At 41.0% G+C, this 46,433-nt stretch carries 39 protein-coding genes and 1 other annotated feature; of the genes, 1 reads left to right on the forward strand and 38 read right to left on the reverse strand.

Features of this window, described 5'->3' with window-relative positions; translation table 11 throughout:
• Positions 1–311: 311 nt before the first annotated feature.
• The 38 genes from E4T79_RS07775 to E4T79_RS07965 form a co-directional block, all read right to left on the reverse strand.
• Positions 312–1,271 carry an ROK family glucokinase gene (locus E4T79_RS07775; protein WP_135029194.1) on the reverse strand — a complete coding sequence of 320 codons (960 nt, stop codon included), beginning with the start codon at positions 1,269–1,271 and terminating at the stop codon, positions 312–314.
• Positions 1,272–1,337: 66 nt separating this feature from the next.
• Positions 1,338–1,679: a hypothetical protein gene (locus tag E4T79_RS07780; protein ID WP_228063821.1), complete on the reverse strand. Its 342-nt coding sequence runs from the start codon at positions 1,677–1,679 to the stop codon at positions 1,338–1,340.
• A 207-nt stretch (positions 1,680–1,886) separates the two neighbouring features.
• Complete coding sequence (locus E4T79_RS07785) at positions 1,887–3,752, reverse strand: ABC-F family ATP-binding cassette domain-containing protein (RefSeq protein WP_135029196.1); 1,866 nt, start codon at positions 3,750–3,752, stop codon at positions 1,887–1,889.
• Entirely contained in the window at positions 3,745–4,956 is a 1,212-nt protein-coding gene (locus E4T79_RS07790) for a CCA tRNA nucleotidyltransferase (protein WP_135029266.1), read from the reverse strand. The genes E4T79_RS07785 and E4T79_RS07790 overlap by 8 nt, the downstream gene beginning before the upstream one ends.
• Positions 4,957–5,148: 192 nt before the next feature.
• Complete coding sequence (locus E4T79_RS11455) at positions 5,149–5,280, reverse strand: dihydrodipicolinate reductase C-terminal domain-containing protein (protein ID WP_228063822.1); 132 nt, start codon at positions 5,278–5,280, stop codon at positions 5,149–5,151.
• A gap of 392 nt (positions 5,281–5,672) precedes the next feature.
• Positions 5,673–6,521 carry a DegV family protein gene (locus tag E4T79_RS07800; RefSeq protein WP_135029198.1) on the reverse strand — a complete coding sequence of 283 codons (849 nt, stop codon included), beginning with the start codon at positions 6,519–6,521 and terminating at the stop codon, positions 5,673–5,675.
• Between the two features lies 1 nt (position 6,522).
• A complete protein-coding gene (locus tag E4T79_RS07805) occupies positions 6,523–6,897 on the reverse strand; it encodes a DUF1149 family protein (RefSeq protein WP_135029200.1) in 375 nt (124 codons plus the stop codon).
• 1,425 nt (positions 6,898–8,322) lie between these two features.
• Complete coding sequence (locus E4T79_RS07810; protein ID WP_135029202.1) at positions 8,323–10,269, reverse strand: fructose-specific PTS transporter subunit EIIC; 1,947 nt, start codon at positions 10,267–10,269, stop codon at positions 8,323–8,325.
• Positions 10,266–11,177 carry a 1-phosphofructokinase gene (gene pfkB, locus E4T79_RS07815; RefSeq protein ID WP_135029204.1) on the reverse strand — a complete coding sequence of 304 codons (912 nt, stop codon included), beginning with the start codon at positions 11,175–11,177 and terminating at the stop codon, positions 10,266–10,268. The genes E4T79_RS07810 and pfkB overlap by 4 nt, the downstream gene beginning before the upstream one ends.
• The gene (locus tag E4T79_RS07820; protein ID WP_245168075.1) at positions 11,174–11,917 is read right to left on the reverse strand and encodes a DeoR/GlpR family DNA-binding transcription regulator; all 744 of its coding nucleotides are present in this window, start codon (positions 11,915–11,917) and stop codon (positions 11,174–11,176) included. The genes pfkB and E4T79_RS07820 overlap by 4 nt, the downstream gene beginning before the upstream one ends.
• A gap of 961 nt (positions 11,918–12,878) precedes the next feature.
• Positions 12,879–15,182 carry a pneumococcal-type histidine triad protein gene (locus E4T79_RS07825; RefSeq protein WP_135029208.1) on the reverse strand — a complete coding sequence of 768 codons (2,304 nt, stop codon included), beginning with the start codon at positions 15,180–15,182 and terminating at the stop codon, positions 12,879–12,881.
• Entirely contained in the window at positions 15,179–16,108 is a 930-nt protein-coding gene (locus E4T79_RS07830) for a zinc ABC transporter substrate-binding protein (protein WP_135029210.1), read from the reverse strand. Before E4T79_RS07830 ends, E4T79_RS07825 begins: the two co-directional genes overlap by 4 nt.
• 567 nt (positions 16,109–16,675) lie before the next feature.
• Positions 16,676–17,407: a tRNA (guanosine(37)-N1)-methyltransferase TrmD gene (trmD, locus tag E4T79_RS07835; protein ID WP_135029213.1), complete on the reverse strand. Its 732-nt coding sequence runs from the start codon at positions 17,405–17,407 to the stop codon at positions 16,676–16,678.
• A complete protein-coding gene (rimM, locus tag E4T79_RS07840; protein ID WP_135029215.1) occupies positions 17,397–17,915 on the reverse strand; it encodes a ribosome maturation factor RimM in 519 nt (172 codons plus the stop codon). Before rimM ends, trmD begins: the two co-directional genes overlap by 11 nt.
• Before the next feature lie 89 nt (positions 17,916–18,004).
• Positions 18,005–18,244 (reverse strand): KH domain-containing protein, encoded by a 240-nt coding sequence (locus tag E4T79_RS07845; protein WP_135029217.1) that lies wholly within the window; start codon positions 18,242–18,244, stop codon positions 18,005–18,007.
• Positions 18,245–18,266: 22 nt separating this feature from the next.
• Entirely contained in the window at positions 18,267–18,539 is a 273-nt protein-coding gene (rpsP, locus tag E4T79_RS07850) for a 30S ribosomal protein S16 (protein WP_135029219.1), read from the reverse strand.
• A gap of 249 nt (positions 18,540–18,788) precedes the next feature.
• Positions 18,789–19,436, reverse strand: coding sequence for a pyroglutamyl-peptidase I (pcp, locus tag E4T79_RS07855; RefSeq protein ID WP_135029221.1), 648 nt, complete (start codon positions 19,434–19,436; stop codon positions 18,789–18,791).
• 627 nt (positions 19,437–20,063) lie between these two features.
• Positions 20,064–20,819, reverse strand: coding sequence for a class I SAM-dependent methyltransferase (locus E4T79_RS07860; protein WP_135029223.1), 756 nt, complete (start codon positions 20,817–20,819; stop codon positions 20,064–20,066).
• 676 nt (positions 20,820–21,495) lie between these two features.
• Positions 21,496–21,810, reverse strand: coding sequence for a DUF2628 domain-containing protein (locus tag E4T79_RS07865; protein WP_135029225.1), 315 nt, complete (start codon positions 21,808–21,810; stop codon positions 21,496–21,498).
• A 38-nt stretch (positions 21,811–21,848) separates the two neighbouring features.
• Positions 21,849–25,028, reverse strand: a complete 3,180-nt coding sequence (gene carB, locus E4T79_RS07870) for a carbamoyl-phosphate synthase large subunit (protein WP_135029227.1) — start codon at positions 25,026–25,028, stop codon at positions 21,849–21,851.
• A gap of 343 nt (positions 25,029–25,371) precedes the next feature.
• Complete coding sequence (locus E4T79_RS07875; RefSeq protein ID WP_135029229.1) at positions 25,372–26,460, reverse strand: carbamoyl phosphate synthase small subunit; 1,089 nt, start codon at positions 26,458–26,460, stop codon at positions 25,372–25,374.
• Positions 26,461–26,502: 42 nt separating this feature from the next.
• On the reverse strand, positions 26,503–27,432 hold the full coding sequence (locus E4T79_RS07880; RefSeq protein ID WP_135029231.1) for an aspartate carbamoyltransferase catalytic subunit: 930 nt from the start codon (positions 27,430–27,432) through the stop codon (positions 26,503–26,505).
• Positions 27,433–27,447: 15 nt separating this feature from the next.
• Positions 27,448–27,978 (reverse strand): bifunctional pyr operon transcriptional regulator/uracil phosphoribosyltransferase PyrR, encoded by a 531-nt coding sequence (pyrR, locus tag E4T79_RS07885; protein ID WP_135029233.1) that lies wholly within the window; start codon positions 27,976–27,978, stop codon positions 27,448–27,450.
• 1,290 nt (positions 27,979–29,268) lie between these two features.
• Entirely contained in the window at positions 29,269–31,065 is a 1,797-nt protein-coding gene (locus E4T79_RS07890) for an oligopeptide ABC transporter substrate-binding protein (protein ID WP_135029235.1), read from the reverse strand.
• Between the two features lie 214 nt (positions 31,066–31,279).
• Positions 31,280–31,915, reverse strand: coding sequence for a Pr6Pr family membrane protein (locus tag E4T79_RS07895; RefSeq protein ID WP_135029237.1), 636 nt, complete (start codon positions 31,913–31,915; stop codon positions 31,280–31,282).
• A gap of 878 nt (positions 31,916–32,793) precedes the next feature.
• The gene (locus E4T79_RS07900; RefSeq protein ID WP_075104709.1) at positions 32,794–33,129 is read right to left on the reverse strand and encodes a zinc ribbon domain-containing protein YjdM; all 336 of its coding nucleotides are present in this window, start codon (positions 33,127–33,129) and stop codon (positions 32,794–32,796) included.
• Positions 33,130–33,188: 59 nt separating this feature from the next.
• The gene (locus E4T79_RS07905; protein WP_135029239.1) at positions 33,189–34,079 is read right to left on the reverse strand and encodes an RluA family pseudouridine synthase; all 891 of its coding nucleotides are present in this window, start codon (positions 34,077–34,079) and stop codon (positions 33,189–33,191) included.
• Positions 34,063–34,527, reverse strand: a complete 465-nt coding sequence (lspA, locus tag E4T79_RS07910; RefSeq protein ID WP_135029241.1) for a signal peptidase II — start codon at positions 34,525–34,527, stop codon at positions 34,063–34,065. Before lspA ends, E4T79_RS07905 begins: the two co-directional genes overlap by 17 nt.
• A gap of 1 nt (position 34,528) precedes the next feature.
• A complete protein-coding gene (locus E4T79_RS07915; RefSeq protein ID WP_135029243.1) occupies positions 34,529–35,434 on the reverse strand; it encodes a LysR family transcriptional regulator in 906 nt (301 codons plus the stop codon).
• Between the two features lie 1,149 nt (positions 35,435–36,583).
• Entirely contained in the window at positions 36,584–36,877 is a 294-nt protein-coding gene (gene rpmA, locus E4T79_RS07925) for a 50S ribosomal protein L27 (protein WP_067089616.1), read from the reverse strand.
• A 51-nt stretch (positions 36,878–36,928) separates the two neighbouring features.
• A complete protein-coding gene (rplU, locus tag E4T79_RS07930; RefSeq protein WP_135029245.1) occupies positions 36,929–37,243 on the reverse strand; it encodes a 50S ribosomal protein L21 in 315 nt (104 codons plus the stop codon).
• Between the two features lie 38 nt (positions 37,244–37,281).
• Positions 37,282–37,352: a sequence feature (ribosomal protein L21 leader region), on the reverse strand.
• Between the two features lie 591 nt (positions 37,353–37,943).
• A complete protein-coding gene (locus E4T79_RS07935) occupies positions 37,944–38,729 on the reverse strand; it encodes an ABC-2 family transporter protein (protein ID WP_135029250.1) in 786 nt (261 codons plus the stop codon).
• A 1-nt stretch (position 38,730) separates the two neighbouring features.
• Entirely contained in the window at positions 38,731–39,525 is a 795-nt protein-coding gene (locus E4T79_RS07940) for an ABC-2 family transporter protein (RefSeq protein WP_135029252.1), read from the reverse strand.
• A gap of 2 nt (positions 39,526–39,527) precedes the next feature.
• Entirely contained in the window at positions 39,528–40,508 is a 981-nt protein-coding gene (locus E4T79_RS07945) for an ATP-binding cassette domain-containing protein (RefSeq protein ID WP_135029254.1), read from the reverse strand.
• A gap of 799 nt (positions 40,509–41,307) precedes the next feature.
• A complete protein-coding gene (locus tag E4T79_RS07950) occupies positions 41,308–41,754 on the reverse strand; it encodes a VOC family protein (protein ID WP_135029256.1) in 447 nt (148 codons plus the stop codon).
• 566 nt (positions 41,755–42,320) lie between these two features.
• Positions 42,321–43,535, reverse strand: a complete 1,215-nt coding sequence (gene thiI, locus E4T79_RS07955) for a tRNA uracil 4-sulfurtransferase ThiI (RefSeq protein ID WP_135029258.1) — start codon at positions 43,533–43,535, stop codon at positions 42,321–42,323.
• Between the two features lie 11 nt (positions 43,536–43,546).
• Entirely contained in the window at positions 43,547–44,689 is a 1,143-nt protein-coding gene (locus E4T79_RS07960) for a cysteine desulfurase family protein (protein WP_135029260.1), read from the reverse strand.
• A 95-nt stretch (positions 44,690–44,784) separates the two neighbouring features.
• Positions 44,785–45,813 carry an aminotransferase class I/II-fold pyridoxal phosphate-dependent enzyme gene (locus tag E4T79_RS07965; RefSeq protein WP_135029262.1) on the reverse strand — a complete coding sequence of 343 codons (1,029 nt, stop codon included), beginning with the start codon at positions 45,811–45,813 and terminating at the stop codon, positions 44,785–44,787.
• A 417-nt stretch (positions 45,814–46,230) separates the two neighbouring features.
• Here E4T79_RS07965 and E4T79_RS07970 point away from each other — a divergent pair.
• On the forward strand, positions 46,231–46,433 hold a 203-nt coding region (locus E4T79_RS07970; RefSeq protein WP_167752654.1), incomplete at its 3' end, for an IS630 transposase-related protein.

A 46,433-nucleotide genomic window follows, 5' to 3' on the forward strand; every position in this document is an offset into this window, starting at 1 on the left:
CCAGACAGCACTCGTCACCAGATAGGCATCACACCAGTTATATAGGCATTCGTTTATCTTTTATTCCTCCGTTCACTCACTCTGTCATACTCTAGTACAGCCTCCAGCTCGGTGCCTTGTACTAAAAATAAACAAAAGACTATATACTATATCTTATAAGGAGGTTCGTTTCAAACCAAACTCTTTTTTAACTGTCGCATCTTTTCCACTCCCTTGTCAGATGTTGATGCTTGTAAGCTATGACTGAAAGTGGTGTTAAAGATAAGGGTTAAGAATGACTGCTTCTATTTCACTCCTCTTTTGACAGCCTTTTATTTCAAGACAAGTGATGCAGCACCAAGGACACCTGCATCATTTCCTAGATTGGCTAAAGCGAGTTTTGTCGTTTGGGCAATTTGAGGGAAAGAATGTTGAAGATAAACTTCAGTAACACCTTCCAACAAGAAATCACCGGCTGCTGATACACCACCTCCAAGAACGATATAGGCGGGATTTAAGACCGCAGCGATATTCGCACAAGCTGTTCCTAAGTAACGGCAGAAATTGCGGTAGACGATAAGGGCAAGGTCATCACCAGCTTTTGCAAGGTCAAAGACATCTTTAGCTGTCACATCTTGACCATCATCAATCCGCTTCTTCAAGTCAGCATCACCTGCATAGCTATCAGCATAGCGACGAGTTAGGTTGACAATACCAGTTGCTGACGCTACTGTTTCCAAACACCCCTTTTTACCACAGGTACATGAAATTGGATCTTCAAAATCAACTGTGATATGACCAAGTTCCCCACCAGCACCACCAAAGCCGTGAATCAGACTGCCATCTGCGATAACACCACCTCCGACACCTGTTCCTAGGGTTATAAAAACAACATCAGGATTGTTACTTCCAGCACCGACCCATTGCTCACCAAGGGCTGCTACATTGGCATCATTATCGATAAAAAATGGCAGACCGATAGCTGCTTCAATCTGTTCTTTGACGGGTTGGAGCGTTTTCCAGTTAAGGTTGTAGGCACCGATAACCGTTCCAGCCTTGCTATCTACCACACCTGGAGAACCCATGCCGATTCCTAGAAAATCATCTTTGGTCAGTTGATGCGTTTCAAAATGGTGCTTGATACTGTCAATAATATCTGGCACGATATGCTTACCCTCGTCTAAAATATTCGTCTTAATGGACCATTTTTCTTGAATGTCGCCTTGGTCTGTCAAAATTGCAAATTTTACAGAGGTTCCGCCAAGATCAATACCAATAATTTTCTTTGCCATAAGATACTCCTTATAAATAACTTTTTCGCCTTATTATACCACATTGTAAAGGTTCACACTACTTTTTTACCGAAAAATATATAGTAAAATTAAAAACTGCAAATGGAGAAGAAAGCGTCCTGTACTAAATAAAAAAGTATACATAAATTGAGTTCCCTCTCTCGTACCATTGTAAAGAAAGAGACTTGAAATCAGTGTAAATCCTAATGCAAAACCCAGCATTTGCAAGGGATGATAACCCTGGCTATAGAAAAATAAGACTACAAGCAACAGCAAGCAAATGCTAAGGCTTAAAAAAAGACAGAAACGGTTCATTCGCTTGGTCTGGAAATAACTATAGGCGGTAGCCAGTATCGTCACAATCAGATAAATCCCCATATAGGCAATCATGATGATTTTCATATCCATTTCTCTCCTCTCGTGGCAACAAGCCCAACAACTAGAAAACGAAATCAGTTAAAAAAATTACTGTAAGTAGATTAAACTAAATGTATTTATTAAGGGTAGCTAGCTGGGCAATGACTGCATTTCATTTGTGACTGCCCAGTTTCCTCAACAGAGTTTCAGGACAGGACAACACTGATGTAATTTGAAATTAATCTTTACGGAGTATCGCTAGCCCTCACTCAATTCACTGAGATACTCATAGCGTTCATATTTTTCAAGCAGGGCTTCATTTTGTGCGTCCAATTCCTTTTGTAAATCGGAGAGCCGCGTAAAATCACTGCCACAGGTTTGCATGGCCGTTTCAATCTCTGCAATAGCTTCTTCCAAAGCTGTAATATCATCTTCAATCGTCGTCCATTCCTGTTTTTCAAAGTAGGACATGCGCTTTTTCTTCTCACAGATTTTTTCTTGCTTTTCTTTGACAGGTGTAGTTATTGAACCAGAAGTTAGAAAGGCTTTCTCATCCAGATAATCTGTGTAATTTCCAAAAAAAGTCCGAATCCCCTCATCTTCAAAAGCCAGAATCTTCGTTGCGATTTTATCTAGGAAATAGCGATCGTGGCTGACTGTAATAACAGGACCAGCAAAGCCTTGCAAGAAATGTTCTAAGACAGTTAAAGTTGCAATATCTAAATCATTCGTAGGCTCATCAAGCAATAGGACATTCGGACGTTCCAGCAAAATTTTCAAGAGATAGAGACGTTTCTTTTCACCGCCCGATAGCTTCTGAATCAATGTACCATGGGTGTTGCGTGGAAAGAGAAATTGTTCCAACAGTTCTGCAATCGAAACCATACCAGAGCTGGTTTCAGCTTCTTCTGCTACTTCTTGAAGAAAATTGATAACCCGTTTGGTTTCATCCAAGCCTTGAATCTGCTGTGAAAAGTAGCCGATCCGAACGGTTTCACCTACAATCACTTGACCTCCTATTGGCTGTACTTGACCTACCATCAGATTGAGCAGGGTGGACTTACCTTTTCCATTATTTCCGACAATCCCAATCCGATCCTTATTTTGAATGAGCAAATCAAAGCCCTTTAAAATGGGGTTATGCGGATAGGAAAAATCCACCTGTTTGAACTCAATGACTTTTTTCCCAATACGGCTAGTTTCAAAATTGATTTCCAGATGACTCTCATCCATCTTGTGAGCCACCTCTGCTTTTAAATCATGGAAACGGTTAATCCGTGCCTGTTGCTTGGTCGCACGCGCCTGAGGTTGCCTACGCATCCAGTCCAACTCCTGCTTATACAGTTGCTCTTTTTTTTGGCGCAGAGCCGCATTTCGCTCTTCCTGCTCAGCTTTCAAACGGACATAATCTTGATAATTTCCTTGATACTCGGTCAAGCTAGCACGATCCAATTCAAAGATACGGGTTGCCACACTATCTAAAAAATAGCGATCGTGGGTGATAAAGAGTACAGTCTTTTTGGTCTGCTTCAAGAAAGTTGTTAACCATTCAATCGTTTCAATATCCAGATGATTGGTCGGCTCATCAAGAAGCAACAAATCATCATCACCTAATAAGACTTGTGCCAGTTGCACCCGACGGCGCAAACCACCTGATAAGTCTCCCACACGCTGGCTAGTATCGCTCAGACCGAGTTTCGACAAAACAGTCTTAATCTGATGTTCGATTTCCCAAGCCTTGAGGGCATCCATCTCTGCCATAATCTTCTCAAGTCGCGTTTGTTTATGATCACCATAATCTGCCAGTAGTTGCTCATACTGGCGAATCAACTGAATTTCCCGTAAATCAGATGACAAAACGGTATCTAGAATAGTTTTATCGTCTTCAAAATCAGGCTCTTGGGTTAAATAGGCAATCGTATAATTCTTTTTAGTTCGAAAGGGAGAAATATCTCCGTCAAAGCCCAGCTTGCCAGATAATACATCGAGCAAGGTTGTTTTGCCCGTTCCATTGACCCCGATAATCCCGATGCGGTCGTATTGATGAATCATAAAGGAAATGGCTGAAAAGACCGTCTTATCTCCGACTGACTTACTTAGCTGTTCAACGATAAAATCACTCATTATCTATCTTCTCCCTTAGAAAGGCCATGATTGGTGCAACTTCATTGGCCAAATCTCCCTCAACAATTGCAAGCTCCACTTCGTTTAGTAACTGCCCAAGAATAGGCCCCGGTTTAAGCTGAAAGGTCATTAAAACATCTCCACCCTTGACCACAATCTCATGCTTGTCACGAATCGTCAAGGACTGATCAATGGCATCAATTTGATCATAAGCAACAGCAAGACCTTGAGCTTGTCTAAGCTCCTCCACTAGATAGAGCAAGTCTTTGCCATAGCGGTAGCAAATCTGCTTAGTCACAGGTCCTTGTTTGCGTAATTGATAAATCTCCACTAACTTCATGACCGTCCGCTGGAATTCATTGCTGGTTTTCCAGTGTGTGAGGAAAGATTTCACCACTGCAATATCCAGATAAATAATCAGCATGGCCCAAGCCTGCTCTGATGTCCGAAAGGTAAAATCAGCTGAAAGAGAATTGAGGAAAGCTGTTAGTTGCGTCGCTGTTTCTTTCATATCAGGTAGATAATTATAGGCTTTAGAAGCAATCAAGGCTTCCATGCCCTTGCGCCAACTCTTTGCTAGCAAAAGCTTGTCAAACTCGATAAAAATACGCTCGACAGAAATCTTCTCCAAGAGCAACGCCGTTTCTTTCATGGCTTCAAAGGTCTTGTCTTCAATAGTAAAATCAAGGCTTGCTGCAAAGCGAAAACCACGCATGATCCGTAGGGCATCTTCGGTAAAGCGTTCTGTTGCTCGACCAACCGCCCGCAAGGTTTTATTTTCTAAATCTCGCAAACCATCAAACTTATCGATAATCTGCGCTTGATCATCCAAAGCGAAAGCATTCACTGTAAAATCACGACGTTTTAAGTCTTCCTCTAAGGAGCGGACAAAGGATACTTGACTGGGCCGTCTGTAGTCTACATAGACATCTTCGGTCCGAAAAGTGGTAATTTCATACTCACCCTGCTCTTCTAGAACCAGCACCGTCCCGTGCTCAATTCCCACATCAATCGTGCGTGGAAAAATAGCTTTTGTCTCTTCGGGATAACTAGATGAAGCAATATCTACATCATGAATAGGACGTCCTAAAAGTGCATCACGAACTGACCCACCGACAAAATACGCCTCAAAACCTGCTTGTTTGATTTTCTCTAAAATCGGCAAAGCCTCCTGAAATTCAGAAGGCAAATTGTGTAATCTCATCATTATTGTTCCAAACTATAAACGAGTTGCTCTCGTCTTACTACTTCTTTTATTCCTAAACCCACACCACTCACTAAAAGAGAGGCGTCATACAAATCATGGCGAGTGATTAACTCCTCAGCCTACACTCCAAACATTATTTCTTGATGCACAACCAAACCAGGCAAATAATCCAGATGAAGCCATATACTCTCAACCAGGCTCTTCTTCATCTCCTGCTAACCTTTGACTCACTCGAACCTGCGAGACCTCTTCTGTTATCTTCATTGCTTTTTCACTCGGTGCATCTTTTTTCCTGTCATGGTGTAATCCAATGATTTTCAAATTGAGGAACTATTTGACCGTCTGAGTTGCAAATTATCTTAAGGAGAAGCGCTCCGAAAACTAGATTAGATACGAGCAAGCTACCCATTTTTTCTCGACAGACAAGCAGGCAATTCTTCTATTTCTTATGGAACAAAGCTCGTCTTTCCAACAATAGGTGCAACGATCTCCTCCAAGGTAAACTGGGTATACTCATAGCCGGAGCTTGGCCTTGTCCAATCGGCTAAAAAACCAACGAGTCCTCTTTTGAAGTGAAAACAGGCACTCCTGGCGCAAGGAAACTAACACAGCCACAAGCATCAAATCCTTGTCCTGCTTCACCATGTCAGGGACAGGCAATCTCATTTACCCCTTAACCCTGTCATAACTATTGGAGGCGCCATGCACGATTCCTAGTCAATAATCGGTGAAATACCAAAGGCGATTGCCCCCTCACCCAAGTGCGTACCAATAACAGAACCAAAGGACACAATCGGCAAGATTCCATCGATGCCCACTTCTTGTAACAATCGTTTAAATTCTTCTGCTTTTTGTGGTGCATTAGCATGGATGACTGCAATCTGGTAAGATTTATTTTGAGTTTGTTCTTGCAAAATCTCTAGTAAGCGTTTAACTGCTTTTTTCTCTGTGCGAACCTTTTCATATACCTCAATCTTGCCCTCATCTGTAAAGTACAAGATAGGTTTAATACTCAGTAAATTTCCTAATAAGGCCGCACCATTTGACAGACGTCCTCCCTTGACCAAATGATCTAGGTCATCCACCATAATAAAAGCAGTAGTTCCTGCAATTTCTTGCTCTAGCTTATCTAATATCTCCTCAAAAGAAGCTCCAGCTTGATACCGATTAAAGATATTTTCCACCATCATTCCAAGCGGTGCTGAGGTAATCTTGCTATCTGGAAAGGCAATAGTTAGATCTTCAAATTCATCTTTTAGATACTGGATATTTTGATAGAAACCTGAAATACCAGATGACAAAAAGAGACCAATTACATGGGTATAATCCGTTTGTTGCAAGCGACTAAGTGTCTCTTCTAATTCTGATAAACTTGGTTGACTGGTCTTAGGCAGTTCTGTTTCTGCCGCCATTTTCTGGTAAAACTCTTCTACACTTAAATCTCTTCCCTCAATATAGGTTGTATGACCAATCGTGACGGGGATTGGCAATACAAACAGATTCTCATGTTCTACTGTGTCCTGCAACACAGCTGATGAGTCTGTGATTACGGCTAATTTCATTTTAAATCTCCAAATTCACACCTGGGGCATCCAAGGCAATTTCTGTTACTTCATACGTTAAGCGTTGCAAGATGTCCAATAGCGGATTCACTAAGAAACGCTTGTCTTGTTCACTAAATTCATCTACTTCTTGAATCAGTTGCTCTAAAATATGAACACCCTGGCTCATAGCTCCTGAAATGACAAATTGTTCCAAGACAATCATAAAGCGCAAAATGACCACAATTGAGGTTTTATTTTCTTGGGCATTTCGTTCAATCAGTTGAAAATCAACTGTTAATCGAGTGGTTGGAACACCATTTTTTTCCTCCCATTCTCTATTACGGGCATCAAAATGATACTGATTGACGAGTGCCTTATCACGAATTACATCCATACTTTTCTCCTCAAAATGGTAGTATGAATAGTATACCATATTTTTGGCTAAACAGATAAAAAACGTATCTATTTAATGTGAATGACCCCTACTAGTATTCTATAAAGCAAAAAGTCCCTCTCCACTTCTCAGAGTTCATGTCAACATCTTACACAGTGATTGATTGCCGCAACGGCTATAATGCTATTGGAGGTTAGAAATGAAACCCTGCCCCTCTTTGTTTCAAGAGAACAGACTAAAAAGAGCTCCACTAGAGTTTTTCATCCATATTTGTTCACTCTTGAAGCACCAAATCCGATCCAACCAATTGTGCTGGAATGGAGGTGAAACAGGCTATTTTCAGTCCCTTTCCACCCGAACCTAGGATGTAAGAAGTGAGGAAAAACCGGACTCTCTTTCTGTCTATCAAGTTCCTTCCCACTCCCTGGAGATACAGATAGCATCACTATCCTCCTCTAAAGTCAGGGGAGAACAAAGCCATTGTTGCACTCTTGAAACATTCCTTGTTGCAACATAAAAAACTCCCCTCATCATTTCAAGTGAAAATAGCTGTATTTCCACTATCCATACAAGGAGAGTATAGCAATGATCCATTTTTTATGTCAATAGTTTCTTTAATCGGTTTAATTGTCCATCCTTTTGACACTAAAAATGAGAAACAAGAACACTTCTATAAACTACTATTTTGATGAGAGAATATCTTTTACTTCTATAAACCTCAAAATCTAACTAACTTTCACAATGTTTCATTGTGAAAGCTTGAAGCATTCGCTACCTCTAGTACGAGGGGAGAACTGGTTTTTACCTTGAGTTTTGCACGGGTTTGGTATAGTCTTTTAGTTTACTTTTAGAACTAGGCAAGGAGCTGCCGGCTGTACTGGAGTACGGCAAAGCGAGTGAACGAAGTCATAAAAGATAAACGAAAGGACTATATCTTGCGGAATTGAACCCGCCCTAAACTCTGGGCGAAAAGAACCGAAGCCCTTGCAATTTGTTTGCTCACGGCTTCGGCTCCCTTTAGGAACAGTTTTTTCAGAATATAGTTAACTCACTTAGCGGTAGCTTGCTGGCTCCTCCCTGCATTTCATTGGTGACGAGCCTAGCTATCTTCGCAGGGGGCTCACTACGAACTTGCAAGCAACTGCTGTTCGGCCGCCTATTTTCGCTTTGAGTTTTTTTACGGGATTGGTATCTTGCAGAATTGAACTCGCCCTAAACTCTGCGTAAAAAAGAGAAGCCTTTGCTAGACGAAACGTCTTCGAAAAGTTTCCTATTTTTACCTTGAGTTTTACGGGATTGGTATCTTGTGGAATTGAACTCGCCCTAAAGTCTGCGTAAAAAAGAGAAGCCTTTGCTAGACGAAATGTCTTCGAAAAGTTTCCTATTTTTACCTTGAGTTTTACGGGCTTGGTTTCTTGTTGGGTATTATTTTGCTTTTCGAAGTGCACCAAATAGTAGCCCTGACACGATTGCTCCGATAAGGACAAACAAAAGGTAAAGAAGCGCATTGCTGGTGAGTGCAATAACGAAAATTCCACCGTGTGGCGCCATTAATTTAATCCCAGACAGACCAACTAAGGCACCTGTGAGCGCTGAACCCGCTACGAAGCTTGGAATCGCACGCGCTGGATCTGCTGCACCAAATGGAATGGCTCCCTCTGTAATGAACGATAAGCCCATGACAATATTGGTCAAACCTGAATTGCGTTCTTCTTTTGTGAATTTATCTTTAAACAAAAGAGTGGCAATAAAGACTGCAAGAGGAGGTACCATACCACCTGCCATCACTGCTGCCATAGCTACAGAACCACCATTGGCAACAGTCGCTGCAAGCGTTCCTGTCCCAAAGACATAGGCAGCCTTATTAACTGGTCCACCCATATCCACTGCCATCATACCTCCCAGGACAAGCCCCAATAGAATAGCTGAACTACCCTCTAAACCACCGAGAAAATGATTCATTCCTGTGTTGATTGCTGCCATTGGAATGTTAATAAAGAACATCAAAAATCCTGTAACCATCGCACCAAGAAGGGGCAAGAGGAGGATTGATTTGATTCCCTCAAGAGATTTTGGTAAATTCGCTAAGACTTTTCGTAGTCCAATGATAATCGCACCGGCTAAGAAACCACCGACAAGGGCACCTAGGAAACCAGACGATACAGCTGTTGGAAGATCACCTGTCGCTGCACCAAATGGAATTTTTCCATACGCAAGACCGTCTTTCGCAATAACACCTGCTACAAAACCAGCAATCAAACCTGGCTTTTCCGCGATAGAATACGCAATGTAGCCTGCAAGAAGGGGCAACATAAAGCCAAAAGCTGCACCACCAATCTGCATGAACATAGAAGCCAACTCATTGTAGGAACCAAGGCTGGATAATTGGTCTTGTGGCACTCCTAGGACATTATCTATAAGAAAAGCAAGGGCAATCAAGATACCACCACCGATAACAAATGGTAGCATTTGAGAAACACCACTCATCAAGTGCTTGTAGAAAGCTTTTCCAAGACCCAATGGCTCAGATGTAGCTTCCAGATCAGCTCCTTCTCTGGCTTGATAAAGACTTGCTTTATCTTTCAACACGATGTTGATGAGTTCTTCTGTCTTTTTGATACCATCAGCGACTGGACGAGATACGAGTGGCTTACCGTTGAAACGTGCCATCTCAACTGCCTTGTCCGCTGCGATAATCACTCCTTTAGCACGTTTAATGTCGGCTGCTGTCAATCTATTGCCGACACCTGATGCACCATTGGTTTCTACCTTAATATCTACACCCATTTCAGCAGCCTGTTTCTTAAGTGCCTCTTCTGCCATGTAAGTATGGGCAATACCTGTCGTACAGGCTGTGACAGCCACAATAAAATCTCTTTCGTCTATCTTAGTGCTTGCTGAATCATCTACCTTATCTGCTATCTCAGTTTCATCAAAGACCGCCATCACATCAGCTGGTGAGGAAGCCTGACGGAGCTTATCTGCAAATCCTGGCTTCATCAAGTATTTCGACAAATCCGCAAGTGCAGCCAAGTGCATATCATTTGCACCTTCTGGTGCAGCAATCATGAAGAACAGGTCTGTTGGCTGACCATCCAAACTTTCGTAGTCTACGCCCTTGTTTGATTTAGCAAAGAGAACTGTTGCTTGCTCAACTGCTGCATTCTTGCTATGCGGCATGGCAATCCCGTCTCCGAGTCCCGTTGTAGTCTGAGCTTCACGGTTCATAATACCTGTTTTAAAAGCTGCAAAATCGCTGATTACTCCATGTTCAACGAGGCTAGTAATCATTTCATCAATGACAGCTTCTTTAGTTTCTGCTTGTAAATCAAGCAACATCACATCTTGTCTCAAGACATCTTGAATCTTCATAGGGTTTCTACCTCCACTTTTTCATACATTTCTTGAATAAATTCAATACTCGCCAAATCATCTGAAAAGGCTGTTGCGGTGCCACAAGCCACTCCCCATTTTAGGGCTTCCATTAAATTGTGCGACTTGGTGTATTCACCTGTAAATCCAGCAACCATTGAATCACCTGCTCCAACTGAGTTTTTCACAGTCCCCTTAATTGGCTTAGCAAAATATGTCACCTCAGGCGTCACAAGTAGTGCTCCTTCTCCTGCCATAGACACGATCACATTTTTAGCACCTTGAGCAAGAATGTCCTTAGCATAAAGGACAATGTCCTCTCGCGAATCAAAGGTCACACCAAAAATAGATTCCAATTCATGATTGTTTGGTTTAACTAAAAGGGGCTGATGGACTAGCGAATCTAGCAGGGTTTGTCCCTCAAAATCACAGACCACTTCTGCACCTGCTTGTTTTGCTAGGGGAATCAAGCGATTATAGACTTGATTGCCCAAACTAGCTGGGGCTGAACCTGCAAAGACTACAGTATCATCGCTTGTAAGTTGAGCTAAAAAGTCCTCTAAATCTCGCAACTGTGCTTCTGTCACAACTGGTCCTAAACCATTGATTTCTGTTTCTTGATCCGCTTTCACTTTGACATTGATACGGGTGGGCTGATTCACTTGAACAAAGTCCGTTCCAATCTCTTCAGCTGCCAAGCTATTTTTGATAAATTCTCCAGTAAATCCGCCTACAAAGCCTGTCGCCGTACTGGCATAGCCTAAGCGTTTTAAGATGCGGCTGACATTGATACCTTTCCCACCAGCAAAGGTATCGCTGCTATCCATGCGATTAACCGCGCCTGATTCGATATGAGCAAGACGGACAATATAGTCAATCGCAGGGTTTAAGGTGACTGTATAAATCATACTTCAATTACCCTCGTTTTTTTCTTTATAGTTGTCATAAGATTGCTATCAGTGCGGTGACAAATCAAATCTGCCTGTCCAATCTCTGCCACTTTCGTAAAGGAAATATGACCCAGCTTTGACAGGTCAGCCAAGACATAGGCCTGACTAGCATTGTGTAGAACGGTCCGCTTAATAGCTGCTTCTTCCACGTCTGGCGTCGTATAATCATTTGTATCGACCCCGTTCATACCAAGAAAGGCCTTGGTAAAATGCAACTGGCGAATCTGCTCCAGTGCAACTGCACCAATGGAAGCATCCGTTGAGCTCTTGACCTTTCCTCCAATGATAATGGTATACAAGCCTTTTTCAACAAGCTTGACAGCATGGTGGACAGAATTGGTGACAATCGTCACGTTTTCAGCAGATAGATGCTCAATCATCAGCTCAGTTGTTGTACCAGCATCAAGAAAGACCACATCACCGTCCTCCACAAAACTAGCTGCTTTTTGAGCAATTTGTTGCTTTTCTTGAATGTTTTTGACAGATTTTTGAACAATGGATTCTTCTTCCTGCAAATTCGGAAGACTCTCAGCTCCACCATGTACACGGCGGAGTCTACCTGCTAACTCCAACTCATCCAAATCACGACGAACCGTCGATTCAGAGGACTGAAGCAACTCTACCAAGTCTTCTAATCGGACAAATTGCTGTGCTCTTATCGTATCTAAAATCACTTGTTTTCGCTCTGATTTGAGAATGACTCCCACCTCCTGCAATCGTTTACAAAGAGTATTGTACACATTTTTTCTTTCATTGTCAATCATTTTCTTTCAAACTCTTTCAATTATCTAAAAAATGAAAGCAACCGAACATCAAATTCACGATTACTTTCACTCCTTTAGAACCACCAGATTATCAAGTGGTTACACTATTTGACAATCCCTTGCTGGTCAACGTCTTCAACGATGAATGATTGGGATTGGATAAGATTAGCTGCTTAGTATTCTCACCTATTCTGCGTACACTTACTGTGACCTGTTTGCTATCTGTATTCACCTAGGTAGCGTACTTCTTTACCACTTTACAGTCACAGTATAGTCATTTCGTTTATATTTTTATTCCTTCGTTCACTCGTCTTGCTGTACTCCAGTACTACCTGCGACTCCTTGCCTAGTACTAAAAATAAACGAAACGGCTATATCACCCCAGTAGAACAAACTACTTACTGAACTCCCTCCAACAACTCCGCCCAATCAATGAAACAATGTTCATGATTGCCTAAATCAGGAACTACAACAGACTCTAGCTTAGGCAATTCCAAGTGGTTGGACAAAAGCCCATCCCCACTTCTCAGAGTTCATACCAACATTTCAGCGCAGTCGTTGATTGTTTCAATGGCTATCATGCCGTTGAAGGTTGAAAATAAGTATCATTCGTATTTGTTCGTGTATAGTCTTTTAGTTTCTCTTTTATTACTTCGTTACCTCGCTTTGCTGTACTCCAGTACTACCTGCAGCTCCTTGCCTAGTACTAAAAGTAAACGAAATGTCTATATTGTACTCCAAAAGCGAAACGGTCTATTTCTAGACCGTTTCAACCCGAACCTAACATCTAAGAAGTGAGCGCTTTTTCTACCTGTCGCATTCTTTCCCGCTCCCTTGTTAGACGTTGATTTCATGGAGAATTAGCACCTTTTCTCAATACCAATCTTTCGTTTCATTAGCCGCCCACTGGTAATTCAGTCATTGTTTCCAAAGAAACCACGACAGTCCGACCTGCTTTACCAAGAAGAGAGATTGTCTTTTGTTCAGGCTGGTAGCTAAAATTTTCGATAGAAAGGTTGTATTTCCCGGCAAGAATGACTAATTTCTTTTGAAATTCCTCCACTGGCATACCATATTCACCTGCTAGCCTCTGTTGCTCCAATTCATCCTCATCTGGTTCATAACTTGCGTCATCCTCATCTTCATCATCATAGTCTTCTGAAATCTTACCATAATCGCTTGAGATACCATAACCATCGGCTGATGCTGGTCGTTCTGCAGGATGCAAGACATAATATTTAACAGTTGCCAGAAATTGCTCTAGCGTGTATCCTTCTGGTGCTTCAAAATGTCCTGTATCGAATAAATAGAGTGAAAGATTATGGTAATGGTTATGATGAGGAATGATGATTTGCTCATTTTGTAAATCCACCACATAAGCCGAACGATAAGGCATATCTTCTACTGGAACCAGCTTAGCAGGCTCTACCCGATTGTAAATATCAATTGCTTTTTCGCTGGTCGCTGGAGGAATGAGTGCTTCCTCTTTATCCTGTAGCCCAGCCTCCACCACATAACGGCGTGCTTCCTCCTGCTCTGTCACAGACAAGTCCTTCTTTGGAATATAGTGGCTATGCTCCATGTGCGGTGTTAGGTAGCCGTCACCTTCGTCACTGATAATATTTGAGGCTTCAAAGATATACCCGTCAGACGTTGTATACATACCTGCTAATGTTGCAACTTGCAGTTCTTGAGCGGTATAAGCAATTTTAGAATTTGGCTTTCCAATCCGTTCTGGATATTGGAGTAGGGAGATGCAAGCAAGGATAGACCGTGTTAGCCCCACTTTATCAGTCGGCTCTCCATTTAAAGCCATCACTAATTGGTTAAGTTTATCATACGCTACTTGGTCAGCTTGTTCACCTGCTACAGATGCAATCAACTGGTAGGCCGCTTGGTAGAAATCCTTATAGGTTGCACTGATATCCTTTTTAGGAGCTAATAAAGTAGCCTGGCTAGTGATGGATGCTTTCGGTTTGTCAGAGCTTGGTTTGCTTGGGGTAGGTGCTGGCTCTGGTCGAGTTGGTTGGAGGGGATTGGTCGGTTTAGTAGGCTTAGAAGTCTGTTGACCACGAACAATCCCCACTCCTTTCAGATTTGTTAAACTCGGAAAACGACGACCAAGCGGAATCATTTTGGCTATCTTCTGCTCCAAAGCAGATAACTTGCTATAGGGGATAAAATGATAGTGATTTCCATGAGGGATGACTACTCCACGCTCTACGCGATTGGTAATCTGCACCGGATCAAACACCAGTCCATCTTCCTCCACATAGCGCTTGTCTAATGGAAGAGCGTACAACTCTTTCAACAAGTGGATCACTTCTTCCTCTGTGGGTAGCGCTGGTTGTATCATCGGCTTCACAGCTTGTTTTGGTCTGTTCGGAGTAAAAAGAGTTGTTCCTGCCGGTTGTGGCTCTGAGGGGCGAGGAGCTTGGTGGATATACCTAGGAAGCTGTGGTTTAGGATAATCCGTAATCATTTGACCCCTGCGTTTCCAATAAGATTGAGCAAGACGCAATTCATCAGGAGATAACTCACTCTTTGGAATATAGTGGAAATGAGCGCCATGCGGTACAAGGTATGCATCGCCCATATCCTCGATAATATCGCTCGGATTAAAGACATAGCCGTCATCTGTCGTATAGCGTCCCTGCTCTTTCGCAAGAGCAGCTGCTTCTGTCAATTGACCTGCATTTGTCTGCGCCTGACCATATTGATGTCGCTGCCAATCAATATCCTCTTTACTCCGCACATTGGTAGGATTTTCTTTATTACTTAGATAGAGATAATAGTGTCCATTGACCTTGATAATGTAACCATCATTTACTTGGTTGACAATGTCCGCCTCCTGCAATTTGTAATCAGGATCTTTCAGAATCAACTCTTCACTGATAATGGCATCATAGGGAACCTTTCCATTGTAATAATGGAAATGATCTCCATGAGAGGTGACATAGCCTTGATCTGTGATCTTAATAACAATTTGCTCTGCTGCATTATTTTCTTTGGCACTGACCTGCTCCGGTGTCAATTCCTCAATTTTCACCTCTGCCTTTTCTTTAGAACTCGCTGTGTGTTCCACATAGTTCACTTGGTTGCTCTCGTTTTTTTCTGCTCCTTTATACCGTCCCAATTCATAACTACAAAGACTTAGGGAAAGAGCAACGACACTTCCAATGATATATTTCTTTTTCATTTTGTTAATTCCTTTGCTAATATAGCTATCGTTTTTTCTAAATTTTCTAAATAAGATTGTTCATTTTCTGGATCCGCTTCCAGAGGATTTAGGGTCTTCAATTCAACACCTGTTGATTTCGCTACCGTTTCAGCCACCTTTGTGGAAACATTGCTTTCTACAAAGATTGTCTTTATCTGATACTGCTTGACAAATTCTTCAACTTCAACCAGTTGCCGTGGACTAGGCTCCTGCTCCGGTGAAATTCCTGCAATCCCTAGCTGTTTCAACCCGAATCGTTTCGCCAAATAGGAAAAAGCTGTGTGTTGGGTAACAAAGGTTTTTTGTTTTGCTTTTTCAAAAATTGGCTGATATCTCTTGGTCAAGTTCTGCGCTTCTTGGCTCAGTTTATCCGCATTTTTTTGGTAAAGCTCCTTATGGTCTGGATCAAGCTCAGATAACTGCTGGGCAATGAGCTGCGCTTCTTCTGCAACTTTTTCAGGATCCAACCATGTATGGGGATCGTAGAGAATCTTTTCATCTATCCCATTACCGACCTCCATGTCTTCCAATCCTGCTACCTTTTCCAAACTCATACCTTGTGAGGCTTCAATCTCCTTAACCTTTGACTCTTGCAAATTCGGAGCAAGCGCTCCTGTCCAAGACTCTAAAGTTCTGGAGTGATAGACAAAGACATCTGCATCATAAATGGCTGCCACATCATTCGCCGATGGCTCAAAAGAATGGATACCATTACGCGTTTGAATCATCCGAACATCATTCACATCGCCTGCAATTTCTTTGACCATGGAATAAATAGGATAAAAACTCGTGACAATCTTCAGCCCTGCTTCCTTTTGATCTCTTTGGCGGCTACATGCCATCAAGGCAATACAGATAAATAAACTCGACAAGATAAGGACAAGGATATTCCTCTTCCTTTTCATAAAAGCTCCTCTCTTAATTATTAACCAGTTATCTATATAACCAATAATAAACCCAGCTATGTAGTTAACTGGTTTATAAACTAGTTAATAATATACCACTCTCTTATTAAGCTGTCAAGTTTTTTTGAAAAAAAAGAGCTAGAACGAAAAAACGTGCTCTAGCTACTTCAAAAAAGCTATCGTCCAATTCATACTCATCAAGAAGCAGCTTCTTCTGTTGTGATGCTCTGCGAAAATCACATGCAAACAGCATCAACATCGCCTTGTCAAATTTTAGTCTTCCTTTCGGCTTCCAAGTCTTATTGATAGAGTGTCAATGATGAAAATGGAGTTCTTATAGCCGTTTCGTTTATTTTTAGTACTAGGCAAGGAGTCGCAGGTAGTACCAGAGTACAGCAAGACGAGTGAACGAAGGAATAAAAATATAAACGAAATGACTATACCAGCAAATGGCATTCATTCCAATACATACCATTGCTCTATTCTCAGTGGTTCTCCTATGACTGTTGTCAATCATAGACAAAATCCAGTTATAGCACAACTGAGGCAAACATTTTCTCCGTCTTACTATCGGGTTTCGTCCACTACTCCTTGTTTTATCTCTTCTAACATCTTGGCTTCCTCAGTAGATAGCTCATAAGTTTCTAGTAAATCTGGTCTACGCTGGTAGGTCTTTTTTAAACTCTCATACAAGCGCCATTTGCGAATATTTTCATGGTGACCACTCATGAGAACTTCTGGAACAACCATGCCACGAAAATCATAGGGACGTGTGTATTGGGGATGCTCTAATAAACCAGATGAAAAACTGTCATCCGTATGGCTAACTTCCTTACCAATCACCTCTGGAATCAAGCGTACCGTCGCATCAACCATCGTCATAGCAGCCAGCTCCCCACCTGTCAATACATAATCACCAAGCGAAATCTCATCTGTCACCAAGGTCTTAATTCGCTCATCATAGCCCTCGTAGTGACCACAGATAAAAATCAAATGGTCTTCCTGAGCCAGGTCCTCTGCATAGGCTTGATTAAACTGCTTGCCAGCAGGATCGAGTAAGATGACGCGGGCCAGTTTCTTTTCAATCTGGTCATAGGCATCAAAAATCGGCTGTGCACGTAATAACATGCCTTGTCCGCCACCATAGGGCTCATCATCAACATGACGGGACTTTTCCGCATTTTCCCGAAAATTATGATAACGAATATTCAACAAGCCCTTTTCCCGAGCCTTTCCAACAATTGAATGCTCCAAGGGGGCAAACATCTCTGGAAAAAGGGTCAAAATATCAATCTTCATCGTCTAATCCTTCTGGAATCTCTACTTGAATACGACCAGCTCCCCTATCAACCTCAAGAACTACAGAGGGGATATAAGGCAAGAGCAAATCACGCTTACCTTTGCGCTTGACTACCCAAACATCATTGGCGCCTGGCTGTAAAATCTCCTTAATCTTTCCAAGCAAAGTATCTCCCTCATAAACTTCAAGACCCATGATTTCATGGTAGTAAAACTCACCCTCATCCAACTCTACCAAGTCTTCTTCTGCTACCTTTAGAACATAATCGCGGTATTTCTCGATATCATTGATATGGTACATCCCTTTGAACTTGATAATATCAAAGTTTTTAACCTTGCGATGACCAGCAATCTCCACATCCATGACAAATTGATCCTTGGGATTAAACAAGGCTAAGTGATTTCCTTTTTTGAATCGTTCTTCAGCAAAATCGGTCACAGACAAAACCCGCATTTCTCCCTTAAGACCCTGAGTATTAACGATTTTTCCAACTTTAAAGTAATTCATGTACTCTCCAAAACTCTATAATATGCCTTATTGTATCATGTTTGAGCTATTTTCTCAAGACAACAAAAAGAGCGGAAAATCCGCTACTTTTACTTTTCATCAATTACAAGACGAACTTTTTTATCACTTGTCGGAACAGAATAAACAATCGTTCGAATCGCAGAAATTGTGCGTCCTTTTCTGCCGATAACACGACCAATATCAGACTTCTCTAAGTCCAAGTGATATTCTAAAAACTCAGGAGTATCAACGATTTTTATCGTCAAGCTATCCGGCTGTGAAATTAAAGGTTTCACAATTGCAATAATCAGATTTTCAATCATGTCCATAAGTGTTCTCTCTCAGTTCGTTTTATTTTGAGAATTTTGAGTCGTGGAATTTCTTCATTACTCCTGCTTTTGAAAGGATGTTGCGAACGGTATCAGAAGGTTGTGCACCATTTGCCAACCATGCAAGAACACGGTCTTCTTTCAAAGTTACTTGATTTTCAGCAACAAGTGGGTTATAAGTTCCAACTGTTTCGATGAAACGTCCGTCACGTGGTGCACGTGAGTCTGCTACGTTAATACGGTAGAAAGGTTTTTTCTTAGAACCCATACGAGTTAAACGGATTTTTACTGCCATTTTCTATGAATCTCTTTTCTTTTATAGTGTATCGGTGAAATAGCTCACACTAAACAAATCTTAACTTTAAGCTCGTTTCATTTGTCCCTAAACTTAGAAACATTCGAACGTGCATGAATTGCTATGGTTGATTTAGTGAGTATAAACTACTTATCACATCTTCTATTATATCAGATTTTAAAAAGGTGTCAAGAAAAAAACTTGACACCTACTCATTTTTATTGATTACTATTCGTCAAGTCGTCAAAGCTACTGCGTTTCTCCACCAACTGCCTTGATGTCTTCCTTATCATGGTAAGACACAATAGCAGAAATTGCTACTTCGATTCCTCTGACGATATCGGTCAAACTCATAGAAGCAGTTTGGGGCTTATCTATGACCTGCTCCGTCATAAAGGGTATGTGCATGAAGCCTGCTTTCAGACCTGGAAATTTCTTGTCAGCCAAATACAAGGCTTGATACATCAAGTGATTGCAAACAAAGGTTCCCGCAGTATTTGATACAGATGATGGTAACCCGGCTGCTTTGACTGCTTCGACCATCGCCTTAATCGGTAAGGTCGTAAAGTAGGCAGCTTCCCCATCTTCACGAATCGCAACGTCAATCGGCTGATTCCCCTCGTTATCTGGAATACGGGCATCATCTTGGTTGATAGCAACCCGTTCCGGTGTTAAGCCAAAACGTCCCCCTGCTTGACCGATACACAATACAATATCTGGTTGATATTCAACGATTTGTTCTTCCAAAACCTGAGCAGACTTATAGAAAACAGTCGGAACTTCTATCCACTTTACTAGGGCACCAGCAATACTTGCTGGCAACTGCTTTACTGCCTCCAAGGCTGGATTGACGGGCTCTCCACCAAAAGGATCAAAAGCTGTTATAAGAATCTTCATACTACACTCCTTTGCTTTTTTATACTAGGTTATCGCTATCCATATCTGACTGGCTTTCACAATAAAAATAGTGAACGGTTGAGGATAAAACAAAAGCTGTTGCAAGGTTTCCTTACACACGGCCACCTTTAGTTGTCACAAGCCAACCTGCTTCGATTGTTTAGCGGTAGCTTGCTGGCTCCTCCCTGCATTTCATTTGTGACGAGCCTAAATAGCCTCGCAGGGGTCTCACTACGAAGCGGTCCGCTTCTGTTCGGCCGCAATGCGGTAGCTTGCTGGCTCCTCCCTGCATTTCATTTGTGACGAGCCTAGATAGCCTCGCAGGGGTCTCACTACGAAGCGGTCCGCTTCTGTTCGGCCGCAATGCGGTAGCTTGCTGGCTCCTCCCTGCATTTCATTTGTGACGAGCCTAGATAGCCTCGCAGGGGTCTCACTACGAAGCGTTCCGCTTCTGTTCGGCCGCCTATTTTTTCTTTGCTCGTTTTACGGCTTTGGTATCTTAAGGTAGGCTATACCTTTGGAGGCGGGAAATAGACGTTTGTGGGGGCAAATGCTTTCTAGGAAGTAGGCTGAAAACCTCCACAGGAGCTTTTCACTCGTCCTATTTCCTATTTTTCTTTCGCTTTTTTAACGCCCTCGTATCTTAATACCATAGTGGAATTTTTGATTAGAACGAACCAAGCGGGTAAAGCCCAAATCTTCAAAAACCGTATCCCTAAAGTGTGCTTTCAGAATAATTTTTTCTCGTGCCACCCGCTTAGCTTCTGCCAGTATCTTTTCTGTTAAGCGGGCAGGATTAGCAAGTCCTGTAAGACCTGATAAGTTCTGCGATTCGCTAATCACTTCTGAAAACATAGGGTCAAAATAAAGAATGTCAAAGGATTGGCTGGGTTGCTGGCGTAAAAAGGAAAGACTATCCATTTCCACCACTTCAATGGAGCGCATAGCCTCATTGACCTTGTGATTTCCTGTATCAAAATGTTTCAACCCTTGACTGACGATAAAGGCAATCAGCCTGGAAGATTCTACTGCTGTTATTCGATGACCTGCACTTGCCATGACAATACTGTCCGATGCTAATCCCATCGTGCAATCACAAATTGTTTTGGAACTTTCACCAATGAGATCAAGCAAGGGATCATGGTTTGATTTGATTCGTAAAAGCGCTGTATCTGGGTGGAAAAAGAAACGCTTCCCTCCCAGTTGCTCAAAGACTATCCTATCCTGGTACAGCACCAAAATATGCCCGTACTGGTTCTGAAGTTTTTTGATAGAAGCTTTCCCACGCTCCACATAGACCACACCAAAAGACTGAGCAAGGGCTTTTGCGCGCGCCACTAATCGTTCGTCCATACCAAGACTTGTTGTAATAATCCATTTCATATACTGCCAGTATACCAAAAAAGAAGACTTCTGTCGAAGTCATCTCTCATCTTAAACCTCTTATTTCAATCACAACAAATGCAGAAAGTGACCATTTCTAAACCTTTATTGATGAACCAAAGATTTTATAAAAAGCATTCCTATAGATGAACACGATACACTGTTCACACTTTTTAGAGAACGAAGACCTTCACAATTCAAAAATGTACGGTAGGTCTCACTCTAAAAACTTTCATACCTTTGTCATGTATATCACTTCTATTGTATACTCTATAAAAATCAACAGTTGATATAGTCATTTCGTTTACTTTTAGTACTAGGCAACTCGCTTTGCCGCACTCTACAGTTAGTAAGGAAAGGACGTTCCAATAGGTCATACTTTCGCCCGTCGTCCATATTCCCGACAAGAAAAAGAACGAGACTTCATCTTCCTTGCAAAGTCTCGACTTTTTTCATTTCTTTATCTTTAGGTTCAAACAGGATACAAAAGCCATTAAACCCCAAGACATAGCCCACTTCGTAAGCAAAGTTCGTCTTGCTATAGCTCCGACAAAATTGGGAATGTAACTGTTTAACTAGGAGTGAAACAGTCTAGGGATAGACCATTGCATCCTAAACCTAGCATGTAAGAAGTGCGGAAAAACAAACTCTTTTCCGCTCCTCCTACTATCTTCTGTTAGGATGTTACTTTTGTGCGAATGACTTCTGCATCCAAGTCTGTCGCTGGTGTCCAACCCTTTGCAAGAAGTTCTTTGATATAGAGTTTGTTATAGAGCATTCCCCAAACAACTCCTACTCCAATACCTAAATAAGAAATTCCTAACCGATAACCAAGCGTTCCAACGACTAGACCTACACCAAACATGATTCCTGTCCACTTCCAATCCTTACGGAACAAAGGGACAAAGAAACCAAAGAAGAAAGCTGTCCAAGAAAAACCAACAGGTGCTTGGTTTATTTGTCCAGCTGGACTCACTAAATTAATTTTCATTAGCCTCACCTCAGCATTTTACTGTGAACCATTATAACCTAAAGAACATTCGTTGTAAAGCTCCGACTCTCTAAGACTTGTAACATTGCTTCTGCTGTATCAAGGGCTGTAAAGAGCGGTGTCCCCGTTTCAATAGCAGAACTTCTGATGACTTGTCCGTCGCCTTCTGCTACACGTTTGGTTCCTACTGTATTGATAATCGCCTGTACCTGACCTTTGCGAACAAGAGCGGGAATATCATTATCTTCACCCTCGCCCAATTTATTGATAGCAGTGGATTCTAACCCATTTGCCTTGAAGAAGTCGCTTGTTCCTTCTGTCGCAAAAATACTGTAGCCGATTGCCTCAAATCGCTTCGCTAGTCCAAGTGCCTCCTCCTTACTCTCATCCGCAATTGTAAAGACCACATTTCCAAATTCTTCTAGATGGAAATGACTGGCTTCAAAGGCCTTGTAAAGAGCTTTTTCGAGGGTTCTATCTGTCCCCATCACTTCACCCGTTGATTTCATCTCGGGACCTAAGAGACTATCAACCTTAGCTAGTTTGGTAAAGGAGAAGACTGGTGCTTTAACATGGACATTAGCCGATTCTGGATACAAGCCATCTTCGTAACCTAATGCTGCTAACGTTTGCCCCAAGATAAGCTTGGTCGCTACCTGCGCCATTGGAACATCTGTCACTTTCGACAAGAATGGTACCGTACGGCTAGCACGTGGATTAACCTCAATGACATAGACGATGTCATCTTTGATGACAAACTGAATATTCATCATGCCAATACAGTTCAGCCCAATCGCCAAACGCTTGGTATAATCTGCAATGGTCGCTTGTATTTCTTTTGATAGCGTCTGCGGAGGATAGACCGCCATAGAGTCTCCAGAATGAACACCTGCACGTTCGATATGCTCCATAATTCCTGGAATAAGGACATCTCTACCATCCGAAATAGCATCAACCTCGCACTCCCGTCCCACAATATAAGAATCAACAAGAACAGGATGCTCAGGACTTGCTTTTACAGCTGTCCGCATATAGCTGCGCAAATCAGTCTCATTTTCAACGATTTCCATAGCCCGTCCACCAAGAACATAGGATGGTCGCACAAGAACAGGAAAGCCAATCTTACGAGCCGCTTCAACTGCTTGCTCCTCATTGGTTGCAGTCTGCCCTGGTGGCTGTGGAATCCCGAGATCTTTCAAGGCTTTTTCAAACAAATCACGGTCTTCTGCACGGTCCAAGTCTGCAACTTGGGTACCGATAATCCGCACTCCCGCTTTTGACAATGGTTCTGCCAAATTAATCGCAGTTTGCCCACCAAATTGGACAATGACACCGAGCGGCTGCTCCAGCTCGATTACATTCATAACATCTTCAACCGTCAAGGGTTCAAAATAGAGCTTGTCCGATACAGAAAAATCAGTAGACACCGTCTCTGGGTTTGAATTCATGATAATCGCTTCATAACCCGCTGCTTGAATGGCTTTTACTGAGTGAACAGTCGCATAGTCAAACTCAACCCCTTGTCCAATCCGAATTGGGCCTGACCCCAAGACAAGGACTGATTCTCTTTCAGAACGAATGGACTCGTTTTCCCACTCATAGGTCGAATAGAAGTACGGTGTCGCACTTTCAAACTCGGCTGCACACGTATCAACCATTTTATAAACTGGAACGATGCCATTTTCCAAGCGGAACTGTCGAACTTGATCTGTAGTCTGTTGCCACAATTCAGCAATCTTACGATCCGCAAAACCGTTTTGCTTGGCAGTCTTTAAGATAGCCACATTTCCGACATTTTCCACTAAGGTGGCTTCTAACTCGACAATATGAAGCAATTTATCCAAGAAAAAGACATCAATCTTGGTTAGATTAGCAATTTCTTCCACCGTAAATCCACGACGAAGCGCCTCAGATACATAGAAAAGACGATCGTCTTGGGCTTTTACAATCTTTTCAACAAGGACATCGTCTGTCACCTCAACCAAGTCTTTCATTTCGTTGTGGTAAACACCGATTTCAAGCGACCGGCAGGCCTTTAAAAGGCTCTCTTCAATGGTTCGCCCAATCGCCATGACCTCACCTGTTGCTTTCATCTGCGTTCCCAAGCGGCGCTCACCTTTTTCAAATTTATCAAATGGAAAGCGTGGGATTTTTGCAACAACATAATCCAGCGCTGGCTCAAACATAGCATAAGTCGAGCCTGTTACAGGGTTCATCATTTCATCCAGGGTCAAACCAACTGCAATCTTGGCTGCTAGCTTAGCAATCGGGTAACCCGTTGCTTTTGAGGCAAGGGCAGACGAGCGAGACACGCGCGGATTGACCTCGATAACATAATATTTAAAGCTATGCGGATCAAGAGCCAACTGCACATTACAGCCCCCCTCAATCTTCAGCGCACGGATAATGCTCAAGCTTGCATCCCGCAACATCTGGTTTTCAATATCAGATAGGGTCTGTGTCGGTGCAAATACAATCGAATCCCCTGTATGAATGCCCACAGGATCAAAGTTTTCCATATTACACACAACAAGAGCATTGTCTGCACTATCACGCATCACTTCGTATTCGATTTCCTTAAAGCCAGCAATCGAGCGTTCGATCAAACATTGGGTCACTGGAGACAATTTCAGACCATTTTCCGCAATTTCACGGAGTTCTTCTTCATTGGCACACATACCACCACCAGTTCCCCCAAGGGTAAAGGCAGGACGGACAATGACAGGATAGCCAATGGAACCAGCAAATGTGATTGCTTCTTCAATGGTGTTTACGATTTCAGATTCTGGAATGGGTTGTCCCAAGTCTTCCATTAACTGCTTGAACAAATCACGGTCTTCTGCCTGGTCAATCGCTGATAATTTCGTACCCAGCAATTCAACTCCCAGCTCGTCTAGGATACCTGCCTTGGACAATTCCATAGCCATATTAAGGCCTGTCTGACCACCCAAGGTTGGCAGGAGCGCATCTGGACGCTCTTTTCGTAATATACGAGAGACAAATTCAAAGGTAATCGGTTCAATATAAACCTTATCTGCAATCTCCTTATCGGTCATAATGGTTGCTGGATTAGAATTGACCAAGACCACACTATAACCTTCTTCTTTCAAAGCAAGACAAGCCTGCGTTCCCGCATAATCAAACTCCGCAGCCTGACCAATAATAATCGGACCAGACCCAATCACCATAATTTTTTTAATATCACTACGTTTTGGCATAATTAAGATATAAAGGGCGTATAACAAACACAGTCACAATCAGAGTTTTGCCGCAGAACCATGGATTCTGAGGAACACTATCTTTTTGACCAAGTTCGTAGTCCGTATTCAGTTCCCTAAATACACTACCCTTTGTTTCTCCTTTCTATTCGTCAGCTCTCAGGCTGCCATTAAATACTTCTTTTCTTAGAACCTGTATTCATAGCTCAACACTTTCATTCAAAGCCAGCATCCTATATACTCAGGCTTCTTTTTACTACAGCCTATATTCTTTCCAAAAACTGCCTTGATTGTCGAAAAACCGACCTCTGGAATCAAAACCTCTCGCCTATGAGTAAGATTCCTATGACGTGTATGTTTCTGCTTGAAAGGCATCAATCAATTCCATGAAGTCATCAAATAGGTAGCTAGCATCATGTGGACCAGGTGCCGCATCAGGGTGGAATTGGACAGAAAAAGCTGGTTGGTAGCGATGTCGAACCCCTTCGACCGATTTATCGTTAATTTCTTCATGAGTAATCATCAAGCAATCTGGCAAGTTTTCGCGCGCTACCGCAAAGCCATGGTTTTGAGAAGTAAAGTCAACACGACCTGTTGCAATTTCCCGAACAGCATGGTTAAAACCTCGATGACCAAATTTCATCTTGTACGTACTAGCCCCATTCGCCTTAGCCAGCAACTGATGCCCCATACAAATTCCGAAAATCGGGATTTTTCCTTGAATACTGCGAATCATCTCTAAAGCCTCTGGCACATCGTCTGGATCCCCGGGACCATTTGAAAGCATAACACCATCTGGTGCTAGGTTTAAAATTTCCTCAGCAGTCGTATTAAATGGAACCACGGTAATATTACAGTCCCGCTTTGAAAGTTCCCGTAAAATAGAATGCTTAAGACCGAAATCTACCAAGACGATATTACGCCCAATCCCTGGTGCAGGATAGGCTGTTTTTGTAGAAACTTGCGCAATATTATTGGTTGGAAGCACCGTTGCCCGCAGTTGATCCAATAAATGCTCTACTGAATCTCCCTCATCTGCTAAAGTCGCCCGCATGGTTCCATGCTGGCGGATAATCTTGGTAAGGGTGCGTGTATCAATTCCTGAAATACCAGGGATTTTCTTGGCCTTTAAAAACTCATCTAAGGTCAGCTGATGCCGCCAGTTGCTAGCTCTGCGTGCCCATTCACGGACTACCACACCCTTACAAGTCGGTGTAATAGACTCATAGTCATCACGGTTCACCCCATAATTTCCTACTAAAGGATAGGTGAAGGTCAGGATTTGACCGTTGTAAGACTGGTCGGTAATGGACTCTTGGTAGCCTGTCATCCCTGTATTAAATACAATCTCCCCTGTCACTGCAATATCTGCACCGAAAGCTTCGCCCTCAAAAATCGTTCCGTCTTCTAAAATTAACAATCTTTTTGCCATATTTTCTTCCTCATCTGCTCCCTCTAGATCCTGTTAACGCCCCTATTTATTAGCCCTTGCATATAAAACAGCTTCTAAAATAGCCATGCGGACAAAGACACCGTTTTGCATCTGTCGGACTATCCGTGATTTAGGTGCTTCCACCAAATCATCTGCAATTTCCACATCGCGATTGACGGGAGCCGGGTGCATAATGATGGCTGTATCTTTCATGCGTGCATAGCGCTCCTGTGTCAAACCATATAGACGGTGGTATTCTTCATTAGAAAAACTCTTATCGCCATTATGGCGCTCATGCTGAACACGCAAGAACATCAAAACATCTACCTGATCGACCATTTTATCCAAGGATACATGCTGACCGTAAACATCAAATTCTTCTGTATACCACTCGCTAGGACCCGCAAAGAACAAACTTGCCCCCAAGCGTTTTAAAATCTGCATATTAGACTTAGCGACGCGTGAGTGGGTCAAATCACCCACAATCATAATCTTCAACCCCTCAAAATAGCCAAATTCCTCATAAATAGTCATCAAATCCAGGAGAGACTGACTAGGGTGTTGACCCGAACCATCTCCTCCATTGACAATAGAAGCCGTAATCGTCGGACTATCAATCAGTTTTTGATAGTAATCTACTTCTGAATGGCGAATGATACAAATGTCCACTCCCAGGGCGCTCATAGTCAAAATCGTATCGTATAAGGTTTCACCCTTATTAACTGAACTGGTTTTAGCATCAAAATCAATCATATTGAGACCCAGACGCAACTCTGCCATTTCAAATGACTTATGAGTCCGTGTCGAATCCTCAAAGAAGAGATTAGATACATAAGCTTTTGGAGAAATAGCTGCTGTCGCTCCTCTTTTAAAAGCTAAGCCCCGCTCAATCAACCCCATAACCTCTTCATTAGACAGACTTTCCATGGTCACTACATGCTGGAGTGACACTTTTTCATCAATGATTGGCATCTCAAAACCTACCTCTTATTTTACCTCATTGGTATCTAACAACAAAACCGAATCCTTACCATCTGTCTCAACCATGTGAACAATAATTTCCTCAGTCCGACTGGTTGGGATATTTTTACCAACATAGTCTGCCCGAATTGGTAACTCACGATGCCCTCTGTCCACTAAAACAGCCAGGCTAACCCGCGCAGGACGACCGAGAGAAACGATATTGTCAATCGCCGCACGGATGGTCCGACCTGTGTAAAGCACATCATCGATTAAAATAACATCGCGATCATTAATAGCTGCTGTCATCAAGGTCGTATCTTCTTCTACTTTCATATCATCGCGGAAAGGCTTGGTATCCAGTTCCCCAAGCGGAACCTCAATCCCCTCCAACTGCTTCAAGCGCTCTTGAATACGCTTTGCAATATAGACACCCCGGGTCTTGATGCCTGCTAAGACAATATTGTCCAACTTTTTATTACGCTCGATAATCTCATAAGTAATCCGCGTAATAGCCCGTTTCATGGTCATCTCATCGACTATTTCTTTGGTTTTCATGACTAACCCCTTTCTCGCCCAATGGCACAAAAAAATCTCCTTGCCACAAGGAGATTTCAGAAAATAAGGTCAAGATAGTTCCTTGAAACCTAGGATAATGTGACCGATACCTTGCCTGATGACAATTTAATCTGCAATTCAAGTCGCATTCTCCACATGAGGTTGACAAAACCATTATATAACCTGTTTTAACTGATACTCCTTGCCTGTTTCACGGAACAGTCCTTAAAGGATTTATTTTTACCAGTATAACAGAAGTTTTATGAAAAGACAAATAATATGTCAGCAACAAAAATCCTATTTTCTATTGATAGGTATCAATACACACCGTATCCATTTTTATATTTTTAGAATGATGCAGAGGTATGCCCCCTTTCTTACCCCCAGCCGTCCCACTAGCTATCATTCTAAGCATGCCACTTCCTGCAAAACTACCCAACTGAGATATACCAACAATCAAGGAAGTGTCAAGCTTTGAGGAGTGAGATATAGCTAGTCTGCTGCTAGCCTTATCGCCACATTTTTGTAGTATGACTGTACATGATTTAGAAGTCTCAACTACCTTTCTTCTTTGGTTTCTAAGCTTGTCCTAAAACACTTTACTGAATTTTTAACCTCCTCTCATCACTTCGATGATTAAGGGAAGCGAGAAAGAACTCGCCAGATAGAAAAAAGAATTCCGTTTTTCCTGACTTCTTAAATACCAGGTTCAGGTAGGTTCGGGCTAAAACAGTCTGAGAATAGATCCTTTCTCGCCCATTCCGCACAGCTCCAACAGTCAGAGTAGTGACTGTTGGAGCTTGGAAATGAAGCGAACGCGTTCGCATCAGTCGTAGAGGTCAGATTTAGAGTGGGAAACACGAACAAATATGAGTGAAGATTTTGAGCCTGTCCTCTTGTAACAAGAGAAAACAGCGCTTCATTTCCAACTTTCAACGGCATTATTCGCTACAGCAATCAACCACTGCGCTGAGATGCTGATGTAAACTATGGGAAACGGATATGGTTTTTTTGCCCAGCCTCAGTCTTTACTTTTCATTTACTCTGAAACATTGATACAACAAGATGCGCTAGCTAGTTATGAATGTTATGAAATAGTATCGTCCTTTCGTTTATCTTTTATTACTTCATTCACTCGCTTTGCCCTACTCTAGTACAGCCTGCAGCTCATTGCCTGGTACTAAAAATGCTCTATTGATTTTTGCAGGGAATGAGTATGCGCGTTAAACATAACATGTAATGAGCAAAAAATAAGGATTGGCGCTTTTGTCCAATCCTTATCTCACCCATTTATTTCTCAGCTACTCCTGTATCTGCGGTCAACTCAACCTCAATCCATGGTGATTTAGAAGCTGAACCGTATTTGGTATCAAAATATTTGACACGTTTATTGACAGCGATAAGCTTTTCAGATTCAAACAATGGAATCGCAAATGCTTCTTTCTCAGCATTTTCTTGCCATTTTTTGTAGTTTTCAAGATTTTTCTTCTCATCAAAGGACTCTTCTGAGCCAAGCGCTTTGAGCAACTTGGTATTTTCATCTGATACATAACGTGAGTAGTTAAATTTCGCTTCTGGTCCCCATAGTCCTGTTGGGTTTGGATCATAGCCAGTGGACCAACCTGCTAGGTAAGCATCGATATTTGCATCATTAGCTCCAATTGTGTCATAGAAAGAATTCAACTCCATGGTACGACCTGTGTAGAGTTCGACATTCAAGCCAACTTCTTTCCACCAAGCAATATACTGTTGGATAAGAGCTTCGTTGGCTTCTGTCCGTTTACGAGCTGCAAGGGTAATTTTGAGTGGTTTCCCATCCTTATCTTCACGGATACCATCTCCGTCCACATCCTTATATCCTGCTTTATCAAGTAAGGCTTTTGATTTGTCTGGATCGTAGGTATAGCCTTTCAAATCAGTATCATGTAAATCACCAAAGAATGAGATAATAAGAGAGTTGGCTGGGTGGTACAAGCCATTGTAAAGTTTTTCGCCAGCCGTCTTCGTATCAAGAGCGTACCCCATAGCCTGACGCAAATTGACATCATTCATTTTAGCATCCGGATTCATGACATTCTTCCCTGCGTCCTTGTCATATTTTCCAAGGTTGAATGATAGGTATTCATAGCTAGAAGCTAACGTACCAAGTACAGTAATATTAGACATATCTTTAAAACTATCTAACTGATCTGTTGGCATTTCTGCATAGTCATAGTGGCCAGCTTTCATTTCTGACACAATGGTATCGGGAGAAACAATATCCATCTTCAGACTGTCTATCTTCACTTTTCCTTTATAATAGTGTTCATTTGGAACAAAGGTTACAGACTCGCCACTGACCACTTCTTTAATCTTAAACGCTCCCATGCCGACGATTTTAGAGGTCGCACGTGCATACTCGCTTTTTTCCCAGTCTGCTACTGGAATATCCTTAAAGATATGTTTTGGTACTACATAAGACGGAATATCTCCGCCTGCATACATCATAGAAGGAGACATTTCTTTAACATTTAGGACAACTGTATAATCATCTACCTTGTCAATCCCTGAAATGCTGTCTGCTTTTCCTGCTACAAAGTCATCCATTCCAATGATATTTTTAAAACCATCATCGAAACGTACTCCTGTATAGCCTTGGTCAGCCATTTTTTCAATAGTGAAGATATAATCATCAATGGTAAATGGCTCCCCATCTGACCACTTATAATCCTTACCTGTGAGCTTAACGGTAACTTTTTTAGCTTTTAAATCAAAGTCGACTTTAGCAAGACCTGAATCATCGAGTTTGCGGTCACCATCATAACCAAACATTCCCTCATCAACCAATACTCCAAACGTTGAACCCACACTATTATCTACCAATTCATCAATCAATAATCCTGTTGATGCTGAAGCTGCCACAAGTGCATACTTAAACTGTCCACCCTTAATCGCAGAACCGTCGTGTGTCACTTCTCCTAGAAAGCTCAAATTCATTGTTTCAGCTGATGATGAGCTCTTAGAACTATTTGCTCCACATGCAGCCAAGATGGATGTCGACAGGAGCGTGATTGCGGCTAGTGAAAATGCTTTACTTGTCTTTTTCATAAAGTTCTACCTCAATTTTTTTGATATATAGCAGATCATGATGAATTTTACATGTCTGTTCCAGTATTCTATCATAAAAAATGACATTTTTCTGTATTTTTTATACAAAAATATTCTTTATTTTTACATATTCTAACATATAAATGTAAGAAAAACCTACTTCTTATGGTAGAAATAGGGAATTTTCCAGACATACTTAGAATATTTAAACAGTCTACTGTTTCCTTGAAAACTTTGGTAATCTCATTGATTTTATCACGAGAAGACCGTAGCCAGCAAGCAAATAAGCGATAAAAATCGTTACTGCATAGGTTAAGACATACTTCCAGCCATATTTTGGTACATTTAAGAAAAAATAAGCAAAAGGACTGTCTTTGGCATCAGGAATCGGCAACTTAATAAACAGGCCATTGATAAGCGCAAAGGCTAGATAAGCAACGGGTAGAGCCGTCCACCAGACGGGGTCAAACCACCTGTATTGTCGCTGCTTATCTACAAACAGAGTGTCCAAAAGAAAATAGAGAGGAACAATATAGTGACAGAGGAGATTTTCCACCCTCCAAAAATCTGTCGCAAGTGGTGCCAACATGAAATGGTAAATAATGCAGGTAATCATAATCGACATCGTCACTGCTGCTTTCACGCGCAGAAACCCTCGACACTCTATCTCTTTCTTTTGATACATAGTATAGACCATATAAGTTGAAAATAGGGTCACTAAAAGGTTCGATTGAACCGTATAATACATCAACATACCAAGACCATGCTTGATAATCTCAAGTGTCGTGCCAATAACAGCAAGAACAAGTAACAGATAACGTGAATAAAACAATTTACTTCGATATTTCAATTTATTTCTCCTAATACTCTCTAAACCCCAACCTTTCATCACTTGTGAAAGTGATGAAAGGTTGGGGATAAGGGTAGCAAAGATCTCCTCTCCTAAACCGAAAGTAGAACGGATGTTTACCTTGAGTTTTTTCAGGAGGCTTTGTATTTTGGTGGAACTGAGTTCGGACTAAAAATGTTAGAAAAAAGATGAATCGTATTGATTACTGAAGTAATCTGCCTCAATTCCCTATTTTTCCTTACATTTTTTTAACGTCCTCACATCTTAACTGGACTCAACCTAAGAGCTATGTAAAAAAGAGACGCAACTCTTGCAACTTTAGTTGCTTACAGGTGTGGCTACCTTTAGTTAGAAATACTTCTAGCATCGATGACGCGTCGGCGTATTTCCTATTTTTACCGTAGCTGTTGCAGGCTGTGCCTGCTTTACAGATATGGAAGAAACTATCCAGCGGAGAGTTTCTTAGACACAGGGTACATTCGCTTTTTAAACGCCCTCGTATCTTGGGGAATTGATCTCAAGCTACGAGCTATGTAAAAAGAAACGAAGCCGTTGCAAATTTTATTTGCTTACAAATACAGCTACCTTTGAAGCTAGGAAATAGACATTTACAGGTCAAGCGCTCTCTATGCTTCTCCGTCATGTTTCCTAATGTTACCGTAGCTATTGCAGCCTGTGCCTGCTTTACAGATATGGAAGAAACTATCCAGCGGAGAGTTTCTTAGACACAGGGTACATTCGCTTTTTGAACGTCCTCGTATCTTGGGCAAGGTGAGCGAACGACGGAAAAAATTACTGTTTGATGACTATAAAATAAGAAGAGGGAGCCAAGCGGCATATAAAGCGCCCTACTCCCAAGTCTTGTAGAAATCTATTGGTTAGATTTTCTTAACAAATTCTGATTTCAATTTCATCGCACCAAAACCATCAATCTTACAGTCGATGTTGTGATCACCTTCAACAATGCGAATGTTTTTCACACGTGTGCCTTGTTTCAGATCCTTAGGCGCTCCCTTGACTTTCAAATCTTTGATGAGCGTTACAGTGTCGCCATCTGCTAATCGATTTCCATTCGCATCAATAGCAACAACTCCCTCTTCTTCGACCACTTCTGCCGGATTCCATTCGTAGGCGCATTCTGGACAGATAAGCAAAACGCCATCTTCATAGACATACTCTGATTGGCATTTTGGACAATTTGGTAAAGTTTCCATGTTATCTCCTCTTCTTTTTTTACTTATTTAGTATACCATGCTGGTGCAAATTGAGCAAGCTAGGCTTTTCTGAGTTTTTCTAGGGTTTCACGGAAAACGGCTGGCACTTCTGCCGTAAAGGTTACAAGCTCTCCAGTCCGTGGATGGGTAAAGCCAAGCGTCTTAGCATGTAAGAACTGACCGCATCCTTTCAAGGTTTTGCGTGGACCATACACTTCATCTCCTGCTACTGGATGACCAATATAGGCCATGTGCACACGAATCTGATGCGTTCGTCCTGTTTCAAGGGTTAATTCTACCAATGTGTAATCCCCGAAGCGCTCCAAGACCTGAAAACGTGTGAGAGCTTCCTTACCCCTAGCAGTTACTGCCTGCTTCTTGCGATCCTTTTCAGAGCGACCGATTGGTGCTTCAATCACACCGCAATCATTGGGCAGATTACCATGGACAATCGCAACATATTTCCGCAAAGATTTCTTAGCCTTTAGTTCTTCTGCTAATTTCTGGTGGGCTTCATCATGTTTGGCCACCATCAATAGACCAGATGTATCCTTATCAATCCGATGAACAATTCCAGGTCGCACGACCCCATTGATACCAGATAAGTCTTTGATATGGTATAAAAGAGCATTGACCAAGGTTCCTGAGGTATGCCCTGCCGAGGGGTGAACCACCATACCTTGCGGCTTATTCACTACTGCCACATCTGCATCTTCGTAGACAAGCTCAAGCGGAAGATTCTCTGCTACATAGCCAATTTCTTCAGCTTCTGGAAACTCATATTGGATACAATCTCCAGCTTGAACTGTATATTTCGCTTTTTTGGCCTGACCGTTGACAAGGACTAGACCAGCCTTTATCTGCTCATTAGCCACCGAACGCGATAAGGAAGTTAAGTCAGCCAATGCCTTATCCAAACGAACTCCACCTGTTTCAACTCTTACTTCCATTTTCCTCTTCTTTCATAATATAGATAAACAAGACTACTACACCAACCGTCAAATACATATCTGCGACATTAAAGACAGGAAAATCAATAAAATCGAGATGAAGCATATCAACAACGTAGCCTAGACGAACTCGGTCAATAAAATTTCCAATTCCCCCTGCAATCACAAGCGACAGGCTAGATAAAAGCCACAAGCTTCCCTTGATATGCTTGATAAAATACCAGATCGTAGCTGTCATAACAACTAAGGTCACAATCGTAAAGAACCATTGCTGATTCTGAAGAATTGAATAAGCTGCGCCATAGTTGCGCAGGTAATAAATATTTATCAGTTTAGGAATAAATGCCTTTTGCTCATTCAAGGCAATATTCGCTACTGTCCAGGCCTTGACCCATTGATCCAAGGCAATCAAACCTACGATACCTAGTGGAAATCCAACTTTTCTCATATTATCCTCTCTTCTTGGCAAAGTAAGCCTCCATCACACGGATAAAATCTTGTGCACACTGACTCAATTCTGTATCCTCTCGCTTGACGTAAACCATGCGGTTTCCTTTTCCTTCCTTAAAGGGAATCACCGTAATCCCATGTACGCTCTCGCTATCTAAGAAACCTGATCCCGTCGCATAGGCATCTGTTCGCTCCAAAATGCCATTTAAGGTTGCACGGTCCGTGACATCAAAGGTCACTGATGAATCGGATGTATCAAAGAAATTCTCAGAATAGTAAAGATACTCATCCTTTTCCTGCGTGAAACGCACCGTTGGCAATCCCACCAGATCTGCTAATTCAATCACGGATTTTTCCGCCAAGGAATGGCCTTTTCGAATATAAATATGCGTCTGAAAAGGAATTAAATCGACTACTTCCAAGCGTAGTTTTTCAAGCTTTTGCATAATGCCCTTAGTATTGCGATTATTGAGATAAATAATCCCCAACTCACTATGCCCCTGCGCCACTTCATCTAAAATCTGCACGGTAGTCGATTCAAACAAGCGAAATTTAGGATATTCTGGAAATTGTTGCGAAAATTCGGTGATAAGAGGCGGTAAAAAATCATAGTGTTGGCTAGAAATTGAGAACTCAGACTCACCCTCATCATGCTGTAGATACAGATGTTCAAAGCTATCAAATCCCTTAACCAAACTTTTAGCCTTATCATAAAATTCCATTCCCCGTCTCGTCAAGAATGTTCCTGAACTGGTACGACTAAAAATCTTAAATCCTAGCTCTTTTTCCAAATCGCGTACAGAAATAGACAAGCTCGGTTGCGACACAAACATTTTCTCCGCTGCTTCTCGAAAAGTTCCACTATTTGCAATCGCTACAACATAGCGTAATTGTTGAATATTCATTCTGCCACTTCCTTTGTAAAATCTTCTTTATTATACCATAATCTACAGTAAGAATATGGGACAAAAGTCCCCAACCACCTTGTACAGATGAAGAAATCACAGATTAGCATTTTCTACTTGCATGCATTTTTCAACAATTTCCACAGAACGGATCTTTCTACCTGACTAGTCCCCGTTTTCAATGCTATGATAACACCTTTTTCCTCGTAAAAACTATCATCTATGAAAAATTACTTTTCAAAATGAGTCTTTCTTCCTTTATCCTAGGATTCAATTTTCCTAGGTTTTACAGTTTGGCATATCTTCATCATCGGATTTAGTAGCTGATGCTAAAAATCAGAAATTGAGGGCTACCAGCTGGATAAAACGGTGATGACTCAACCATTTAGTTAGTATTTTCCAACCTTTACCACTAACTTGACCAGAACTTCTTGAACTCATCTCCCTCATCTTGTAGTCATTCAGTTTTTACTTATGATGTTGCTCCTTTATCTTGCCTAACTCCTCTCGCCACCTAGAAACTGAAAGACTCTATTGCGAATCTCCTACTATTGGTCAGTAACCTTGCGATGTAAGATAGGAATAATCAGGTGAGTGACTCTTTCTACCTGGGTCTCAACATCCAAAAACGAGTTTCATCCAGTAGAGGATATTAGCCCGAACCTCTAATGTAAGAAATGAGGAAAAATCAAACTCTTTTTCTACATACCGCTTTCTTTCCTGCTCCCTAGCTGGCTACGAGTTACCGTTTTATTTCACGGAGTATAGTCATTTCGTTTATATTTTTATTCCTTCGTTCACTCGTCTTGCTGTACTCCAGTACTACCTGCGACTCGTTGCCTAGCACTAAAAATAAACGAAACGGCTATAGTCAGAAGTACACATAAAAAAGGGAGTGGGAAAGAACTCAAAACACATAAAAAGTGTTCGTCTTCCCACCCCCGCATAGCTCCAACAGTCCAGAGTAGTGACTGTTGGAGATTGGAAATGAAGCGAATTCGTTCGCATCAGTCGTAGAGGTCAGATTTAGAGTGTGAAACACGAACAAATCTGCCAATCAACCACTGCGTCAAAGTAATTCGGTTAATAAAGTCAGAAAGCTGGGATTTTTTCCCAGCCTCTTGTAAAAGCTAGTAAGGGGTTCCCTTACTATTTTGCGATAGGGTAAACAGATACTTGTTTTTTATCGCGCCCTTTACGTTCAAAACGTACTACACCCTCTACCTTAGCGTAAAGTGTATCATCTCCTCCACGACCTACGTTAGCTCCTGGATAGATTTTTGTACCACGTTGGCGGTAAAGAATTGAACCACCTGATACAGTTTGACCGTCAGCCGCCTTAGCTCCAAGACGTTTTGCTTGAGAATCACGACCGTTTGACGTTGAACCTCCACCTTTTTTGTGGGCGAATAGTTGCAAGTTAGCAAGATTCAAGTTTAACATAATGTTATTCCTCCAATATTCTGTGATGAGTGTTGTTTCGCTAAGCTAGTATTAAGCGTTGATAGCGTTGATAACAACTTTTGTATAAGGTTGACGATGACCTTGTTTACGGTGGCTACCTTTTTTAGGTTTGTATTTGAAAGTAACAACTTTCCTTTGTTTTCCTTGTTTTTCAACAGTTCCGACAACAGTAGCACCTGCTACAAGTGGAGTTCCGACAACAGTCTTTTCACCACCAACAAGAACAACTTCGTTAAATGTAACGTCTTGTCCAGCTTCAACATTCAATTTTTCAACGTAGATTGCTTGACCAACCTCAACTTTAACTTGTTTTCCGCCAGTTTTAATGATTGCGTATGTGCTCATTATGCACCTCCTATGATACTAAGGGACTTCTCCCCGGATTTTTTGTGAAGACTCGCCTAGCATCGTGGGACGAACCTCTTAAACGATGATCGAGCGGTTGCACAGGCTGTGCATAGTCAACGTTCTTATTCTACCACTCTTATTCGAATTTGACAAGTATTTACTATTCAAAGAATGTGTCTAGTTTTTTGGGAACGTTCGGAAATATCCTATAACCTAAGAAAACTGGTACTTTTCATTTCAAAAAAAGACTGAGTCCAATTCTTCCCTTTGCCCCAGTCACTAACGATAGCATCTTTTATGTGTTCCAATACTGTTTGACTGATGAGGTACAGTTCGCCTTTTGTCTTTCTGAACAAAAAGCTCCGCTCCACATCTCAGAGTTCATATCAACATCTTACGCAGTAGTTGACTGCTTCAACGGTATAGGATCATTGAAAGGGAGAAATGAAACATTGTTCCTTTTTGTGTCGAGGAAGAGGCTAAAAACCTCCACTGGAGGCTTTCACTCATATTTGTTCACTTTTTTAGCTCAAAATATAGCACAATCAACTGTGGGAGGCAAAAAGACGAACTCTTTTTTCTACCTGTCAAGTTCTTTCCCAATCCCTTGATAGCGACTGTCTAATGGTTGAGTGACCATAAAACAAAATATCATGCATCACTTCCTTTGGTCAAGCATATAACTGAACAACGTGATTTATCTTCCTGCACTTTCATATTTTTTTAATCCTTTTTTAAAAATTAAACAGCTTATAACCATCAAAAACACGGTGAAAATTAGTTGATAATAAAATAAACTCAAGCTATCTTTTTCTAAAAAAATGAGCAGCGCCGGATTGGCAATTAATACACTAGGAATAAATAGCAGAGCAAACAGTCTGTTAATCCCTGTAAAAATAGTATATGGATACTTAGAAATGCCAATATAATTCAAAAACACGTCTACTTTTGAAAATTTCGTTGGGAACCAAAATGAACTAATGGTGATTAGAAACCAAATTGAATAGTAGATAATACAACCACATACTAAAGAAAGAATATAAAGGAATAGTTTTAATGGATTCAACTGTACATTTAAGCTTTCACAACTGATAACAACAATCGCAAGACCAAAAAAAGTATTCACGAATTGAACCAAATTAAATGATCTAAAAGCATAGAACAACTGGGTATCAAATGGTTTCAATAGAACGTGATCTAAATTTCCATTCAAAATATCCGATTCTAGCATTCCCATGCTTCTAATTAATAATCCCATCATCATTCCATCTACAATCGTGTATGAACCGACTAAAAATAAAATTTGAGAATATTCCCAACCATTAAAATCCTCTATATTTAAGAAAATCAATTTAAAAAATACAAGGGGTAACCCAATCCACAGGATAGAGGAAAATAGACCACAAAAGAAGTCAAAATGAAAATTCATATCCGATTTGAAACCATAACCAAGTAATCTAAAAAGTACATTTACTCTAAACATTTTATCCTCCCACATTTGAGAAGTGTTCCACCCCTTTTCTCAATAAAAACCTAGATAGCATATATAAAAGGATACACCAAATCAGCTGAACACAAATAACGCCCAAAGCTTCCATTGGTTGATAGGTTTCATTTCGAATTATTTGGAGCGGTTCATATACTAAGTATTTAAAGGGTAACATATCTACAAATAGACGAACATTATTTGAAAAAAAGTTTAAAGGCAATACGATTCCTGATAAAAACTGAATGACTATTTCTTTAACAGTAAGCACAAAAAAGATATTTTCCAACCAGAAAGAAAGCATCCCCACACAACATGATAGTAAAAACCATAGAACCATAGACAAAACAATCGAAATACTTCCAAAAATAAAGGTTTCAATGCTTAAAAATTCATTCCTATAGTAAATACTAGAAAACAAAATCACAGGAATGATACTAAATAATAGATGAGCAATCCTATCTCCAAGCATTTTGCAAAAATAATATCTATAAAAAGTAATCGGCTTTAGTAATATACTAAAAAAATTCCCTGAATGAATATCGTCATTGATTTCCCAATCAACTGGGTAAAAAACAAAGTACGAAAAAATAATCGTTCCTAAATAGTATTGAACCATGGAAGTAAAGTTATACCCTGCTATCCTCGTCTGATTGCTTTGATATATGTATGCCCATAAAGATACTGATATCATGATTTGTACACTTGCTTGTACTATCAACAATAATACACTCGATTTATAATTTAAAATAGATTGGAATGATATCTGGATAATAGAGATTTCTTTTTTCAATTTTACTCCTTTTTCGTAAAATAGTTTTGTAAAATAATTTCTTCCAAAGAAAGATTTGACAGTTCAAAATCTTCTATATCTGCAAGCTTGCTGATTGCTTCTAATGCTTCAAAGACAAAATCTCTAGGTATTTTTAGTAGATACTCCGAATCTTTTTGAGAAATAAGAACCATTCCTTTAATAGGCCATACCTCTGGCACAGAATTCAAGGTCATTTTTATTTTTAAATATTTAAAATCAGAAAATTTAGATAAAATAATGTCCATGGACTCCTGTAAAAGAATTTTTCCTTTATCAATAACAATTACTTCATCACAGACAGACGAAATGTCATCCATATCATGACTTGTTAAAATAATCGTAGTCTGCCATTCTTCATTCATTTTCCTTAAAAATTCTCTGATATCTTTTTTAGCCTGAATGTCTAATCCTATAGTGGGCTCATCTAAAAATAATATTTCCGGACTTGTTATAGATGCCGCAATAAATTCCATTTTCATTTTTTGTCCAAGAGAGAGGGTTCGGACTTGCTGATAAAGTTGATCTGTTACATCTAATAAATTGCTCAACTCCAAAATTCTTTCTTGTAAAATTGACGGCTCTACTTCGTACAAAGTACCAATTAATTGAAAATAATCCATCGCTGAGACATCTTGAAATAATTGCAGTTTATTTCCTACTACTACTGAAATATTTTTTCTAAAATTGATACTTCTTTCAAATGGAATCTCGCCGTTCACTTCTAATTTTCCAGAACTGGGATAGAGAGTTCCAGTCAACATTTTAATCATTGTGGATTTACCAGCACCGTTGCTGCCAATAAAACCAACTATACTTCCTTTCTTAATCGTAAAGCTAACATCTTGAACAGCTTGAACCATTATTTGGTGAGGTCTTAAAAATCTCTTAATAAATGGAAGTCTTGAATCAAAATGATAAAAAACTTTAGATAAGTTCTGCGCGTCTATAACTATTTCATCCATATATCTTTCCTTTCGATAAAATATGTTCATTTGCCTCTTCCACACTTTACCAGTTTGAATATTTTCTTATCGTTAAGATTGCTATCTCCTATCAAACTCTAAAAGTCACCAACATCTTATCACTTAAAAGTTAAGCGCTTTCTTTTTTAGGTGAAGCAAGATTTATTTTTCTCTTATGAGCACATTCATTATAATCAAAATGAATAGATATATCAAGAATTTTCCCAATAAAAAATCTCTTCAAGAACCTATCAAGTCATCAACCAATGCTATACGCTAAAAGTTAGATAAAAAACATCTAACTTTTAAGCCTGCAGTTCAATCTTCATCACGTTTTTCTTGCTCTTCTTTCTACTCTTATCTTTAAGTCATTTCAACATGAGTGGGCATCTATTCTATACCCATCCATTCTTTTTAATGACAAAAAAGAGAACCAATTTCTCAGTTCTCTTAGCTGATAAGACATGATGTTCACTTTCCCAAAACCTGGACGCTTCTCTCTTTAAAAAGCAGGACAAGGACATGACATTAACGTTTCCAATCCTATAGGAAAGCAAACTGCAACTTCTCCCCAGCTTTTTTACCAGCTTAACTGGTACTGCATAGTCGAAAGAAATCAAGACTTTTAGGAAAAGTCCCCTCACTATCCAATAGACCTCTAGTAAAAAATGAAATCCCGTGATGACTGTTTGCTTATTCTCAATCCTATATGCCGGAAATACTTCCATTATCTGAGCAAGCTGGTGACAGCTTCCCTATAGTGTCTTAATAGCTGTTGTCCCAAACTAAAGACTCTCTATTATCCTTGCTCTGCGTAATATTCTTGACCGTAACCGTCCACCTCAGCATTGATTTGCCAAGAAATCCCAAATTTATCTGTTATGTTTCCATAGGCTGGTGACCATGGAACTGCTTGAAGTTCCATGTTAATGGCTTTCGCATCTACACAGAGTTTGCTGTAAAGTTCCTGTGCTGTTTCCACATCATCAGTAATAAGAGCAACTGTAATATTGTCACCCATTGTATAGGGCATTTCGGGATTATTATCTGAAAGCATGAACCGTTGACCATTCAGGCGAAATTGTGCATTCATCACATAGTTCTCCAATTCCACCGGACAATCTGGCAAAAAGTCCTTAAACAAATTCACCTGCTCAACGGTTGCTCCAAGAGCATTCTGATAAAACTCAATCGCTTCCAAACCATTACCATTCGTAACTAAATATACTTCCATTGCTTTAAGCATGAAGAACCTCCAAAAAATAGTGATACCCTATAAAAATCAACCTCTTCAAGCTTTTACAACCTCTTTTTTAAAAACTTGAAGATAAGGAGAGCAAAGCTAGCCTCCTCTAAACGGCAAGTAGAATTTGAAGTTCGGGAAGATGAACTAGCAAGGCCATAAGTTGATTTTTAGCGAATATGATAACACATTATATCATGAATTTCTTATACTGACAAATGAACCATTTTAGAAAACCTACTATGGTCTGTGAAGAAAATGTATGCAATCATTTTTTAATTGCATACATATTTCAAACTATTTTTACTAAACAGAGCTGTTACCATGGACAACCCCTCATTTGCAATGCCACTCTAACACATTTTCCTGCTTCACCTATGAAACATTACTTTCTGAAAACAAATCTTCCCTTATGTATTTGTATATGTATCACATTTGAGGGTCTACTCCCCTATCTCCTTATCTTATATAATCATTTCGTTTATCTTTTATTCCTTCGTTCACTCTCTTTGCCGTACCCTAAATACAGCCTGCAGCTCCTTGCCTAGTACTAAAAGCAAACAAAAAGACTATAACAAATCCTGAATCCATTCATCAACCTCGTCTTGTTCTGCTTGCGGGGTGATTTCTGTCACTATGATATGGCGAACCGCTCGCTCTACCATTCCTTCTACGTCTAAGCGACTTTCATACTGCTCGACATTTTTAATCTTCGGATTGGTTTTAGGGCGATCAGGTGCAAAAATTGTACAGCAATCCTCAAAGGGCTGAATAGAAATTGCAAAGGTATCGATTCTCTCAGCGATATCAATGATTTCTAGCTTATCCATCGTCACAACAGGGCGGATAATAGGTGTATTGGTTACAGCATTGATGGCCTGCATGCTCTCCAAGGTTTGGCTCGCTACCTGGCCCAAACTTTCGCCATTGATAATGACAAGACCACCACGTTCTTCACGAATACGATCTGTTATTCGCATCATAAAACGGCGCGTCAAGGTCATGAGATAAGCCTCGGGCGCTTTTGCCTTAATCTCCTCTTGGATTTCTGTAAAGGGAACCTCTATAAACTGGATATTTCCAGCAAATTTAGTCAATTTTCGTGTCAACTCTTGAGCCTTTTTCAGCGCACCAGGACTAGTGTAAGGAGGGCTAGCAAAATGTACTGCTTCAATATCTACACCGCGTTTCAAGGCTAAATAACCTGCTACTGGTGAGTCAATACCACCAGATAACATGAGCATGCCCTTACCAGACGTTCCAACAGGAAGTCCACCCGCCCCACGGATAGTCTCGTAAGAAATATAGGCTGCCTCTGCACGAATCTCCACTCTCAACTCAATATCCGGTGCCTTCATCCTGGCCTGAACATTTGGAATAGCTTCAAAAACTGCATTTCCTAAAACTTGATTGAGTTCACGGCTATCCAATTCAAAATGATGATCGCTTCGCTTGCTGGATACCTTGAAAGTCATACCTTCTTGATAAATATCCGCCATAATCTCTTGTACCGCCATGATCAAGGCAGGCACCGATTTTTCAATCTTATAAGAAGGAGAAAAATTTTGAATCCCAAAAATTTTCTGTAGGCTTTCAGCTACCGGCTTGTAATCTGTCCCATGGAGATAAACATGAGCCCGATCACGATCTGCCATCACTTTTACTGCTGGATAAATGGACAAAACATCCTTGATATTCGCCCGGAGTTTAGTGATAAATCGCATCCGATTCTTGCCCTTAGTGGACAATTCCCCGTATCGAATCATAATTTCTGAATACTGCATGATTTCTCTTTCTATCTTACTTTCTTGGTTTGTTCATAGATCATTTTAAAGGTTGTTAAGACCTGCTCAATCTGACTCATATCATTTTCTAAGTCCAAACTCAGGCGAACAGCTGTCGTCGCTAACTGAGGCTGAATTCCCATGGATAAGAGTGTTCCTGCTGATTTTCCTGCTTTTGCTGAGCATGCTGAGGTTGTTGAAACATAGATATCGTACTCCTCAAAAGCATGGAGCAAGACCTCTCCCCGTACACCTTTTACCCCAAAGGTCAGAATATGAGGTGCAAATTGCTCTTGACCTGAAAAAATAGTGATGTCTTTATAAGTACCTAGACCTTGGATCAAGACCTGCTTCATCTGACTGGTTTTCTTGGCAAAATCTACTTGCTCTTTCATAGCCATGCGAAGAGCCTTAGCCGTCGCTGCAATTCCTGCAAGATTTTCAGTCGTTGAACGTTTCCCTGCTTCTTGGCCACCACCTGTTAAGAGCGGCATTATTTTCTTACCATTTTTGATATAAGTAAAGCCAACTCCTCGAACACCGTGGAATTTATGGCTAGAAAAGGTGGCAAAATCAACACGGTCTGTCAGATAGTCCGCTGTAGGGATTTTAGCCAGAGCCTGAACCCCGTCCACATGAAAAGAAATAGTAGGCTTGTCTTCCAGTAAATCAGAAATGGCCTGAATAGGCTGAATAGAGCCAATCTCATTATTAACTGCCATCACCGATACCAAGGTTGTATCAGGTCGTAGTAAAGCTGCTAATTTTGCAACATTAACAAAACCTTGCCTATCAACCGGCGCAAAATCAACATCGAAACCTTGGGTCGCAAGCCAAAGCGCTGATTCCTTGACCGCAGGGTGTTCAATATCCGACACAATAATGTGCTTGCCAAACGGTGCCTTTTCAAAAGCAATCCCTTTAATAACCCAGTTATCTCCCTCAGTACCACCAGAGGTAAAAAAAATTTCTTGTGGCATAACCCCTAGTAAATCTGCAATTTGCTGCCTGGAAGCCTGCAAGATGCGGCTTGCTTGACTCCCAAGACTATGCAAACTTGACGGATTGCCCCAAATCTTGGTAGAGACTTCTGCATAGGTTGCAAGTACCTCTGGATAAGGGCGGGTCGTTGCCGCATTATCTAAATAAATCATTCTCTATCCCCTTTTCATCTGTCTTTCCATTATATCAAATTTTAGGACCTGAGAGATAGAAAAACTCTGTTCGAACAGCGCTTCTACTCCTTATGTTACAAAATCTGAGCCAAAGCATTGATGTCTTTTTGGCTAGTGGACCAACTGGTGGCTAGACGAATAATCGTATAGGTTTCATCATATTTCTCCCAAAAACCATAGCAGACATTCGCTCTATCCAATTTTTTCAATTCCTCATCTGTTACCAATAAAAACTGCTGGTTGGTGGGAGTTTTGAGATAAAAGCGATACCTTTTTTCTTCCAGTAATGCAATCAACTGATCAGCCATTTCAATCGCATGCGTTCCTAATTGTAGATACAAGTCATTTGTAAAAAAACAATCAAACTGAACTCCTGTCAGCCATCCCTTAGCTAAGAGAGCGCCATGTTGCTTGACAATAGTCGTAAAATGCTTGGGTCGATTTAGCTTGGTAAAAACGACTGCCTCTCCCATAAGCGCACCCATTTTTGTCCCACCAATGTAAAAAACATCTGTCAAGTCCGCAATCGCTGGCAAATCAAGATCTGTCGAATGAGCAGCCAAGGCATACCCCAGACGCGCTCCGTCTAAGAAAAGTGGAAGCTGGTAGTCCTTGCAAACCCTTGCTAAATCAGACAATTCCTGCTTGCTATAGAGAGTACCATACTCTGTTGGATGTGAGACATACACCATTCCTGGAAAGACCATATGCTCACGATTGGCGTCCGCATAAAAGTTTTCTAGCAACTGACGGACAGCACTGGCTTCAATTTTTCCCTCCTTGTGAGGCAGGGTCAAGACCTTATGACCAGAAAATTCAATCGCTCCTGCTTCATGTACAGCAATATGACCTGTATCAGCAGCAATCACTCCCTCGTAGGATGCAAGCATAGCAGCAATCACCACTTGATTGGTTTGAGTCCCTCCTGACAAAAAGGTGACCTCTGCTTGTGGACAGTTGGTGGCTTGACGAATTTTCTCAACTGCACGATAGCTATACTCATCTGTACCATAGCCAGATAACCCCACATCGTTGAGCGCTACCAAAGCATCTATTATAGCTGGGTGTGCTCCCTTGTTATAGTCATTTTCGAAATGTAGCATTGCATCTCCTTTTCTCATAAACTAGCTAAAAAGAGAGTGGGATATCGTCTTTGAGTTTACTTTTAGTACTAGGCAAGGAGCTGCAGGCTGTACTCTACTAGTACAGCAAAGCAAGTTAACAAAACAATAAAAGATAAACTAATGAATTATGTTTCTCCCACTCCTACAAGATTGATACGTTCCTCATTAAAAATTATGTATAGTCTTTTAGTTTACTTTTAGTACTAAGCAACGAGCTGCAGGCTGTACTAGGTACGGCAAAGCGAGTGAACGAAGCAATAAAAGATAAACTAATGAATTATGTTTCTCCCACTCCTACAAGATTGATACGTTCCTCATTAAAAATTATGTATAGTCTTTTAGTTTACTTTTAGTATACTCCTTTAGTTTATAAACAGTATATGGTATAGTAGTTATATGGCATATGATTTAGATTTTAGGAACCGAGTATTAGAATACGTAACTGCTGGTCACAGCAAAAAAGAAACCTGTGCGCTTTTTGGCATTAGCACAAACACACTTTACGTTTGGGAAAAACAACTTTCAGAACAAGGGCATCTAGAGCGGAAAAAACGTGTTGCTAAGTCTCGCAAAATTCCCTTAGAACAGTTGGAAGCCTA

The sequence above is a fragment of the Streptococcus sp. LYSM12 genome, assembly GCF_004569635.1.
In the GTDB taxonomy this organism is placed as follows: domain Bacteria; phylum Bacillota; class Bacilli; order Lactobacillales; family Streptococcaceae; genus Streptococcus.

Excerpts from the sequence above, each read along its gene's own strand:
- E4T79_RS07905 (WP_135029239.1), bottom strand. The coding sequence starts at position 34,079 with ATGGAAGTAAGAGTTGAAACAGGTGGAGTTCGTTTGGATAAGGCATTG.
- E4T79_RS07805 (WP_135029200.1), bottom strand. The coding sequence starts at position 6,897 with ATGGATGTAATTCGTGATAAGGCACTCGTCAATCAGTATCATTTTGAT.
- E4T79_RS07880 (WP_135029231.1), bottom strand. The coding sequence starts at position 27,432 with ATGCCAATCATTGATGAAAAAGTGTCACTCCAGCATGTAGTGACCATG.
- rplU (WP_135029245.1), bottom strand. The coding sequence starts at position 37,243 with ATGAGCACATACGCAATCATTAAAACTGGCGGAAAACAAGTTAAAGTT.
- E4T79_RS07865 (WP_135029225.1), bottom strand. The coding sequence starts at position 21,810 with ATGAAAATTAATTTAGTGAGTCCAGCTGGACAAATAAACCAAGCACCT.
- E4T79_RS07780 (WP_228063821.1), bottom strand. The coding sequence starts at position 1,679 with ATGGATATGAAAATCATCATGATTGCCTATATGGGGATTTATCTGATT.
- E4T79_RS07950 (WP_135029256.1), bottom strand. The coding sequence starts at position 41,754 with ATGCTTAAAGCAATGGAAGTATATTTAGTTACGAATGGTAATGGTTTG.
- E4T79_RS07800 (WP_135029198.1), bottom strand. The coding sequence starts at position 6,521 with ATGAAATTAGCCGTAATCACAGACTCATCAGCTGTGTTGCAGGACACA.
- E4T79_RS07935 (WP_135029250.1), bottom strand. The coding sequence starts at position 38,729 with ATGTTTAGAGTAAATGTACTTTTTAGATTACTTGGTTATGGTTTCAAA.
- E4T79_RS07860 (WP_135029223.1), bottom strand. The coding sequence starts at position 20,819 with ATGAAATGGATTATTACAACAAGTCTTGGTATGGACGAACGATTAGTG.
- rpsP (WP_135029219.1), bottom strand. The coding sequence starts at position 18,539 with ATGGCAGTAAAAATCCGTTTAACTCGTATGGGTTCTAAGAAAAAACCT.
- E4T79_RS07790 (WP_135029266.1), bottom strand. The coding sequence starts at position 4,956 with ATGAGATTACACAATTTGCCTTCTGAATTTCAGGAGGCTTTGCCGATT.
- E4T79_RS07810 (WP_135029202.1), bottom strand. The coding sequence starts at position 10,269 with ATGAAGATTCAAGATGTCTTGAGACAAGATGTGATGTTGCTTGATTTA.
- rpmA (WP_067089616.1), bottom strand. The coding sequence starts at position 36,877 with ATGTTAAACTTGAATCTTGCTAACTTGCAACTATTCGCCCACAAAAAA.
- trmD (WP_135029213.1), bottom strand. The coding sequence starts at position 17,407 with ATGAAGATTGATATTTTGACCCTTTTTCCAGAGATGTTTGCCCCCTTG.
- E4T79_RS07890 (WP_135029235.1), bottom strand. The coding sequence starts at position 31,065 with ATGAAAAAGACAAGTAAAGCATTTTCACTAGCCGCAATCACGCTCCTG.
- lspA (WP_135029241.1), bottom strand. The coding sequence starts at position 34,527 with ATGAGAAAAGTTGGATTTCCACTAGGTATCGTAGGTTTGATTGCCTTG.
- E4T79_RS07785 (WP_135029196.1), bottom strand. The coding sequence starts at position 3,752 with ATGAGTGATTTTATCGTTGAACAGCTAAGTAAGTCAGTCGGAGATAAG.
- E4T79_RS07945 (WP_135029254.1), bottom strand. The coding sequence starts at position 40,508 with ATGGATGAAATAGTTATAGACGCGCAGAACTTATCTAAAGTTTTTTAT.
- E4T79_RS07900 (WP_075104709.1), bottom strand. The coding sequence starts at position 33,129 with ATGGAAACTTTACCAAATTGTCCAAAATGCCAATCAGAGTATGTCTAT.
- thiI (WP_135029258.1), bottom strand. The coding sequence starts at position 43,535 with ATGCAGTATTCAGAAATTATGATTCGATACGGGGAATTGTCCACTAAG.
- pfkB (WP_135029204.1), bottom strand. The coding sequence starts at position 11,177 with ATGATTTATACAGTCACCTTAAACCCTGCGATTGACTATATTGTCCGT.
- rimM (WP_135029215.1), bottom strand. The coding sequence starts at position 17,915 with ATGAATTACTTTAAAGTTGGAAAAATCGTTAATACTCAGGGTCTTAAG.
- carB (WP_135029227.1), bottom strand. The coding sequence starts at position 25,028 with ATGCCAAAACGTAGTGATATTAAAAAAATTATGGTGATTGGGTCTGGT.
- E4T79_RS07845 (WP_135029217.1), bottom strand. The coding sequence starts at position 18,244 with ATGGACATGATTGAAAATCTGATTATTGCAATTGTGAAACCTTTAATT.
- pyrR (WP_135029233.1), bottom strand. The coding sequence starts at position 27,978 with ATGAAAACCAAAGAAATAGTCGATGAGATGACCATGAAACGGGCTATT.
- E4T79_RS07965 (WP_135029262.1), bottom strand. The coding sequence starts at position 45,813 with ATGCTACATTTCGAAAATGACTATAACAAGGGAGCACACCCAGCTATA.
- E4T79_RS07960 (WP_135029260.1), bottom strand. The coding sequence starts at position 44,689 with ATGATTTATTTAGATAATGCGGCAACGACCCGCCCTTATCCAGAGGTA.
- E4T79_RS07825 (WP_135029208.1), bottom strand. The coding sequence starts at position 15,182 with ATGAAAAAGAAATATATCATTGGAAGTGTCGTTGCTCTTTCCCTAAGT.
- E4T79_RS07875 (WP_135029229.1), bottom strand. The coding sequence starts at position 26,460 with ATGGCAAAAAGATTGTTAATTTTAGAAGACGGAACGATTTTTGAGGGC.
- pcp (WP_135029221.1), bottom strand. The coding sequence starts at position 19,436 with ATGAAGATTCTTATAACAGCTTTTGATCCTTTTGGTGGAGAGCCCGTC.
- E4T79_RS07775 (WP_135029194.1), bottom strand. The coding sequence starts at position 1,271 with ATGGCAAAGAAAATTATTGGTATTGATCTTGGCGGAACCTCTGTAAAA.
- E4T79_RS07830 (WP_135029210.1), bottom strand. The coding sequence starts at position 16,108 with ATGAAAAGGAAGAGGAATATCCTTGTCCTTATCTTGTCGAGTTTATTT.
- E4T79_RS07915 (WP_135029243.1), bottom strand. The coding sequence starts at position 35,434 with ATGAATATTCAACAATTACGCTATGTTGTAGCGATTGCAAATAGTGGA.